At 61.3% G+C, this 57,671-nt stretch carries 56 protein-coding genes (1 of these 56 running past the window's edge); 7 read left to right on the forward strand and 49 right to left on the reverse strand.

Annotated features, from left to right (window positions below; genetic code table 11):
• From ACCD02_RS24910 to ACCD02_RS25000, 19 genes are all read right to left on the reverse strand, one after another.
• Positions 1–490 (reverse strand): FimV family protein (locus ACCD02_RS24910; protein ID WP_413307971.1); only part of this gene is annotated, 490 nt, incomplete at its 3' end.
• A gap of 100 nt (positions 491–590) precedes the next feature.
• The gene (locus ACCD02_RS24915) at positions 591–1,601 is read right to left on the reverse strand and encodes an aspartate-semialdehyde dehydrogenase (RefSeq protein WP_413307974.1); all 1,011 of its coding nucleotides are present in this window, start codon (positions 1,599–1,601) and stop codon (positions 591–593) included.
• A gap of 94 nt (positions 1,602–1,695) precedes the next feature.
• Positions 1,696–2,256: a DUF1285 domain-containing protein gene (locus tag ACCD02_RS24920; protein ID WP_413307977.1), complete on the reverse strand. Its 561-nt coding sequence runs from the start codon at positions 2,254–2,256 to the stop codon at positions 1,696–1,698.
• Positions 2,257–2,404: 148 nt separating this feature from the next.
• Positions 2,405–3,007: a DUF4823 domain-containing protein gene (locus tag ACCD02_RS24925; RefSeq protein ID WP_259099743.1), complete on the reverse strand. Its 603-nt coding sequence runs from the start codon at positions 3,005–3,007 to the stop codon at positions 2,405–2,407.
• Between the two features lie 106 nt (positions 3,008–3,113).
• Positions 3,114–4,082: a GTP 3',8-cyclase MoaA gene (locus ACCD02_RS24930; RefSeq protein WP_413307980.1), complete on the reverse strand. Its 969-nt coding sequence runs from the start codon at positions 4,080–4,082 to the stop codon at positions 3,114–3,116.
• Positions 4,083–4,172: 90 nt separating this feature from the next.
• Positions 4,173–4,835 (reverse strand): TetR/AcrR family transcriptional regulator, encoded by a 663-nt coding sequence (locus ACCD02_RS24935; protein ID WP_259099739.1) that lies wholly within the window; start codon positions 4,833–4,835, stop codon positions 4,173–4,175.
• A gap of 479 nt (positions 4,836–5,314) precedes the next feature.
• Entirely contained in the window at positions 5,315–6,106 is a 792-nt protein-coding gene (locus tag ACCD02_RS24940; protein WP_413307983.1) for a TatD family hydrolase, read from the reverse strand.
• A gap of 14 nt (positions 6,107–6,120) precedes the next feature.
• Positions 6,121–6,477 carry a PilZ domain-containing protein gene (locus ACCD02_RS24945; protein ID WP_259099735.1) on the reverse strand — a complete coding sequence of 119 codons (357 nt, stop codon included), beginning with the start codon at positions 6,475–6,477 and terminating at the stop codon, positions 6,121–6,123.
• 183 nt (positions 6,478–6,660) lie between these two features.
• Positions 6,661–7,650, reverse strand: a complete 990-nt coding sequence (locus tag ACCD02_RS24950; protein WP_413307986.1) for a DNA polymerase III subunit delta' — start codon at positions 7,648–7,650, stop codon at positions 6,661–6,663.
• Positions 7,643–8,275 carry a dTMP kinase gene (tmk, locus tag ACCD02_RS24955; RefSeq protein ID WP_413307989.1) on the reverse strand — a complete coding sequence of 211 codons (633 nt, stop codon included), beginning with the start codon at positions 8,273–8,275 and terminating at the stop codon, positions 7,643–7,645. The genes ACCD02_RS24950 and tmk overlap by 8 nt, the downstream gene beginning before the upstream one ends.
• A 19-nt stretch (positions 8,276–8,294) precedes the next feature.
• Complete coding sequence (gene mltG / locus ACCD02_RS24960) at positions 8,295–9,440, reverse strand: endolytic transglycosylase MltG (RefSeq protein WP_413307992.1); 1,146 nt, start codon at positions 9,438–9,440, stop codon at positions 8,295–8,297.
• A gap of 3 nt (positions 9,441–9,443) precedes the next feature.
• Positions 9,444–10,259 carry an aminodeoxychorismate lyase gene (gene pabC, locus ACCD02_RS24965; protein WP_413307995.1) on the reverse strand — a complete coding sequence of 272 codons (816 nt, stop codon included), beginning with the start codon at positions 10,257–10,259 and terminating at the stop codon, positions 9,444–9,446.
• Positions 10,259–11,503: a beta-ketoacyl-ACP synthase II gene (fabF, locus tag ACCD02_RS24970; protein ID WP_413307997.1), complete on the reverse strand. Its 1,245-nt coding sequence runs from the start codon at positions 11,501–11,503 to the stop codon at positions 10,259–10,261. Before fabF ends, pabC begins: the two co-directional genes overlap by 1 nt.
• Before the next feature lie 113 nt (positions 11,504–11,616).
• The gene (gene acpP / locus ACCD02_RS24975) at positions 11,617–11,853 is read right to left on the reverse strand and encodes an acyl carrier protein (protein ID WP_413308000.1); all 237 of its coding nucleotides are present in this window, start codon (positions 11,851–11,853) and stop codon (positions 11,617–11,619) included.
• Positions 11,854–12,046: 193 nt separating this feature from the next.
• A complete protein-coding gene (gene fabG, locus ACCD02_RS24980; protein ID WP_259099721.1) occupies positions 12,047–12,790 on the reverse strand; it encodes a 3-oxoacyl-ACP reductase FabG in 744 nt (247 codons plus the stop codon).
• A 15-nt stretch (positions 12,791–12,805) separates the two neighbouring features.
• On the reverse strand, positions 12,806–13,744 hold the full coding sequence (gene fabD, locus ACCD02_RS24985) for an ACP S-malonyltransferase (RefSeq protein ID WP_413308003.1): 939 nt from the start codon (positions 13,742–13,744) through the stop codon (positions 12,806–12,808).
• A gap of 141 nt (positions 13,745–13,885) precedes the next feature.
• On the reverse strand, positions 13,886–14,893 hold the full coding sequence (plsX, locus tag ACCD02_RS24990) for a phosphate acyltransferase PlsX (RefSeq protein ID WP_413308005.1): 1,008 nt from the start codon (positions 14,891–14,893) through the stop codon (positions 13,886–13,888).
• 4 nt (positions 14,894–14,897) lie between these two features.
• On the reverse strand, positions 14,898–15,080 hold the full coding sequence (rpmF, locus tag ACCD02_RS24995) for a 50S ribosomal protein L32 (protein WP_003179396.1): 183 nt from the start codon (positions 15,078–15,080) through the stop codon (positions 14,898–14,900).
• Positions 15,081–15,093: 13 nt separating this feature from the next.
• Positions 15,094–15,621, reverse strand: coding sequence for a YceD family protein (locus tag ACCD02_RS25000; RefSeq protein ID WP_413308007.1), 528 nt, complete (start codon positions 15,619–15,621; stop codon positions 15,094–15,096).
• A gap of 106 nt (positions 15,622–15,727) precedes the next feature.
• Here ACCD02_RS25000 and ACCD02_RS25005 point away from each other — a divergent pair, with 106 nt between their 5' ends.
• A complete protein-coding gene (locus ACCD02_RS25005) occupies positions 15,728–16,306 on the forward strand; it encodes a Maf family protein (protein ID WP_413308011.1) in 579 nt (192 codons plus the stop codon).
• Positions 16,307–16,498: 192 nt separating this feature from the next.
• Here ACCD02_RS25005 and ACCD02_RS25010 read toward each other — a convergent pair whose 3' ends face one another.
• The 3 genes from ACCD02_RS25010 to rluC are packed head-to-tail and all read right to left on the reverse strand — an operon-like array spanning position 16,499 to position 19,134.
• A complete protein-coding gene (locus ACCD02_RS25010; protein ID WP_413308015.1) occupies positions 16,499–17,497 on the reverse strand; it encodes a S49 family peptidase in 999 nt (332 codons plus the stop codon).
• Between the two features lie 25 nt (positions 17,498–17,522).
• Positions 17,523–18,185 carry an HAD-IA family hydrolase gene (locus ACCD02_RS25015; protein WP_413308018.1) on the reverse strand — a complete coding sequence of 221 codons (663 nt, stop codon included), beginning with the start codon at positions 18,183–18,185 and terminating at the stop codon, positions 17,523–17,525.
• Positions 18,175–19,134, reverse strand: a complete 960-nt coding sequence (rluC, locus tag ACCD02_RS25020) for a 23S rRNA pseudouridine(955/2504/2580) synthase RluC (protein WP_259099582.1) — start codon at positions 19,132–19,134, stop codon at positions 18,175–18,177. The genes ACCD02_RS25015 and rluC overlap by 11 nt, the downstream gene beginning before the upstream one ends.
• Positions 19,135–19,862: 728 nt before the next feature.
• Here rluC and rne point away from each other — a divergent pair.
• Positions 19,863–23,135 (forward strand): ribonuclease E, encoded by a 3,273-nt coding sequence (rne, locus tag ACCD02_RS25025; RefSeq protein WP_413308021.1) that lies wholly within the window; start codon positions 19,863–19,865, stop codon positions 23,133–23,135.
• 172 nt (positions 23,136–23,307) lie between these two features.
• On the opposite strand, the gene ACCD02_RS25030 is transcribed toward rne, so the two are convergent.
• The 11 genes from ACCD02_RS25030 to ACCD02_RS25080 form a co-directional block, all read right to left on the reverse strand.
• On the reverse strand, positions 23,308–23,901 hold the full coding sequence (locus ACCD02_RS25030) for a nucleotidyltransferase family protein (protein WP_413308024.1): 594 nt from the start codon (positions 23,899–23,901) through the stop codon (positions 23,308–23,310).
• A 7-nt stretch (positions 23,902–23,908) separates the two neighbouring features.
• Positions 23,909–24,928: a UDP-N-acetylmuramate dehydrogenase gene (murB, locus tag ACCD02_RS25035; RefSeq protein WP_413308027.1), complete on the reverse strand. Its 1,020-nt coding sequence runs from the start codon at positions 24,926–24,928 to the stop codon at positions 23,909–23,911.
• A complete protein-coding gene (kdsB, locus tag ACCD02_RS25040) occupies positions 24,925–25,689 on the reverse strand; it encodes a 3-deoxy-manno-octulosonate cytidylyltransferase (protein WP_413308030.1) in 765 nt (254 codons plus the stop codon). Before kdsB ends, murB begins: the two co-directional genes overlap by 4 nt.
• Positions 25,686–25,871, reverse strand: a complete 186-nt coding sequence (locus ACCD02_RS25045) for a Trm112 family protein (RefSeq protein ID WP_003174668.1) — start codon at positions 25,869–25,871, stop codon at positions 25,686–25,688. The genes kdsB and ACCD02_RS25045 overlap by 4 nt, the downstream gene beginning before the upstream one ends.
• A gap of 17 nt (positions 25,872–25,888) precedes the next feature.
• Positions 25,889–26,884 (reverse strand): tetraacyldisaccharide 4'-kinase, encoded by a 996-nt coding sequence (lpxK, locus tag ACCD02_RS25050; RefSeq protein ID WP_413308035.1) that lies wholly within the window; start codon positions 26,882–26,884, stop codon positions 25,889–25,891.
• Positions 26,884–27,315: an ExbD/TolR family protein gene (locus ACCD02_RS25055; protein WP_413308037.1), complete on the reverse strand. Its 432-nt coding sequence runs from the start codon at positions 27,313–27,315 to the stop codon at positions 26,884–26,886. Before ACCD02_RS25055 ends, lpxK begins: the two co-directional genes overlap by 1 nt.
• A complete protein-coding gene (locus ACCD02_RS25060) occupies positions 27,312–27,950 on the reverse strand; it encodes a MotA/TolQ/ExbB proton channel family protein (RefSeq protein WP_413308156.1) in 639 nt (212 codons plus the stop codon). Before ACCD02_RS25060 ends, ACCD02_RS25055 begins: the two co-directional genes overlap by 4 nt.
• Before the next feature lie 82 nt (positions 27,951–28,032).
• Positions 28,033–30,249, reverse strand: coding sequence for a DNA internalization-related competence protein ComEC/Rec2 (locus ACCD02_RS25065; RefSeq protein WP_413308039.1), 2,217 nt, complete (start codon positions 30,247–30,249; stop codon positions 28,033–28,035).
• Between the two features lie 309 nt (positions 30,250–30,558).
• Complete coding sequence (locus ACCD02_RS25070) at positions 30,559–31,338, reverse strand: ABC transporter permease (RefSeq protein WP_413308042.1); 780 nt, start codon at positions 31,336–31,338, stop codon at positions 30,559–30,561.
• Entirely contained in the window at positions 31,335–32,267 is a 933-nt protein-coding gene (locus ACCD02_RS25075) for an ABC transporter ATP-binding protein (RefSeq protein ID WP_413308045.1), read from the reverse strand. Before ACCD02_RS25075 ends, ACCD02_RS25070 begins: the two co-directional genes overlap by 4 nt.
• A gap of 143 nt (positions 32,268–32,410) precedes the next feature.
• Positions 32,411–33,034: a glutathione S-transferase gene (locus tag ACCD02_RS25080; RefSeq protein ID WP_413308047.1), complete on the reverse strand. Its 624-nt coding sequence runs from the start codon at positions 33,032–33,034 to the stop codon at positions 32,411–32,413.
• Positions 33,035–33,306: 272 nt separating this feature from the next.
• On the opposite strand from ACCD02_RS25080, the gene ACCD02_RS25085 reads away from it, so the two are divergent.
• The 4 genes from ACCD02_RS25085 to ACCD02_RS25100 all read left to right on the forward strand — a co-directional run bounded on the left by ACCD02_RS25085 (position 33,307) and on the right by ACCD02_RS25100 (position 43,884).
• Positions 33,307–35,754, forward strand: a complete 2,448-nt coding sequence (locus tag ACCD02_RS25085) for an acyl-CoA dehydrogenase (protein ID WP_413308159.1) — start codon at positions 33,307–33,309, stop codon at positions 35,752–35,754.
• Positions 35,755–35,971: 217 nt separating this feature from the next.
• On the forward strand, positions 35,972–36,385 hold the full coding sequence (locus ACCD02_RS25090) for a PA2817 family protein (protein ID WP_259099556.1): 414 nt from the start codon (positions 35,972–35,974) through the stop codon (positions 36,383–36,385).
• 778 nt (positions 36,386–37,163) lie between these two features.
• Complete coding sequence (locus ACCD02_RS25095; RefSeq protein WP_413308049.1) at positions 37,164–39,983, forward strand: ATP-binding protein; 2,820 nt, start codon at positions 37,164–37,166, stop codon at positions 39,981–39,983.
• Between the two features lie 343 nt (positions 39,984–40,326).
• Positions 40,327–43,884, forward strand: coding sequence for a hypothetical protein (locus ACCD02_RS25100; protein WP_413308051.1), 3,558 nt, complete (start codon positions 40,327–40,329; stop codon positions 43,882–43,884).
• A gap of 419 nt (positions 43,885–44,303) precedes the next feature.
• On the opposite strand, the gene ACCD02_RS25105 is transcribed toward ACCD02_RS25100, so the two are convergent.
• The 13 genes from ACCD02_RS25105 to ACCD02_RS25165 are packed head-to-tail and all read right to left on the reverse strand — an operon-like array spanning position 44,304 to position 53,200.
• Positions 44,304–45,350, reverse strand: a complete 1,047-nt coding sequence (locus tag ACCD02_RS25105; RefSeq protein WP_413308054.1) for an EscU/YscU/HrcU family type III secretion system export apparatus switch protein — start codon at positions 45,348–45,350, stop codon at positions 44,304–44,306.
• Positions 45,343–46,161 carry a type III secretion system export apparatus subunit SctT gene (gene sctT / locus ACCD02_RS25110; RefSeq protein WP_413308057.1) on the reverse strand — a complete coding sequence of 273 codons (819 nt, stop codon included), beginning with the start codon at positions 46,159–46,161 and terminating at the stop codon, positions 45,343–45,345. The genes ACCD02_RS25105 and sctT overlap by 8 nt, the downstream gene beginning before the upstream one ends.
• A gap of 6 nt (positions 46,162–46,167) precedes the next feature.
• The gene (locus tag ACCD02_RS25115; protein ID WP_413308060.1) at positions 46,168–46,440 is read right to left on the reverse strand and encodes an EscS/YscS/HrcS family type III secretion system export apparatus protein; all 273 of its coding nucleotides are present in this window, start codon (positions 46,438–46,440) and stop codon (positions 46,168–46,170) included.
• Between the two features lie 4 nt (positions 46,441–46,444).
• Positions 46,445–47,098, reverse strand: a complete 654-nt coding sequence (gene sctR, locus ACCD02_RS25120) for a type III secretion system export apparatus subunit SctR (protein ID WP_259099538.1) — start codon at positions 47,096–47,098, stop codon at positions 46,445–46,447.
• Entirely contained in the window at positions 47,095–48,108 is a 1,014-nt protein-coding gene (gene sctQ, locus ACCD02_RS25125) for a type III secretion system cytoplasmic ring protein SctQ (protein ID WP_413308063.1), read from the reverse strand. Before sctQ ends, sctR begins: the two co-directional genes overlap by 4 nt.
• Positions 48,105–48,590 carry a hypothetical protein gene (locus tag ACCD02_RS25130; protein WP_413308065.1) on the reverse strand — a complete coding sequence of 162 codons (486 nt, stop codon included), beginning with the start codon at positions 48,588–48,590 and terminating at the stop codon, positions 48,105–48,107. The genes sctQ and ACCD02_RS25130 overlap by 4 nt, the downstream gene beginning before the upstream one ends.
• Positions 48,591–48,606: 16 nt before the next feature.
• Positions 48,607–49,929 (reverse strand): FliI/YscN family ATPase, encoded by a 1,323-nt coding sequence (locus tag ACCD02_RS25135; RefSeq protein ID WP_413308068.1) that lies wholly within the window; start codon positions 49,927–49,929, stop codon positions 48,607–48,609.
• On the reverse strand, positions 49,926–50,516 hold the full coding sequence (locus ACCD02_RS25140; protein WP_413308071.1) for a FliH/SctL family protein: 591 nt from the start codon (positions 50,514–50,516) through the stop codon (positions 49,926–49,928). Before ACCD02_RS25140 ends, ACCD02_RS25135 begins: the two co-directional genes overlap by 4 nt.
• Entirely contained in the window at positions 50,509–51,147 is a 639-nt protein-coding gene (locus tag ACCD02_RS25145) for a type III secretion protein (protein ID WP_413308073.1), read from the reverse strand. Before ACCD02_RS25145 ends, ACCD02_RS25140 begins: the two co-directional genes overlap by 8 nt.
• Positions 51,144–51,917, reverse strand: coding sequence for a type III secretion system inner membrane ring lipoprotein SctJ (sctJ, locus tag ACCD02_RS25150; protein WP_413308076.1), 774 nt, complete (start codon positions 51,915–51,917; stop codon positions 51,144–51,146). Before sctJ ends, ACCD02_RS25145 begins: the two co-directional genes overlap by 4 nt.
• A 3-nt stretch (positions 51,918–51,920) precedes the next feature.
• On the reverse strand, positions 51,921–52,364 hold the full coding sequence (locus ACCD02_RS25155) for a hypothetical protein (RefSeq protein ID WP_413308079.1): 444 nt from the start codon (positions 52,362–52,364) through the stop codon (positions 51,921–51,923).
• 10 nt (positions 52,365–52,374) lie between these two features.
• Positions 52,375–52,596, reverse strand: a complete 222-nt coding sequence (locus ACCD02_RS25160) for a hypothetical protein (RefSeq protein WP_259099520.1) — start codon at positions 52,594–52,596, stop codon at positions 52,375–52,377.
• A 28-nt stretch (positions 52,597–52,624) separates the two neighbouring features.
• Positions 52,625–53,200, reverse strand: coding sequence for a type III secretion protein (locus tag ACCD02_RS25165; RefSeq protein WP_413308082.1), 576 nt, complete (start codon positions 53,198–53,200; stop codon positions 52,625–52,627).
• Between the two features lie 282 nt (positions 53,201–53,482).
• Between ACCD02_RS25165 and ACCD02_RS25170 the strand changes: the two genes are divergently transcribed.
• Positions 53,483–54,256, forward strand: coding sequence for a tetratricopeptide repeat protein (locus ACCD02_RS25170; protein ID WP_413308084.1), 774 nt, complete (start codon positions 53,483–53,485; stop codon positions 54,254–54,256).
• A 5-nt stretch (positions 54,257–54,261) separates the two neighbouring features.
• Here ACCD02_RS25170 and ACCD02_RS25175 read toward each other — a convergent pair whose 3' ends face one another.
• The 3 genes in view from ACCD02_RS25175 to sctV are tightly spaced (at most 13 nt apart) and all read right to left on the reverse strand, a layout consistent with a single transcriptional unit that may run on beyond the window.
• Complete coding sequence (locus ACCD02_RS25175) at positions 54,262–54,660, reverse strand: hypothetical protein (RefSeq protein ID WP_413308087.1); 399 nt, start codon at positions 54,658–54,660, stop codon at positions 54,262–54,264.
• 13 nt (positions 54,661–54,673) lie between these two features.
• Positions 54,674–55,996 (reverse strand): type II and III secretion system protein family protein, encoded by a 1,323-nt coding sequence (locus ACCD02_RS25180; RefSeq protein WP_413308089.1) that lies wholly within the window; start codon positions 55,994–55,996, stop codon positions 54,674–54,676.
• On the reverse strand, positions 55,993–57,671 hold the 3' portion of the coding sequence (gene sctV, locus ACCD02_RS25185; RefSeq protein ID WP_413308092.1) for a type III secretion system export apparatus subunit SctV. 457 nt of this gene lie beyond the right edge of the window; only the last 1,679 of its 2,136 coding nucleotides appear in the window; its start codon lies beyond the right edge, outside the window; it ends in the stop codon at positions 55,993–55,995. Before sctV ends, ACCD02_RS25180 begins: the two co-directional genes overlap by 4 nt.

A 57,671-nucleotide genomic window follows, 5' to 3' on the forward strand; every position in this document is an offset into this window, starting at 1 on the left:
GCGCGACCGGGGCCGGAGCGGGCGCCGGAGTCGGCGCGGTCGCAGGCAATTGCGCCGTGGCCGCTGCAGCGGCGGCGGCCTCAGGCGAGAATTTCGGCGGATCAAGTAACAGGCTGTACTCACGCAGCAGGCGACCGTTGGGCCACAGCACCTGCACGAGGAACTTCACATAGGGTTCGCGCACCGCCCGGGAGGAGGTTATGCGCAACACGCTCTTGCCATTGGCGTTGATCACCGGGGTGAACGTCAGGTCATTGAGAAATGCCTGCCGGGCAATGCCCGCCTGAGCGAAATCAGCTGTGGTCGCCAGACTCGGCACCACCTGTCCGGCGCTGAGGCCTGCGGCATCCTTGAGCTCGATTTCAGCCACCAACGGCTGATTCAGGGTCGACTTGACCGACAATTCCCCGAGCCCCAGCGCGTGCGCCATACCTGATGACAGCGCTGAAGCCGCGGCGATTGCTAATACCAGTTTACGAACCTGAACCATAGCCCATCCCTTGTTCAAAATTTCCCCGGCAGCCGAGGAGGTAAATCCTGCTAGTGGGTGTCAAGCTAGAATGATTCTACAAATTGTTGCCAAGTATCTTTTACACATAGCCTTTTATCAACAATTCGGCGAGCTGCACAGCGTTTAGAGCCGCACCTTTGCGAACATTATCAGACGCAAGCCACAAATTAAGCTGCGCAACGTCATCGATACCCGCGCGAACGCGCCCCACATACACCACGTCCTGGCCGACGGCATCACCCACCGCAGTCGGATAATCCCCCGCTTCGACCAGTTCGATGCCCGGTGCAGCCTCGAGCGCAGCGTTCACCGCAGGCAGGTCGACGGCGGCCGCCGACTGCACCGAAACAGCAAAGCTGTCACCAAAGAATACCGGCGCCTGAATGCAGGACACAGAAACCTTCAGTAAAGGCAGTGCCAGCAACTCGCGCAACTCCGCAACCAGACGTTTTTCCAGCGACACATGCCCCTGCTCGTCCGGAGTACCCACCTGAGCCAGCAGATTAAAAGCCATTTGCCGGTCAAAGAAGCGCGGCTCAAGGGGACGGACATTCAACAGCTCAGTGGTTTGCCGGGCCAGCTCCGATATCCCTTCGCGCCCCTGACTGGAGACCGCCAGGCACGCCGTGACGCTAATGAACTGAATATCCAGCAGATCACGCAACGGCGCCAAAGCCATGGCCACCGCAATCGCCGACGCGCTGGGACTGGCGACCTGTGCTGGCTTGGTCAGGGCAGACAGGCGCCCGGCGTTGACTTCCGGGACCAGGTTCGGCGCCTGGGCTACCGGCAAGGCGCCCGACAGGTCAATGACTGCGCACCCCGCCGCCGTGGCTCGTTCAACATAACTACGACTGATTGCCGGGCCTGCGGCAAAGAACGCCAGGCCGACCTTGCTGAAATCGAACTCGTTGACTTCACGCACCCGCACATTCTTGCCGCGATACGGCACGGACTGGCCAGCGGACTCGATGCTGGCCAGCAAATGCAGCTGGCCCACCGGAAAATCACGCTCTTCAAGAATCTGCACGATGTTTTCGCCGACAGTACCGGTGGCGCCGATCACGGCGATATCAAAGGACTGGCTCATGCAAAAACCTCAGGAAAAACAGGGAGCGGCACTTTACTCGCCAGATCACAGGCAGGCAATCGAGGCGTGGTCATCCCGGCCGGCCCCGGACTCATCAAGGTTCAAGCCCGATCGGGAAAAATTCGCCGTGGCTCCAGACACCCAGCCAGTGCTGCCCGTCGATTTCCCGGGAAACCGCCAGCTCGACCAGTTGGTAGAACACGTTGCGATGAATAAGCGCCTCCAGATTGGCACGCACATGAATATAGGGTGCGGGCTCCTGGGTCTGGGGATCGGTGATAACGCGCAGCGGATGCTCGGCGCCCGCCTCGGTCAGATCCTCGACATTGGTGGTAAAGCGCAACACTTGCTGCTCGCCCTGCCCTTGCACTTCAAGGCTGACCGCGACGAAAGGCGCGTCATCAACCTGGATGCGCACTTTTTCCACGGGAGTAATCAGGAAATAGTCATCGTCGTCGCGACGCATGATGGTAGAGAACAGCCGCACCATGGGTTTACGGCCAATCGGCGTACCCAGGTAGTACCAGGTGCCGTCGCGGGCAATACGCATGTCGATATCGCCGCAGAAATCCGGGTTCCACAAATGCACGGGCGGCAGCCCTTTGGACTTGGGAATTTGTGCGAACAGATCGTTGGCCTTGCCCGGACCAGTCATGCCTGACTCCTATCAATATTTCGAACAAGCAAATATCTCTGTAGGAGCTGCCGAAGGCTGCGAATGGATTTACCTGACACTCCGCTTTCGCAGCCTTCGGCAGCTCCTACAAAATTCATTCCACGTCAAAGAATACCTGTCGACTGGGTTATTTGCTCATACCCAGCAACATTCGAGCGTAATCCTCCAATGGCGGAATAAGCAAATCCTCGGGGGCGGTGTTGTGCAACGTCAGCAATCCGCCACGGGCATGGATACGGGCGCTGTCGATCAGATAGCGGGTACCGGTCTCGATCACCATCAGTTGGATCACGCCGCTGTCGATACCCAGGCGATCCAGGGCTTCCTGGTCGGACCACTCGTCAAAATTGCCGATACGGTCATCGGATTTGGCAAAGCGTGTGTACAACAGATAATGCGCACCGGCTGCCCGTGCCTGGGTCATCGCCTCCTCCAGGCCCATGGGCCCCGGGGCACGACGGACCATCGGGAAATACTCGACGAAGCCGTCGAAGGCTTCTTCGGCAATCACATTGGGACGTGGGTAGTTGACGCCTTTGGGCACGAAATTGCCCTGGGCGATGTAAATAAAGGAGTCCGGCTGCAGGCGCAGGTTGTTGATGCGATGGGTATCGCTGTGATCGAGCAAGCCCGCGTCACTGAACTGATCGCGGGTGCCTTCAGCCATATCGCTGACACTCATGCAACCGCTCAACGCCAGAAGCGCCAGCACTAAAACCAGGCTACGCATTATCCCCTCCAAGTACCGGTGACGGAAAACCGGCGAATAGCCTGCTAATGCAGCTTCCGCGCCATCTCTGCGCAGAAGCTCGAATCGCGCTTGTAACAGCAGATGATCAACCGCCGATGATCTTCATCACCGTCGCGCCGCCGGAGAACGCCACATCCTGTTTGTCCCCCAAAGCCTTGACCAACAGACGCTGCAAGGCAGGCAAGGCCTGATGTCGCGGCTTGTCGAGCAAATCGCCGACGTAGTGTCGATTGCTGGAAGACAGGCAACCGTGCAGCCAACCGGTGGATGACAGACGCAGGCGTGAGCAGGTCCGGCAAAACGGCACGCTTTCGTTGGCGATCACGCCGAAAAATCCTTGGCCTGGAATCTGGTAACGCACCGCAGTGGCATCAATGGGTGCCTGGGCTTGCAGGTATTCGTAGCGTTCGCCGATCAACGCCAGCAGTTGTTGCAGGCTGACGAACTGCTGCAGGAAGGCATTGGAGTCGCTGGCCAGATGGCCCATGCGCATCAATTCGATAAAACGCAGCTCGTAACCCCGTTCGAGGCAGTAATCGAGCAAGGGCATGACCTGGTCCAGGTTCTGCCCCCGCAACGGCACCATATTGACCTTGATCTTCAGGCCCGCCGCCCGCGCCTGCTCCATGCCATCAAGGACGGTCGCGAGATCGCCGCCACGGGCAATGCGCCGGAACGCATCGGGATCAAGGGTATCGAGGGAGACATTCAACCGACGGATGCCGGCCGCCAGCAGGATCGGCAGCTTGCGGGCCAGCAATTGGCCATTGGTCGTCAGGCTGATGTCCGCCAGGCCCAGGCTGCCGACCTGAGTCATGAAAGGTTCCAGGCGCGGGCTGACCAGGGGCTCACCGCCGGTAATCCGCAAGCGTTCGATGCCAGCCGCCTCGATCAGATAAGCCACGCCACGGGCCAGCGCGTCCGCCGAGAGTTCATTCTGGGCAGCCACCAGCCGCTTGCCGTCGGGCACACAGTAGGTACAGGCGTAGTTACAGGCTGACGTCAGGCTGATTCGCAGATTGCGAAAACGTCGGCCCTGGCGATCGACGATCATGGGCGACTCCGGAGGGCGGAAAGCCTGAGTATATTCCTCGGAGATGGCGCGCGGCATCGTTTAGCGCACGCCATCACGCAGGCGAATGCGTCAACTGTCGCTGGCAGTCGGGCCCGCGTCGGTAATCGCCTCGGGGTCACGCTTGCGCTTGTTACCCATGCGCACGCCGATATCCATCAGGAACTGGAAGAAGCCTTCCTGATCTTCCAGCACATTGCTCCAGAACGGCGAGTGATACAGCGCCACCGCACCGTGGACCAGGGCCCAGGCGGCGCAATAGTGGAAGTACGGCGGGACGTCTTCGAGCTTGCCTTCGGTGATGCGCCCCTTGATCAGCAGGGTCAGGTGTTCGAAGTTAGAGGCACGGATCTTGTGCAGCTCGCCGACCATTTCCGGCACCTGGTTGCCCTTGACCACCTTCTCTTCCAGACGATCGAAGAGGCGATAACGCTGCGGATCACGCATGCGGAATTCGAAATAGGCTCGCGACAGCGATTCGCGGTCCTTGTCGACATCGGCAGACAGCAGGAGCTCGTTCAAATCACGCTCGTAGTCGAGCATCAGGCGCAGATAGATTTCCGCCTTGGATTTGAAGTGCTTGTAGATGGTGCCTTTGCCGATACCCACGGCATCCGCAATCATCTCGACGGTGACACTGTCTTCACCCTGATCGAGAAACAGCTTGAGTGCGGTGTCGAGAATTTCCTGCTCGCGGCGACGAAACTCACGGACCTTGCGAGGTTCTTTCTGCATAAGGAGGTCTGTCGGGGTCAAAATCGAAGCCGAGTATTATGCCTAACTTGCGACAAATTGCACGGATCATCCGACCATATCGCGTCATTCTGCGGTTTTCTGTAGAAGCCGGCTTACTGGCGACAGCAAGCCTTCAGGCGACAGGCTCGTTGACTCGGCCGACATTATCGCCAGCAAGCCGGCCCCCTACAGAATCTCATTCCAATTCAGAGACGTGCGTCAGATTTACGAAGTGCCGAGTCAACTCGACCGTAGCAACAGGCACTCAATCCTGGCTTTGCTATTCCAAATCTGTTTAAAAAACGTACAAACAGACACTGGACGCCAGCCAATACTGGCCAATACTTGAATCGTTGGCGTGGCATATCCCCCAAATGACGCGCCAGTAAAGGTGCCAATGGATAGCGTACCTTTGTTTTACTCCTAATGGTCTTAACCCGGATTCACCCCCCAGAACCCGGGTTTTTTTTGCCTGCGATTTAACGCGAGGCGCCGACCCGGGCCTGCGGGAAGAGTCTGCGGAAGTTTTCCGTGGTCTGCCGGGCAAAGGCGTCATAGCTTTCGCCGCGCAACATGGCCAGGAACTCGGCGACCTCGCGCACGTACTGCGGCAGGTTCGGCTTGCCGCGATAGGGGATCGGCGCCAGGTAAGGCGAATCGGTTTCCACCAGCAGACGATCGGCAGGCACTTGGCGCGCCACATCGCGCAGCGCATCGGCATTGCGGAAGGTAACGATGCCGGACAGGGAGATATAGAAGCCCAGGTCGAGGGCCGCCCTGGCCATGTCCCAGTCTTCGGTGAAACAGTGCAGCACCCCGCCCTGGGGCAAGGCCGCTTCACGCAGCAGCTGCAGAGTATCGGCGCGGGCGCCACGGGTATGCACAATGACCGGCTTGCCGGTGATATTCGCTGCCTGCAAATGCAGACGGAAGGATTGCTGCTGGACGTCGGCGGCTTCCGGCTCGTAGTGGTAATCCAGGCCGGTCTCGCCGATGGCCACTACTCGCGGGTGATCAAGCTCGTGAAGCAGCCAGTCCAGCGCCGGAGCGCCCTGGGGCTGTACGTCCAGCGGGTGAATGCCCACCGAACAGTCCACGTCGTCATAGCGATCGGCCAAAGCGCGGACCGCAGCGGCATTGTCGGCACTGACGCCGATGCACAGAAAGTGTCCGACACCCCTGGCCCGGGCGGCCTCAAGGGCGCTGTCGAGAGAACCTGAGTGCTGGGCGAGGTCGAGGCGGTCGAGGTGACAATGGGAATCTACAAGCATGGGGGTATAGGCAACTACATCGTATGAGTGGGACGGTCGGACTTGAGGGCGCCCGCCAGATAGGTTTCGATCATGGTTCGGGCGGTATTGTCGCCGTCGTTGAACTGCACGCCGACACCGGCAGCGCGGTTGCCCTGGGCGCCACGCGGGGTTATCCAGGTAACCTTGCCTGCGACCGGAATCTTTTCCGGCTCATCCATCAGGTTGAGCAACATGAACACTTCGTCACCGAGCTTGTAGCTTTTGCTGGTGGGGATAAACAGACCGCCGTTCTTGATAAATGGCATATAGGCAGCGTAGAGCACAGACTTGTCCTTGATGGTCAGGGACAAAATGCCGTTACGAGGACCGGAATTCAGCGGCAGGCTCATGACATCTCCTTTGGGTGTTCCGAATGTCTCTACAACACAATCTGGTAATTTTTAACGCAATTGCGTAGCAACCGGCTTGCTGGCGATGGCGTCGGATCAGTCAGCGACGCTATTGCAAGTACTTCGCACTTGATCGCCAAGGTGCGGCAACCCGGTTAAATTGTCCACGCCAATGGCTGGAGTCTACCCTTGTCCCGGCAGGCCTGCCCACTGCACCAACAATGCCTCCAACAGCAGAACACGATTGAGGTTGGCCTTGGACATGACCTTCTGTCGCTGAGCGAGCACCCAGTCCTGCATCGCCAGCACCTTGTCCTGGGGCGTTTTCTGCGCAAGGTATTGCACCACCTTGCGCATATCCGACAGCCCAAGGCCCTCTTCATCCCGGGTCAATTGATAACGCAGGATCAGGTTCGACCAGTCGCAGAACCAGTCGAACAGCAATAGCAAGGGAATATCTTTCCAGGCACTTTCGGCCAATTGAGTCGGCGATTGCTGTTGCTTGATCAACTTCTTCACCCCATCCACCACCAAGGCACGCTGTTCGCGAACGCCCTGGGCATGCAGGCTGACAGCCATCAATGGCGAACCGGCGGCCAGGCTTAGCAATTCAACACGCTCTTCCAGGGCACATTCCGGCAGCGCCTGTTCCAGCCAGCGCAGGCTCATGGCTTCGCTGGGCAGCGGGCAGGCCTGCTGCACGCAGCGACTCTTGACCGTCGGCAGCAAACGGCTGGGCTGATGGCTGACCAATAGCAGAACAGTATTACCGGACGGCTCTTCGAGGCTTTTCAGCAAGGCGTTGGCGGCGTTGATATTCATCGCCTCCACCGGCTCGACCAGCACCACCTTGCGTCCGCCCATCTGAGCGGTCTGCACGATAAAGCTGACCAGATCGCGCACCTGATCGACCTTGATGCCCTTGTCCGCCTCTTCCGGCTCCAGCACGTAGTTGTCCGGGTGACTGCCCGCCGCCAATAACATGCATGACTTGCACTGGCCACAGGCATCCAGTCCGACCGGCTTCTGGCACAGCAGGCGAGCCATCAGGCGCTCGGCCAGCGCCCGCTTGCCGATCCCGGCAGGCCCGTGCAGCAGGTAGGCATGGGCATGCTGGGCACGACCGGCCATCTGCTGCCAGAGCGAATCCTGCCAGGGGTAGGCTTCAGCCACGGTAAAGCTCCAGCAGGTCAGGCAGCAGGCTATCCAGGGATTGCTGTACTTCAGGCAGTGACAATGCTGCGTCTACCAGACGATAGCGTTGCGGCTCAGCGGCGGCGCGTTGCAGATAGGTGCTGCGCACGGCATCGAAGAACGCCCGGCCTTCCTGCTCGAAACGATCCAGGCGACCACGGGCACTGGCCCGCGCCAGGCCCACTTCCACCGGCAGGTCGAAGACCAGGGTCAGGTGCGGACGCAAAGCGCCCTGAACGAAGCTTTCCAGCGTGGCAATACGCTCGAAGGACAGGCCGCGACCGCCGCCCTGATAGGCGTAGGTGGCATCGGTAAAACGATCACAGAGCACCACCGCACCCCGGGCCAGGGCCGGCTTGATCACTTCGGCCAGGTGCTGGGCGCGGGCGGCAAACACCAGCAGCAGCTCGGTATCTGCGCTCATGGCTTCCTCGCTGGGTGCCAGCAACAGTTCGCGAATGCGCTCGGCCAGCGGGGTACCGCCGGGCTCCCGGGTCAGGACCACATCGATACCCTGGGCGCGCAGTTGCGCCGCCAGGTACTCGCGATTGGTGCTTTTACCGGCCCCTTCCGGGCCTTCGAGGGTGATAAACAGGCCGGTCACAGGCAATCCTTGGTCAAATTCATTGCGGGCTGGCCTCGCTCGGTTGTGCCGGCACGGCAGGATCGACAGGCGGCACGGGGGCGTTGGCGGGCTCGGCAGCCGGCGCAGGCGCATCGGTTGTCGGTGCCGATATCGGTGCCGGACTGGAACGGTAGTCAGCGCGGCGCTTGAGCTGAAACTCACGAACCGCCGCGTTATGGGCGTCCAGATCAGCGGAGAAGACATGGCTGCCATCGCCACGGGCGACAAAATACAGGCTGTTACCCGGTGCCGGGTTAAGCGCGGCATGAATCGCCTCGCGACCGACCATGGCAATCGGTGTCGGCGGCAGGCCAGCATTCACATAGGTGTTATAGGGCGTGGCTTCCTTGAGGAATGCCTTGGTCAGCTTGCCGTTATAACGCTCACCCAGGCCGTAGATCACCGTCGGGTCGGTCTGCAGCAGCATGTTCAGTTGCAGTCTGCGCACGAAGACCCCGGCAATCTTGCCGCGCTCGTAAGGCACGCCGGTTTCCTTCTCGATCAGCGAGGCCATGGTCAAGGCCTGATAGGGATCGACATAAGGCACATCGGCGGCACGCATGTTCCATTCCTCTTCCAGCACATCATCGAGGCGATTGAACGCTCGCTTGAGCAGCTCGGCATCGCTGACGCCACGCACGTAACGGTAGGTATCAGGGAAGAACCGCCCTTCAGGGAACACACCCGGATGACCGAGTTTGGTCATCAGCTCGCTGTCACTCAAGCCAACCAGGGTCTGACCGAGCTTGGGCTGCTTGGCCAAGGCCGCGCGAACCTGACGGAAATTCCAGCCTTCGACCAGGGTCAGGCTGTACTGCACCACTTCCCCGCGCTTCCACAAGCCAAGCAAGGCCTCGATATCCATGCCCGGCGTCATGCGGTATTCACCGGTATGGAAAGACTGCCCGGCCAGGTTGAAGCGCCAGTACAGGCGCAGCCAGAAGGCATCCTTGATGACGCCATCGGTTTCCATGCGATTGAGCACGCCGCCCGGCGTCGAACCGGCGGGCACGTCGAGCAATTGCTCTTCAGTCACTTTCAAGGGTTGATGCAGTGCCTGATTGACCTGCCAGACAGACAGGCCCACGCCCAGGCCGACGACGACCAAGGCAATTTCCAGCAACACCAAGAGTTTTCGGATCACAAATCAGATATCCAGAAGTGCACGAGCAATGCCCTGTAGTTTACGAGTGAGCGGACCGACCGGCCAGCTCAGTCGCTCATGACCAATCACCGGCCAGATGCCATAGACGCTGTTGCACAGAAACACTTCGTCGGCCGCTGCAAGGTCGGACAACGCCAGATCGCGGATGTCCGTGACCACCCCCAGCTTGTCGGCCTGATCGAGCAGCTCGGCGCGCATCACGCCAGCGACGCCGCAGTGACTCAGGTCAGCGGTCAGCAGACGGCCATCACGGACGAGAAACAGATTGCTGTAGACCCCTTCGATCACCCGGTCGTCGGTGTCGCACATCAGCCCTTCGGCATGCTCGCTGTCCTGCCATTCGCCACGGGCCAGGACCTGCTCCAGGCGATTCAGATGCTTGAGCCCCGCCAGCAGCGGTTGCCGGGCCAGACGAGTACGACAGGCGAAAAGGCGAACGCCGTCCTGAGCGTGGGCAAGCGGGTAAGACGGAGTCGGGCCACCCTGCAGGATACGACGCGATTGCGCGTCAGCTGGCGGTGCGTATCCGCGCTGGCCGTCACCGCGGGTCAGAATCAGCTTCATTACACCCTCGCCCATCTGCCCGGCGAAGCGCGATGACTCGTCAACGATCCGTTCACGATCGAAGACCATGCCCAGACGCTGACAGCCCAGCTCAAGGCGCTGCAGATGGCGCTCGAACAATGACGGTCGACCTGACCTGACGCCGATGGTCTCGAACAGACCATCGCCGTAAGCCAGCCCTCGATCCTTGACCGACAAGGCGTCGGCAGGACGGCCGTCGATCCAGCTCGACATCACCCGGCGAACCGGCGGAACACCAGAGAACCGTTGGTCCCGCCAAAACCGAAGGAGTTGGAGATGACCACATCAATCGGCATCTTGCGCGCCTCGTGGGGCACGAAATCCAGATCGCAGCCTTCGTCCGGCTCATCGAGGTTGATGGTCGGCGGCGCCACCTGATCATTGATCGCCAGGATACTGATGATGGCCTCTACCGCACCGGCAGCTCCCAGCAGGTGACCGGTCATGGACTTGGTCGAACTCACCGCCAGCTGGTAGGCGTGCTCGCCGAACACGGCCTTGATCGCCGAGGCTTCCGCCAGGTCACCGGCCGGAGTCGAAGTACCGTGGGCGTTGATGTACTGAACCTGATCAAGATTGAGCCTGGCATCGCGCATGGCGTTGGTGATGCAACGGGCAGCACCGGCGCCATCTTCCGGCGGCGAAGTCATGTGGTAGGCGTCGCCGCTCATGCCGAAACCGATCAGTTCAGCGTAAATGGTCGCGCCGCGGGCCTTGGCGTGTTCCAGCTCTTCGAGAACCAGGGCACCGGCACCGTCGGACAGGACAAAGCCGTCACGGCCCTTGTCCCAAGGGCGACTGGCGCGGGCCGGATCGTCATTGCGGGTCGACAGGGCACGGGAAGCACCGAAGCCGCCCATGCCCAGGCCGCAGGCGGCCATTTCAGCCCCCCCGGCAATCATCACGTCGGCTTCGCCGTAGGCGATATTGCGTGCAGCCATGCCAATGCAATGCGTGCCCGTCGTACAGGCCGTTGCGATGGCATAGTTAGGTCCCTGTACCCCCAGATGGATCGACAGGAAACCGGAAATCATGTTGATGATCGAGCCCGGCACGAAGAACGGCGAAATACGTCCCGGCCCCTGCTCGTGCAGCGTACGGCTGCTGTTTTCGATATTGGTCAGGCCACCGATCCCCGAACCCATGGCAACGCCAATGCGGTCACGGTTCTCATCGGTGACTTCCAGACCGGCGTTGCGCACCGCCTGAAAGCTAGCGGCCAGGCCGTACTGGATGAAGAGGTCGAGCCGGCGGGCCTCTTTGGGCGCCAGGTACTCTTCAACGTTGAACCCTTTGATCGAACCGCCGAAACGGGTGCTGTAAGCCGAAAGGTCTGTGTGCTCGATCAGGCCAATGCCACTGCGGCCAGCCAGAATGCCTTGCCAGGTGCTTGGCACATCTGTACCCAACGGCGTCAGCATACCCATACCGGTGACCACGACACGTCTACGCGACACAGGACTCTCCTTTTCTCTTATTGACGACACGAAGCATCGTTTTTAAAGAAAAAACCGCACGCCGGTGAAGGCAGTGCGGTTTTTCCACGACAGCAAGCAACGATTACAAACTATTACGCCTGGTGGGCAGTAACGTAATCGATAGCAGCTTGAACGGTGGTGATCTTCTCGGCTTCCTCGTCAGGGATTTCAGTCTCGAATTCCTCTTCCAGAGCCATTACCAGCTCAACGGTATCGAGGGAGTCAGCGCCCAGGTCTTCAACAAACGAAGCAGTGTTGACGACTTCTTCAGATTTGACGCCAAGTTGCTCGGAAACGATTTTCTTGACGCGCTCTTCGATGGTGCTCATACCGTATTTAAACTCCTAGTGGACAAATTCAGGCGGCTGGCCGGTGGGTAAGTGTATAGAAGACGTTTTACGCTTTTCAAGCAAAACGCTTCGGCCTTCGACTCCACCGGCCTGCCGCCTATTAAAAGATTGCAGCTTTATAACGGATTTTCAGACAGCTCGTATGACATTTTTTCGCAGCGAACAGTCACATTCAGCTCATGTACATCCCGCCGTTGACTGGGATTGTAGCCCCGGTCACGTAGCCTGCACCCTCGGAAGCGAGAAAAGCGACCACGTTGGCGATCTCTTGCGCCTGACCCAGACGACCCAGTGGTATCTGGGTCAACAGGGCCTCGCGCTGGGCTTCGGGCAACTCACGAGTCATATCGGTATCGATGAAACCTGGTGTTACAGAGTTCACGGTAACGGCACGCGAACCCACTTCACGGGCCAGGGCACGACTGAAACCTTCCAGACCGGCCTTGGCGGCTGCGTAGTTTACTTGGCCTGCGTTGCCCATGGCACCTACCACGGAGCCGATACTGATGATTCGGCCCCAGCGAGCCTTGGTCATACCGCGCAAAACGCCCTTGGACAGGCGGAACAGACTGTTCAGGTTGGTATTGACGACGTCATGCCATTCGTCGTCCTTCATGCGCATCATCAGGTTATCGCGAGTGATACCGGCGTTATTGACCAGAATCAGCGGTACGCCGACACGCTCTTGAATGGTCGACAGAGTGGCGTCGACGGAGGCTGCGTCGCACACGTCCAGCATCAGGCCGAAGCCTTCGATGCCGTTTTCCTTGAAGGTGGCGCTGATACGTTCCGCACCGGCTTCAGAGGTGGCCGTACCAACGACCACGGCACCATTGCGACCCAGCTCCAGGGCGATGGCTTGACCGATACCACGGCTGGCGCCGGTAACCAGTGCAACTTTACCTTGCAGGCTCATGCAGGCTTCTCCTAATCAGGCCAGTGCCGCACGGGTGGCGGCAACGGCGTCTGGGGTATTGAGGTTGAAAGTCGCCACACCATCGGCGCAGCGCTTGTTAAGACCGGCCAGCACCTTGCCGGGACCGCATTCGACCAGTTGAGTCGCACCATTGGCCGCCAGACACTGCACGGACTCGACCCAGCGCACTGGCTTGTACAGCTGTTGCAGCAGATCGCTCTTGAGGGTGTCCAGATCGCCAGCGATCGCGGCGCTGACGTTCTGCACCAGGGGAATCTGCGGCGCCTGCCAGTCAATCGCATTGACGGCTTCGGCGAATCGCTCGGCGGCAGGACGCATCAGCTCGCAATGGGACGGCACGCTGACCGGCAACGGCAGCGCGCGCTTGGCGCCCTTGGCCTTGCACAGCTCCATGGCGCGCTCGACAGCGGCGGCTTGCCCTGCAATCACCACCTGACCTGGGGAGTTGAAGTTGACCGCGCTGACGACATCGCCCTGGGCCGCTTCGGCGCAGGCTTCAATGACCACGGCATCGTCCAGACCGAGAATCGCGGCCATGCCGCCCTGCCCGGCCGGTACGGCTTCCTGCATCAACTGACCACGACGCTCGACCAGTTTGACGGCATCAGCCAGGCTCAAGCTGCCCGCTGCAACCAGAGCGCTATATTCGCCCAGGCTGTGCCCGGCGACATAGGCCGGACGCGCGCCACCCTCGGCCAGCCACAGGCGCCAGAGCGCAATGGAGGCGGTAAGGATAGCCGGCTGGGTCTTGTCGGTCTGGTTGAGCTGCTCTTCCGGACCTTGCTGGGTCAGCGCCCAGAGATCGTAGCCGAGGGCGGCGGACGCCTCTTTGAAGGTGTCGATGATCAACGGGTATTGGGCGCCCAGCTCGGCAAGCATGCCGAGGGACTGCGATCCTTGACCCGGAAAGACGAATGCGAGGGATGCAGACATGTAACAAGCCCCTGAATTATTGGTCGTCGAAATGAACGCCCGGCAAGGCCGGACGCAAGAATTCTAAGTTGCGTGACTGCCCAGTTGGATGACTGGCCGGTCAGCAGCGTCACATTTTAGCCTCAAGCCCGCCAATACGGGCTACAGCACCCCATCAAGACGACCATGCAACCGCCGTGGCAGATCTTCCTGGATTTCGATCAGCGCGCGCTGGATCGCGCTCTGCAAGCCCTGCGCGCCAGCTGAACCATGACTCTTGACCACGATACCCTGCAGGCCCAGCAGGCTCGCGCCGTTATGCCGGGCCGGCGCCAGGTCGGCACGCAGGCGGCGGAACAACGGCAGCGCGAGCACACCAACAGCGCGGGATAACAGGTTCTGTCGGAACATTGCGTCAATTCGCCCGGCGATCATGGTCGCCAGACCTTCGCTGGACTTGAGCAGGATATTGCCGACAAAACCATCGCACACCACCACATCCGCCTCGCCCCGGTAGAGCCCGTCACCTTCGATAAAGCCGATGTAGTTCAACCCGGGAGCGGCCTGCAACAGGGTGGCGGCCTGCTTGACCTGCTGATTGCCCTTGATGTCCTCGGTGCCGACATTGAGCAGCGCCACCCGCGGCCGGAGCACACCCAGCGCCTCGGCGGCGACCGAACCCATCACCGCGAACTGATAGAGGTTCTCGGCACTGCAATCGACATTCGCCCCCAGGTCCAGCAACTGACAATAGCCGCGCTGGGTGGGAATGGCCGCAACCATCGCCGGACGGTCAATACCCGGCAGGGTCTTGAGCAGGAAACGCGAGAGCACCATCAGCGCGCCGGTATTGCCGGCACTGACACAGGCCTGGGCCTGGCCATCGGCTACCAATCGCAAGGCCACCCGCATCGACGAGTCAGGCTTGCCGCGCAGGACCTGGGCCGGGCGATCGTCCATGGTCACCACTTCGCTGGCATTGACAACACGCAGGCGCGAGCGATCCACACCGGGATGGCGGGCAATCAGGTCTTCAAGGGTAGAGGAGTGACCGACAAGGGTCAGGTGAAGCGAGGGGCTTGCAGACAGGCACGCAATAGAGGCCTGAACAATGTTGCGGGGACCGAAGTCCCCGCCCATTGCGTCGATCGCGATGATCGGAGCGGACAAGAAATTACTCGTCAGCGCCCTTGTCGATCACTTTACGACCACGATATACGCCTTCTGGCGATACGTGGTGACGCAGGTGAACTTCACCAGTGGTCTTTTCTACCGACAGAGTGCTTGCCTCGAGAGCATCGTGGGAACGACGCATGTCACGGGCAGAGCGGGATTTTTTGTTCTGCTGAACAGCCATAATTGATTAACTCCTAAACGTTTGGGTCACGCTTTAACTGCGCCAATACACTGAACGGGTTGGACCGCGTTACCTCGTCCACGCTCGGTTCGGGCTCATCGAGACCCGCCGGCTGCTGGCATTCTTCCGGATGATGAGCAGGCACAATGGGCAAGGCGAGCAAAAGCTCCTCCTCGATCAATGCCAGCAGATCCAATGGATCTTCGCCCAGTTCCAGCACGTCATAACCTTGCGGTAACGACTGGGTATTCGCACCCTCCTTCACCACGGCATAACTGCACTCGCTGTGGATCGGCAGGGTGACCAGCTCAAGACAACGCTGGCAAACCATCTTGACCGAGACATCGATTTCACTGTGGATAACCACAGCGCGTCGTTCGTCACGCTCAAAAACGAATTTAGCCTGCACCGTACCGAGGTTATCGGAAAGCGGGTCGCAGAGTCTCTCCAAATCAGCCAGTAACACTTCGCCTTGAAGGCTGGTGCCACGGTCAGCTAATTTGCGCGGGTCAACGTGAGGTGGAATCGGGTCATTCAACATAGGCGCAGCATTCTAGGGATGCCCCCCTGCTCTGTCAAAGGAAATTCCGGCCAGCAACGCATGGCGTTCGCGATTAGAATCGGCCATCACTTCGATGGAGATCCGCATGCTGCCTCTGCTCCTTGCTTCCAGCTCGCCCTACCGCCGTGAATTGCTCGAACGCCTGAGCCTGCCATTCGTCTGCCAGTCGCCCGATATAGATGAAGGCAGGCATCCCGGCGAGAGCGCCATCGAGCTGGTCAAGCGCCTGTCCCGGGAGAAAACCCAGGCCCTGGCCGCCGCATACCCTGGCCATTTGATCATAGGCTCCGACCAGGTCGCCGTACTCGGCGAGCAGATCCTCGGCAAGCCTCACACCTTCGAGCGTGCCCGAGAACAACTGGCAGCGGCCAGCGGTGCCAGCGTGTCCTTCCTCACCGGCCTGACCCTGCTCAACAGCAGCACGGGCCAGAGCCAGACCGATTGCGTGCCCTTTACCGTGCACATGCGCGAGCTGAGCCGCGCCGGTATCGAACGTTACCTGCACGCCGAACAGCCCTACGACTGCGCGGGCAGCTTCAAGGCCGAAGGCCTGGGTGTGAGCCTGTTCCGCAGTACAGAAGGCAGCGACGCCACCAGCCTGATCGGCCTGCCGTTGATTCGCCTGATCGATATGCTAATAAATGAAGGCTACGCAATTCCCTGACCACTCCACAGGATCGAACCCCATAAGGGAGCGAATTCATTCGCGAAGAGCCATTTGCATCCACCCCATCCTCATCGTCTGGAATATCGCTTTCGCGAATAAATTCGCTCCCACAATCAACCTCCCCACGCTGCCAACCCAAGAACAAAAAACCCGACCAATGGTCGGGTTTTCGTTCAGCCATAACCTGAATCAGCGCAAGGACGGCCCATTGAAGCCTGCCCACATGGCAATCTGCTCGGCCACGCTGGCGCCCAGCTTCTTCGAGAAGCGGTCGAACGGCGACTCCTGCACGGTGTAGTCGACGATCTTCTTCTCGCCGATCACATCACGCGCCACCGAACTGGCGTTGCCCAGGCCATCGATCAGACCCAGAGGCAGCGCCTGCTCGCCGGTCCAGACCAGCCCGGAGAACAGCTCGGGGTGGTCCTTGTCCTTGAGACGGTCACCGCGGCCCTGCTTGACGCTGGCGATGAACTGCTTGTGGGTGGTGTCCAGCACGCTCTGCCAGAACTGGGTTTCCTCAGCCTTGGGTGGCTGGAACGGATCCAGGAAGGCCTTGTGCTCACCCGAGGTGTAGACCCGGCGATCGACGCCCAGCTTCTCCATGGTGCCGACAAAGCCGAAGGTCGCCGCAGTCACACCGATGGAGCCCACCAGGCTGGCCTTGTCGGCATAAATCTGGTCCGCCGCACTGGCAATGTAATAAGCCCCGGAAGCGCCCAGGTCAGCGATCACCGCGTAGACCTTGATATTCGGCTTCTCCGCGCGCAGGCGACGAATTTCGTCATAGACATAGCCCGACTGCACCGGGCTGCCGCCGCCACTGTTGATGCGCAGGATGATGCCCTTGGTCTTCTCGTCCTTGAACGCCTCGCGCAGGCTGCCAACGATATTGTCGGCGCTGGCCATTTCGCTGTCGGCGATCATGCCCTTGATCTCGATCAGCGCGGTATGGCTGTCCTTGCGCGAGGCGCCCTTTTCGACATCCATCAGCGGCGAGAACATGAACAGCGCGCCAATCAGATAGATAAAGGTCAGGCTCTTGAAGAAGATCCCCCAGCGCCGGGAACGACGCTGCTCCTGAATACCGGCCAGCAGGGTCTTTTCCAGAAGCTTCCAGCTCTTGGCGTCGGCCTTGCTGTCGGCGCTCTCATCGACACCTTGCGGTGCTTTCCACTCATCAGACATATTCAATCACCCCAACAACAAAGACTCAGGCGCTGCGCGCCGATAACCAGGTGCGCAGCTCATTAAAATGATCGATGGCCAGTCGCGGACCGAATTCGCGCAACGAGTCCAGGGATTGCGCCCCATACCCCACGGCCACGGAGTCCATGCCGGCATTGCGTGCCATCTGCAGATCGAAGGAAGAATCCCCGACCATCAAGGCCCGCTCAGGCGCCACGCGGCAATGTGCAAGGATTTCGTGCAGCATCAGCGGGTGCGGCTTGCTGGCGGTCTCGTCGGCGGCGCGGGTGGCGTCGAAATAATTCAGCCAACCGTTGGACCTGAGCACCCGATCCAGACCGCGACGCGCCTTGCCCGTGGCCACGGCCAGGTGATAACCCTCGGCACGGAATGCCTCGATGGACTCGGCTACCCCCTCGAACAACGGCGAAGGCACCTCATCCATGGTCATGTAGCTATTGGCATAACGCTCGCGAAACGCCACCAGGTCTCGCTGGGTGATACCGGGATACAGGGTTTCGATCGCCTCGGGCAGGCCCAGGCCGATGATGCCCTTGATCGAGACATCATCACGAATCGGCATATCTCCGGTTTGCGCCGCACTGCGCATGGCCAGAACGATACGACCGATGGAGTCGGCCAAGGTGCCGTCCCAATCGAAAATCAGCAAATCATAGTCACGGCGCACTCAGCAGTCGCTCCACAGTCTTGGCCCACATCTCATCGACCGGCGCCTCCAGCTTCAGCTCGCCACCATCGGGCAGCGGCACGGTCAGCATGTAGGCGTGCAGGAACAGGCGTTTACCGCCCAGGTCGCGAATCTCCTTGGAAAAGCCCTCTTCGCCGTACTTGGTGTCACCGGCGATACAGTGCCCGGCGTGCAGGGTGTGCACGCGAATCTGGTGGGTACGTCCGGTGACCGGCTTAGCCTCGACCATGGTGGCGAAGTCGCCGAATCGGCGCAGAACCTTGAACAGGGTCAAGGCCTCCTTGCCCTCTTCGTTAACCTCGACCATCCGCTCGCCGGAACGCAGGTTGCTCTTGAGCAGCGGCGCGCGCACCTGTTTCTGGGCGGTCGGCCAATTGCCACGGACCAGGGCCATATAGCGTTTGTCCACGCCGTCGCCGCGCAGGGCGGCGTGCAGATGACGCAACATGCTGCGTTTCTTGGCAATCATCAGCAGGCCCGAGGTATCACGGTCCAGGCGATGCACCAGCTCCAGCTCCTTGGCATCGGGGCGCAACTGCCGGAAGGCTTCGATGACCCCGAAACTCAGGCCGCTGCCGCCGTGCACGGCAATCCCGGCGGGCTTGTTGAGCACGATCAGGGCCTTGTCTTCATAGACAATCGCTGCTTCCAGGCGCTGCAACAGCCCCTGGGCGACCGGCACCGGTTCGTCGCGCTCAGGCACGCGTACCGGCGGGACACGGATGATGTCCCCGGCCTGCAACTTGTACTCGGGCTTGATCCGGCCCTTGTTCACCCGCACTTCGCCTTTGCGCAAAATGCGATAAATCAAGGTCTTGGGCACGCCTTTGAGAAAAGTGACAAGAAAGTTGTCGATTCGTTGACCGGCATATTCCGGCGCAACCTCTACCAGCTGGACGCCGGGGGTTGGAGGGGTGATATTCGTCATGGCGCAAATCATAACAATTTTTTATGGATTTGAAGCACTTAATGATTGCTGCTATAGTCGCGAACGCCGCCAAAAGCGGCCTGGACAGCGGACAAGCGGTGTGACACCGGCCCTGACCACGCAATTCACGAGGACGCGAGGCCGTCCTACGGGGCTTTCGCTGCACACTGGAAGGTCTGAAAACGTAACAAGCGCAGGTGACATGAGGCCTGAAACAGGCCCGAACGCAGAGTAGCTACTCGCCTTCGGAGCTCAATATTCAAGGCCAGTTCACAAAGTGCAGTCGCTTTCAGACGCTCCGAGCGAATGTTTCGGAAACAACGCCTTAAGCCATAGATGCGCGACCTTCCAGTGGAAGGTCGCGGTAAATGCCAACCCGCTGCGGATTCTGCGCGCGGCAGCACCCGAATTATCAGGGATACGTGTAGGGTAGAGACGCACAACCATCGGACTGTGTATAGCACCAGGCTTGTTATAGACGCCTCATCTCGTCCGCTACCGATGGCTGATTCCTCCTCCTGACAAAGCTTTTGCTGACAGGGTGTCCTAATCGTCACCACAGCAAGCAGGAAACGTCGTCGCGACCCCCAGGCCCCGTTGGCCGGGATCATCGCTAGACACTTGAGTGTCCAACCACTCTTGACGTGCCCTGACACCGACCGTGAGAAGTCGTGTGTGCCGAACGCCGTTTCCGGCAGCCCGGAAACCGACGGTACTACATGAAAAGAATGCTGATTAACGCAACTCAACCCGAAGAGTTGCGTGTTGCACTGGTAGACGGCCAGCGCCTCTACGACCTGGACATCGAGTCCGGTGCACGCGAGCAGAAGAAGGCCAACATCTATAAAGGCCGGATTACTCGCATCGAACCCAGTCTTGAGGCTGCCTTTGTCGATTTCGGCTCTGAGCGCCACGGCTTCCTGCCCCTCAAGGAAATCTCCCGCGAGTACTTCAAGAAAGCCCCCGAAGGCCGCGTCAACATCAAGGACGTCCTGAGCGAAGGCCAGGAAGTTATCGTCCAGGTCGAGAAAGAAGAACGTGGCAACAAGGGCGCAGCCCTGACCACCTTCATCAGCCTGGCCGGTCGTTACCTGGTCCTGATGCCGAACAACCCGCGTGCCGGCGGCATCTCGCGCCGCATCGAAGGCGAAGAGCGCAACGAACTGCGTGAAGCGCTGAACGGCCTGATCGCCCCTGCCGACATGGGCCTGATCGTGCGCACTGCCGGCCTTGGCCGCAGCAGCGAAGAAATGCAGTGGGACCTCGACTACCTGCTGCAACTCTGGACCGCCATCAAGGAAGCGTCCCTGGATCGTTCGGCGCCTTTCCTGATCTACCAGGAAAGCAACGTCATCATCCGCGCCATCCGCGACTACCTGCGCCAGGACATCGGCGAAGTGCTGATCGACAGCGTCGAAGCCCAGGAAGAAGCCCTGACCTTCATCCGCCAGGTGATGCCGCAGTACGCCAGCAAGATCAAGCTCTACGAAGACAGCGTTCCGCTGTTCAACCGTTTCCAGATCGAAAGCCAGATCGAGACCGCCTTCCAGCGCGTCGTCGAACTGCCTTCCGGCGGCTCCATCGTTATCGATCCGACCGAAGCCCTGGTGTCCATCGACATCAACTCGGCCCGCGCCACCAAAGGCAGCGACATCGAAGAAACCGCCCTGCAGACCAACCTTGAAGCCGCCGAAGAAATCGCCCGTCAGTTGCGCCTGCGCGACATCGGCGGCCTGATCGTCATCGACTTCATCGACATGACCCCGGCCAAGAACCAGCGCGCCGTGGAAGAAAAAGTCCGCGAAAGCCTGGAAGCCGATCGTGCCCGCGTCCAGGTCGGTCGCATCTCGCGCTTCGGCCTGCTGGAAATGTCCCGTCAGCGCCTGCGTCCGTCCCTGGGCGAGAGCAGCGGCATCGTCTGCCCGCGTTGCAACGGCACCGGCATCATCCGTGACGTTGAATCGCTGTCCCTGGCGATCCTGCGCCTGATCGAAGAAGAAGCCCTGAAAGACCGCACTGCCGAAGTCCGCGCCCAGGTGCCGATCCCGGTTGCAGCTTTCCTGCTCAACGAAAAACGCAACTCGATCACCAAGATCGAACTGCGCACCCGTGCCCGTATCGTCATCCTGCCGAACGATCATCTGGAAACGCCGCATTTCGAAGTCCAGCGTCTGCGTGATGACAGCCCGGAAGCCCACAATAACCAGTCCAGCTACGAAATCGCCGCTGCCGCTGCCGAAGTGGAAGAAGTCCAGCCAGCTGCCGCGACCCGCACCCTGGTTCGCCAGGAAGCTGCGGTCAAGACAGCTCCAGCCCGCGCCAACGCGCCAGTACCGGTAGAAGCTCCCGCACCGGTCGCACCGGCCCCTGTTGCCCATGAGCCAAGCCTGTTCAAGGGCCTGGTGAAATCCCTGGTCAGCCTGTTCGCGACCAAGGAAGAGCCAGCCGCTGCGCCGGTTGTCGTCGAGAAGCCGGCTGCCGAGCGCCCTGCGCGCAGCGAAGAACGCCGCAACGGTCGTCAACAGAGCCGTGGCCGTACCAACCGTCGTGACGAAGAGCGCAAGCCGCGCGAAGAGCGTGCGCCACGTGAGGAACGTGCCGAGCGCGCCCCTCGCGAAGAGCGTGCTCCGCGTGAAGAACGCGCGCCACGTGAAGAACGTGCACCGCGCGAGCCGCGTGAAGTACGTGACGATGCCGCCCCGCGTGAAGAACGCCCGGCCCGTGCCCCACGGGAAGAGCGCGCACCGCGCGAGCGCAAGCCACGTGAAGGTCGCGAAGGTCGTGAAGAACGTCCGGTTCGCGAACTTCGCGAGCCGCTGGATGCCGCCCCGGCAGTCAGCCTGCAACGTGAAGAGCGCCCTGAGCGCGCACCACGCGAAGAGCGTCAGCCACGTGCGCCGCGTGAAGAGCGTCAACCACGTGCCGAGCAGCCAGTAGTTGCGGCCAGCGAAGAAGAACTGCTGCCGAACGAAGAAGCCCTGCAGGACGAGCAGCAGGACGGCGCCGAAGGCGACCGTCCACGCCGCCGCTCCCGTGGCCAGCGTCGTCGCAGCAACCGTCGTGAGCGTCAACGCGACGCCAACGGCAATGTGATCGAAGGCTCCGAAGAAAGTGAAGGCGAAAACGAAGGCACTGCGGCTGTCGCTGCCGTCGTGGCAACTGGCGCAATCGCGGCTTCCGTCGAAGGCGTGATCAGTGCCCAGGCCGAAGCCGAAGCTCATCGCCAGGCCGAACGCGCTACTGCCGCCGTGCCTGCCTCGGCACCGGCTGCTGTAGAAGCGAATACCGTCGAAACGCCAGTGGTCGAAGCCCCTGCCGAATCGACACCTGACGCTGAAACTGTTGTTGAAGCGCCATCGTTCGAAGCAGCTACCGTCGAAGTGCCAGCTGTTGAAGCACCGGCCGCCGACGAACACTTCAAGCTGGAAAGCGCTCCGGACGTAGAAGTACAACCGGTCGTCGAAGAGGCACCTGCACCGGTTGAAGTGCCAGCCGCCCAGACCGAACTGTTCAGCGCACCTGAGCCGTTCACGCCAACCCCTGCGCCAGTAGCAGAAGTAGCGGTCCAGGCACCGGTTGCCGACAGCGTCGTGGTCACCGAGTCGGCCGAGCTGCCAACGCCTGAACCTGTGGCTGAGGCGGTAGTGGCTGCCGAGCCAGCGCCTGCACCCGTTGTCGAAGCCGTTACCGAGCCGGTTGTCGCGCCAACGCCTGAGCCAGCCCCGGCCCTGCCGGTTAGCAGCAATGGCCGTGCGCCGAACGATCCTCGTGAAGTGCGTCGTCGCAAGCGTGAAGCCGAGCGTCTGCAGAAGGAAGCCGAAGAGGCCGCAGCTGCCGCCGCCAGCGCACCGGTTGCCGAACCGGCTCCGGTTGTCGAGGCTGCACCGGTCATCGAAGCGGTAGAAGCTGCACCAACCGTCGAAGAAACCGTGCAACCTGCTGAAGAAGTCGTTCAGCAACCAGCCCATGAAGAGCACCACGAGCACAAGCCCCTGGTCTGATTCATTAGCTGAATAAAAAGCCCCGCCTGTGCAGACAGGCGGGGCTTTTTTATTCCTGCGGACTTCTGAAATGTGTGACCGGCTTTAGCCGGGAAGGCGATATGGCAGACGATATAAATGTATCAGTCATGCAGCCCATTCCCGGCTAAAGCCGGTCCCACCGTTTTGGGTTTTACTCGGAAAAAATCAACGCCTGCGGCACATCCACATCCCACACCACGCCGGGATCGGTCACCTCGACCAACTGCACGGTCGCCGTATCAAATAACCGCCGTGCCCCGCGATCTCCACTCAGGCTCATCAACCCCGCCCCCAGCTCCCGACCAAACCCCACCGGATGCCCGCGCTCACCCTGATATACAGGCACACTGATAGCATCGGCGCGCACGCTGGCGGCAATGGCTTGCAAGGTCTCAGGCAGAATAAACGGCATATCCCCCAGCACCACCAGCCAACCGGCACAATCCGGTTCGGCAGCCACAGCTGCGGCGATGCTGTCGCCCATGCCGGGGGAGTCCAGTTGCAGCAGGGTGCAGTGATATTGATGGGCGAGTCGGGCGACGTCAGCTTGATCCGGGCGGGTGATCACCAGATACTTATCCACAACCCCTCGCAGGTTGAGCAGGACCTGCTCAAGCACAGGCCTTTCGATTCCGTCACGGCCCACACAGGGCGCCAGCAGTTTACTGGCACCCTCCCCGGCCACGGCCTGATAGCGGCTACCCAATCCGGCAGCCAGGACAACGGCACAAAGCGGTGCGGCCATAAGGACCTCAGTAGAGATTGGGCTCCATCTCAAGCATGACGCCGAAACGCTCGGCAATGTCGCCCTGAATGCGCCTTGCCAGGGACAGCAGCTGTGTGCCCGTCGCGTGACCATGGTTGACCAGCACCAGAGCCTGCAACACATGCACCCCGGCATCGCCGTCGCGGAAACCTTTCCAGCCAGCCTGTTCGATCAGCCAGCCCGCCGCAAGCTTCACCTGACCGTCGCCCTGTGGATAAGCCACCAGCCCGGGATAGCGGTTCTTCAGCTCCGCAGCCTGAGCCGCCGCAATCACCGGGTTTTTGAAGAAGCTCCCGGCGTTACCCAGCACCGCCGGGTCAGGCAGTTTCTCGCTGCGAATGGCGCAGATCGCCCGGCTCACATGCATGGGCGTAGCCTTCTCGATACCCATCTGCTGCAAGCGCTCGCGCACCGGCCCGTATTCCAGATGCAGTTCCGCCACCCGTGGCAGCAGGAAACGCACCCGCAGGATCAGCCAACGCCCGGCCTCGCGCTTGAACAGGCTGTCGCGGTAGGCAAATTCGCACTCGTCGCGAACAAACTCGCGCAGCTCGCCGGTCTGGCGGTCGATGGCGGTCAGGCTGTGGAATACATCCTTGATCTCGACTCCGTAGGCGCCGACGTTCTGGATCGGCGCAGCACCCACCGTGCCGGGGATCAGGCTGAGATTTTCCAGCCCGGCCATGCCCATCTCCAGGCACCAGAGCACGAATGGATGCCATGGCTCTCCGGCCTCGGCTTCAACCAGACCGTGGGAGCAATCCTCGCGCAGCACGCGAATACCACGGCTGGCCATACGCAGCACCAAAGCCTGCACATCAGCGGTCAACAGCAGATTGCTGCCACCGCCGATGACCAGCACCGGCAACGCCTGGTTGGCCGCATAGGCCAGTGCCTCACGCACTTCGTCGTCGTTATGAGCTTCGGCGTACTGCTGCGCACGCACATCGACACCAAAAGTGTTGAACGCTTTGAGCGAGACATTGTTCTTGATCTGCAACGTCACGCCTCCAGCAAGCGTCTTACGCGCTCAAGGTCTTCAGCGGTATCGACGCCGGCTGGCGGTGCTTCCAGGGCATCGGCCACATGGATACGCACACCGTGCCAGAGTGCCCGCAGCTGTTCGAGGCTTTCGGTATCTTCCAGCCAGCAAGGGCCCCAGCTGACGAAATCAGCGAGAAAGCCAGCGCGATAGGCGTAGATACCGATATGCCGACGATACGGCACATCGGCTGGCAACCGGTCGCGGTCACGAGCCAGGGCATCGCGGGCCCAGGGCAGCGGCGCACGACTGAAGGTCAGGGCCAGGCCATTGATATCGCTGGTGACCTTGACCACATTCGGATTGAACAGCGCCGCCACGTCGTCGATGGGCTCGGCCAAAGTCGACATTCGCGCCTCGGGATGAGCCGCCAGGTTGTCCGCCACCTGATCGATCACCGCCGGAGGAATCATCGGCTCGTCGCCCTGCACGTTGACCACGATGGCATCAGGCGCCAGGCCCAATTGCGCGGCAACTTCAGCCAAGCGATCAGTGCCGGAATTGTGATCATCGCGGGTCATCAGCACTTCGGCCCCGAACAGCTGGCAGGCGTCGAAGATGCGCTGATCGTCAGTCGCTACGACAACGCGCTCGGCACTGCTTTTACGCGCCTGCTCCCAGACCAACTGAACCATGGGCTTGCCGGCGATGACCTTCAGCGGCTTGCCGGGAAACCGGCTGGAGCCGTAACGCGCCGGAATGACCACCGTGAACGCCGCGGTCATTTATCCAGACGCTCATCGGTAGTCAGGGTGCGGGCTTCGCTTTCCAGCATCACCGGGATGCCGTCGCGGATCGGGTAGGCCAGGCCGGCGCCTTTGCTGATCAGCTCGGTTTTATCGGCGCTGAGCTTGAGTGGCCCCTTGCAGATCGGGCAGGCGAGGATGTCGAGCAACTTGGTATCCATAGGAGTTCCTGGGCAATTCATGGCAAAAGTCGTAATAACTGCTGGTCGAACCACGCTATAAAGGCCGCTGAAGGCGCCGCGTCCACCGCCAGGTAGAACCAGTCATCGGCAGCGAAGGCGCGGCATTTGACGGCGTCCTTCTCGGTCATGACCAACGGCAGCGACGGGCTGAACGTCAGCGCCTGGGCGCTGTATTCGGCGTGGTCGGCAAAGGCATGGGCGACAGGCCGCCAGTGTAGACCTTCGAGGGTCTTGAAGAAACGCTGCGGATTGCCGATCCCGGCCACCGCATGCAGCGCCTGACCGGCGGGAAAATGCTCCAGCGCCACACGTTCGCCGCTGCGCAGATGCACCAGCGCAGAGGGCTTGAGGGTAAAGGCGAAACCATCTTCGCGATCGGCAGCGGCGCCGTTATAAAGCAGCGCATCGACACTGTTCAGGCGCTCCACCGGCTCGCGCAGGGGACCGGCAGGCAGGCAACGACGATTGCCCAGGCCGCGGGCGGCGTCGATCAGCACCAGTTCCAGGTCGCGAGCGAGGCGATAGTGTTGCAGGCCGTCGTCACAGAGAATCAGGTCCAGAGGCTCGGCGGCGAGCAAGGCGCGGACGGCACTGCTGCGATCCGGGTCGATCATCAACGGCACGCCGCTGCGCTGAACAATCAGAAGGGGTTCATCACCGGCCTCAACAGCGCGCTGCTCGGGCAGCACTCGCCATGGCAGGCTCGGCGGCCTGGCACCATAACCGCGGCTGACCACGCCGACCCGCAGGCCGCGCTGACGGCAGTGCTCGATCATCCACAGGATCAACGGTGTCTTGCCAGTGCCGCCAACGGTGATATTGCCCACCACCAGCACTGGCACCGGGGCGCGGTAGATATCGCCCTCCCCGGCCACAAAGCGCGCCCGCTTGCCCCGCACCACGCGCCGGTACAAGGCCTCCAGCGGACGCAGCAACGTCAGTGCCGGATGGCCGTTGTACCAGGCGTCGAGCAGGCGGTCGGTGAATGCCATCAGTTAGTCGATGCGGCTTCGATGGTGGTCATGCGCAGATGGCTGAAACCCAGCTTGCCCGCCGCGTCCATGGCCGTGATCACCGCTTGATGAGGGGTCTTGCCGTCGGCACTGATGGACAACGGCAGGCTGGTGTCGCCACCGGACTCACGTTGCAGCGCATCGATCAGGGTGGTCAGGTCATTCTTCGGCAGCAGCTGGTTATTCAGCGCATAAATGCCGTCGGCATTGATGGTGATATCCAGGTGCTTGCGGGCGGCGTCGGTTTCAGGGCTGCCGGTAACCGCCTGGGGCAGGTCTACACGCAGCTGGGTTTCCCGGGTGAAAGTGGTGGTCACCACGAAAAACAGCAGCAGGATAAAGACCACGTCGATCAGCGACACCAGGTTGATGTCGATGTTTTCCCGAGGCTTGCGGCGGCGGAACTTCACTTCTTCTTGCCCTCGGCCAGATCGACGTCACGGTCGCCCTGCACCACTTCCACCAGCTTGATCGCTTCCTGCTCCATGCCCACCACCAGTTCATCGACCCGGCTTTGCAGGAAACGATGGAAGAAGATCGCCGGAATACCGACCATCAGGCCGGACGCGGTACAGATCAGCGCCTTGGAAATACCGCCGGCCAGTACGCCAGCGTTGGCGGTCATGCCCGAATTGGTGAACGAGCCGAAGATATCGATCATGCCCAGTACGGTGCCGAGCAGGCCGAGCAACGGCGCCATGGCAGCGATGGAGCCGAGGGTGCTGAGGTAGCGCTCCAGATCATGGATGACTCGCGCGGCGGCCTCTTCGATGCACTCTTTCATGATCTCGCGACCATGCTTGGAATTGGCAAGGCCGGCGGCCAGAATCTCGCCAAGAGGCGAATCGGCACGCAGTTCCTTGAGCTTTTCCTTGTCCAGTTTCTTGTCTTTGATCCAGCGCCAGACCTGGCCCAGCAGGTGCGGCGGGGTGATGCGGGCTGCACGCAGTGTCCACAGGCGTTCGATAATGATACCGACCGCGGCAATGGAACTCAGAATGATCGGCAGCATCATCCAGCCACCAGATTTGACCAGTTCCCACACAGTGACCACCCCCAGAAAAAAGTGGCGCCACTCTATCATAGGGTCGTCGGCTGGCCGTAGTGCGGGATCAATATCCGTGCTGTCAGTCACGCCAGAAACGTCGCCGCGCACGCTCTGCCACAGGGCTGTCGAAGGCGCCCAGACGCAGGCTGAGCGCGCCGCTCTCGGCACTGTCCCAGGTAGCGATACCCAGGTAGCGATAGCGCGACATCACTAATGGATGCGGGTGGCCGAAGCTGTTATTACGCCCCCGGGAAATCAGCACGCCCCTGGGCGCCACGGCATTGAGCAAGGGTCGCGACGATGAAGTGCGACTGCCGTGATGGGGCGCCTGCAGCCATTCGGCACGCACATCGAAGCCGCTGTCCACCAGGACCCGCTCGGCCTGGGCATCGATATCACCGGTCAACAGCAACCGCTCACCGCCGGCCTCGACCTTCAATACGCAGGACGCCGGATTGCTCTCCCGGGCCTGCTCCCAGCGCCAGGTGCTAAAGGTAACACCGTCCCACTCCCAGCTTTCGCCGTTGCGGCACAACTGCACCGGCAACGCCTCAGGAATGCCGATCTGTTGGCCACCCAATACCCGCTTGATCGGCAAGGCTCGCTGCACCGCCAGGGCGCCGCCGGTATGGTCCAGATGAGCGTGGCTGAGCAGCAGCACATCCAGCGCCCGCACACCGCTCTTGCGAATGGCGGGGACCACCACGCGCTGACCGATATCGACATCGCCGACGCGCGGCCCGGCGTCATACAGCAGAGTGTGCTGACGGGTGCGCAGCAGGATGGCCAGGCCCTGGCCGACATCCAGTTGCAGTACCTCGACCTGGCCATGGGGCACGCTCTTCTGGGGGGCAAATACACAGAGCAGCAATAGCGGCCAGCCAAGGGGACGCAGTGGCACGCCTGCAGGCAGCAGCAAGAACAGCGCGCCCAACAGACTTAACAGCCACGCCCACCCCGCAATGGCGCTGGGAATCCAGGCCGGTAACCAGCCTGCGAACAGCGTCAGCGCACGGAACAGCCAGTCCAGCGCGCCCCCGGCCAACCAAAGCAAAGCCTCGCCGACAACGGGCACCGGCAATAACAACGTACCCAACAGCGCAGGCGGCAGCACGACGAAACTCACCCAGGGCACCGCCAACAGATTGACCAGCGGCCCGCTGAGGCTGATCGGCAGGTTCAAGGCCAACAGAATCGGCAGCAGGCCAAGAGCGATCAGCCATTGCGCGCGGTTCCAGCTGTGCAGCCAGCCCCAGGCCCCCAAGCGACCACTGAAGATCAGGATCAACACGGCCACCGCAGCGAACGACAGCCAGAATCCCGGTTGCAGGCTGACCAGTGGCTCGCTGAGCAGCACCAGATTCAGTGACACCACCAGCGGCCAGAGCACGCCCAGATGACGAAAGCGCCAGCGCCACAACAGCACCATGCCGACCATCACACAGGCCCGCCGCACCGGCACATCAAAACCCGCCAACAAGCCATAACCGAGGGCGGCAGCAAAGGCCAGCAAGCAGGCACAGGGCAGCCACGGCAGACATCGCGGCCATAGCCCGTAACGCGCCAGCCCGGCAATCAGGCCATAGACCACACCCGCCAACAGGCCGATATGCTGCCCGGAGATCACCAACAGATGCACGGTGCCGGTGTCCTGCAACACCTGCCAGTCCGCCGTCGACAGCCCGGAACCATCACCAATGACCAAGGCCGCCAATCCGCCCTCCCGGCCCTGGGCATCCACCGCCAGCAAGCGCTGACGAATAGCGTCACGCCAGCCACCACGGGCCTCGCTCAAGCGCTCACCGTCGACCACCGTACCCGTGGCACCAATGCGCTGGGCCAACAGCCAGGCGGTGTAATCGAAGGAATGGGGATTAATCAGCCCGGCCGGACGCTTGAGCTTGACCGCCAGACGCCAGTGTTCGCCGCTGCGCACCTCGGGGCCACTGTACCAGGACACCCGAATGCGTTCGGGAAGGGGTGTTCGGCGCGATTGCGCGCCCTGCACTTCGAAACGCACCACGCCCTCGTTGCTATCGGGCAGGCCGACAACTTTGCCCTGCAGCCACAGGGTCTGACCGTCGAGACGGGGCGGGAGTCGGTCGTTCAAGGCAGATTGGGCGGATACACAGGCCCATGACAGGCCCAGCAGAAACAAGGCCATGGGGTAGGTGCGAAATGGCAGCAGCATCAAGGCGACCGCCGCCATCAACAAAAGCCAGCCAACCGATGGCAAAGCTGGCAGGAAACGCAGGGCCAGCATGCCCAGCGCCAGCGCGATCATCCCTGTGCGCATGAAGTCCCTCGATCACCGAAAAAGGTATCGAAAGGGCTTAGACCATGTGCTCAGGGAGAGTCGGGATCAAGTGTCACAAGGTCTGTAGCGACCCTGCGTTCCTGGGACATTTTTTATTTTGAGGATGGCCAAGATTGTGGGAACGAAATGTGGAGGCGGATTTTGTGGGAGCGAATTCATTCGCGAACGCGGCCCGTCAGGCCGTAGAGATATATTGAATCTCCCGGCCTCTTCGCGAATGAATTCGCTCCCACAATTCACTCCCGCAAAATCCGCTCCTACAAAATCTGCTCCTACCTGGCGCAGCTGTTACTGACGCATCCCGCGCCCACTCACCAGCAACCGTGCACAGCCGATATACAGCACGATGGTCGCCACAACCATAAAGGTCATCGCCACGTCGATCTTGATATCGGACACGCCCAGGATACCGAAGCGGAAGGCGTTGACCATGTGCAGCACCGGGTTGGCCAGGGATACGGTCTGCCAGAACGGCGGCAGCAGGGTGATGGAGTAGAACACCCCGCCCAGGTAGGTCAGCGGCGTCAGGACGAAGGTCGGAATGATCGAGATATCGTCGAAGTTGCGCGCATAAACGGCGTTGATAAAGCCCAGCAGCGAGAAGATCGTTGCCGTCAGCAGCACCACTGCCAGGGTCACGCCCAGGTGATGCACCTGCAGATGGGTGAAGAACAGCGACAGCAGGGTCACGATCACACCGACGATCAGGCCGCGCAGCACACCGCCGAACACGTAACCGACCAGAATGGTGTGGGGCGAGACCGGCGAGACCATCAGCTCTTCCACCGAACGCTGGAACTTGGCACCAAAGAAGCTGGAGACCACGTTACCGTAGGAGTTGGTGATCACCGACATCATGATCAGGCCCGGCACGATGTACTCCATATAGCTGAAGCCACCCATGCCACCGATCTGCTTGCCGATCAGGTTGCCGAAGATCACGAAGTACAGAACCATGGTGATGGCTGGCGGGAGCAGGGTCTGGGGCCAGATCCGCATGAAACGCCGCACTTCACGGTAAATGATGGTGTTGAGGGCAATCAGGTTGGGACGCAGTTCACTGTTCATTGCGCCACCTTCGCCAGGTTTTTTTCCACCAGTGACACAAACAACTCCTCAAGGCGGTTGGTTTTATTGCGCAGGCTCAGAACTTCAACATTCTGTGCCGCCAGTTGGCTGAACAGCGCGGTAATGCCGATGGTCTTGTCCACCTGCACTTCCAGGGTGTGGCTGTCGACCAGTCGCGACGGGTAGCCGATCAGCGAAGGAGCCGTCTGGTAGGCGTCCTTCAGGTCGAGCAGGAAGGTCTCGACATGCAGCGTGTTGAGCAGGCTCTTCATGCTGGTGTTCTGCACAATCACGCCGTGGTCAATGATGCCGATATTACGGCACAGCTGCTCGGCCTCTTCCAGATAGTGGGTGGTCAGGATGATGGTGATGCCTTTCTCGTTCAGCTCGGTGAGAAAGGTCCACATCGACCGGCGCAACTCGATGTCCACGCCCGCAGTCGGTTCGTCGAGGATCAGCAGGCGCGGCTCATGCACCAGAGCGCGAGCGATCATCAGGCGACGCTTCATGCCACCGGACAGCGAACGCGACGGCACATCGCGCTTGTCCCACAGGCCCAGCTGGGTCAGGTACTGCTCGGCACGTTCCTTGGCGATCTTCGGCGGGATGCCGTAGTAACCGGCCTGGGTCACGACAATGTCGAAGGTCTTTTCGAACTGATTGAAGTTGAACTCCTGGGGCACTACGCCAATGGAGCGCTTCAGCGCTGCCGGGTCGCGGTCCAGGTCATGGCCAAAGATATTCACCGTGCCGCTGGTCTTGTTGACCAGGGTCGAGATGATCCCGATGGTGGTGGATTTACCGGCGCCGTTAGGGCCGAGCAAGGCGAAGAAGTCACCTTCGGCCACGTCCAGATCGATACCACTCAGGGCCTGGAAACCGTTGCCGTAGGTTTTGGTTAGCTGCCGGATGGACAGAGCGGAACTCATATCGGAAAAAACACCAATAAAGGAAGAATAGGGAAATAGATGAGGCCGTACGCTTTGATTCAACGTTCTTGTCGGAGCGCAAGCAATGCCAATGGTGCTTGCCCGCGCCCCTCAAGTACAGCGACATATATTGATAGTAGGTATTAACTCAACGCGGTCATGACTGCCCGTTGGTAGGCCGGGCGGGCTTTCAGGCGTTCGTACCAGGCTTCGAGGTTGGGCAGCGGCGGGCGTTCAATCGGCATTTCAAACCAGGCATAAATAAAGCTTCCCAGGGGAATATCGCCCATGCCCAACTGTGCGCCGGACAGGTACGGCTGCCTGGCCAGGGTCTTGTCCGCCACCAGCAAAAGGCCATGCAGCACCTTGATCCCCTCATTGATCTGCGCCCAGTCCTGCTGCTCAGGCGCGGTGCGCAATACCCCCCAGAACACCGGCTTGAACGGATCGGCCAGGGTCGAGGTGGTCCAGTCCATCCACTTGTCTGCGGCGGCACGTTCCTGGACATCGGCGGGATAGAACGGCGAATCCGGCGCATAGCGAGCGGCCAGGTAGCGCACGATGGTATTGGACTCCCACAGCACGAAGTCACCGTCCTCGATCATCGGGATGCGACCATTGGGATTCTTCGCCCGGTATTCCGCCCCTTCCACCAGACCGAATGCACCGCCGGCATCCAGGCTCTGGTAAGGAATGTTCAGTTCTTCGGCGATCCACAACGCCTTGCGCACGTTGGACGAGTTCTTGCGGCCCCAGATTTTCAGCATGTCATGCCTCTGCATACACTCCAAAGATGCGCCGTAGTCTACTCTGCGCAGGCAGCGTTCAGGCCAGAGGTTCTTGCGCATCGGCCATTTGCCGAACTAGAGCGCTGGCAGAGGGTCACTATCCACACACCCAATACGTAGGAGCTGCCGCAGGCTGTGATAGTGGTGGGTCAGGCAAAACCTATCGCAGCCTGCGGCAGCTCCTACAGAAAGCTCACTCGACTCAGGTGCTCAGGAGTTGGCTGACTGCTCATCACGGAGGAATATGTATGTTGCTGTTGCTGTGGATTGTGCTGCTGCTCATCGGGATCGCCTGGCTGGCCCATCGACGTATCGCGCCCATGCCCGCTCTGGGTGCGGTGGCTGTTTATCTGCTGGCCATGGGCATCTTCAGCCGCGCGCCGGGGGGCCTGTTGCTGGTGTTCTGGGTGCTGTGGGCCATTGTCGCCCTGCCCCTGGCCCTGCCGGACCTGCGCCGCCAATACTTCACGGCACCCATGTTCCGCTGGTTCAAGAAGGTTCTGCCGCCCATGTCGGCCACCGAGCGCGATGCCATCGACGCCGGCACCGTGTGGTGGGACGGAGAACTGTTCAGCGGCCGTCCGAACTGGGACACCCTGCTGGCCTACCCCAAGGTGCAACTCACTGAAGAAGAACAGGCCTTTATCGACGGCCCCACGGAAGAACTCTGCGCCATGGTCAGCGACTGGCAGATCGGCCAGGACATGGACCTGCCGCCCGAAGCCTGGGCGCATATAAAGGAACACGGCTTCTTCGCCCTGATCATTCCCAAGGAATACGGCGGCAAAGGCTTCTCTGCTTATGCCCACTCGCAAGTGGCGATGAAACTGGCGACCCGCAGCGGCGACCTGGCTTCCACCGTGATGGTGCCCAACTCCCTCGGCCCGGCCGAGCTGCTGCTGCACTACGGCACCGACGAACAACGTAACCACTATCTGCCGCGCCTGGCCCGTGGCGAAGACATTCCCTGCTTCGCATTGACCGGCCCTCTCGCTGGTTCCGACGCTGGCGCCATGCCCGACACCGGCATCATCTGCAAGGGCCAGTGGCAGGGCGAAGAAGTCATCGGCCTGCGCTTGAACTGGGAAAAGCGCTACATCACCCTCGGCCCCGTCGCCACCCTGCTCGGCCTGGCCTTCAAGGCCTACGACCCCGAGTATCTGCTGGGTGAAGAAGAGGACCTGGGCATCAGTCTGGCGCTGATTCCCACCGGGACCGAAGGCGTCGAAATCGGCCGCCGTCACCTGCCACTGGGTGCCGCTTTCATGAACGGCCCCAACTCCGGCAAGGACGTGTTCATTCCCCTGGACTTCCTCATCGGCGGTCAGGCCATGCTCGGCAAAGGCTGGATGATGCTGATGAACTGCCTGTCCGTAGGCCGTTCCATCTCCCTGCCTGCGGTCGGCACCGGCGCCGCCAAGTACACCAGCCTGGTCACCGGCCAGTACGCCAACGTGCGCGAGCAATTCAACGTGACTTTGGCCGCGTTTGAAGGCATTCAGGAAGCCCTGGCCCGTATCGGTGGCAACGCCTGGCTGATGGACAGCGCGCGGATGCTGACCGCCAATGCCGTGGATCTTGGAGAAAAACCCTCGGTTTTATCGGCGATCCTCAAATACCACCTCACCGAGCGCGGCCGCGAATGCATCGGCCACGCCATGGACGTGCATGGCGGCAAGGGCATCATCATGGGCCCGAATAATTACCTGGGCCGTAACTGGCAGGGTGCGCCGATTTTCATCACCGTCGAAGGGGCGAATATTCTCTCGCGCAACCTGATGATCTTTGGTCAAGGCGCGATTCGCTGCCATCCGTTCGTGCTCAAGGAAATGGCCCTGGCCGGCCGCGCCGACCATGACCAGGCCCTGCTGGAATTCGACCAACTGTTGCTGCAACACATCGGCTTTGCCGTGAGCAACGCTGCCAGCACCTTTATCCTCAACCTCGGCCTCGGTCGCTTCGAGGCGGCCCCCGGCGATACCCTGAGCCAGGGTTACTTCCGCGCCCTTAACCGGCAGTCGGCAGCCTTCGCCCTGCTGGCCGACCTGAGCATGATGCTGCTGGGCGGCGAACTGAAACGTCGCGAACGTCTGTCCGCCCGCCTTGGCGACGTGCTCAGCCATCTGTACCTGGCCTCGGCAGCGCTCAAGCGTTACCACGACCTCGACTCCCCGGATTACCTGCACCCACTGTTCCACTGGGCCATGGCCGAAGCCTTGGGCGAATCGGAACGCGCCCTGGACGAACTGCTGAGCAATTTCCCCAATCGTTTCCTCGGCGCCTTGCTGCGCGTCGTGGTTTTCCCCTTCGGCCGCCGTCACAAAGGCCCGAGCGACGCCCAGGATGCCGCTGTTGCCCAAGTGCTGGGCCGCAGCAAAGGCGATCCGACCCTGGAAGCCGTACTCGCCGGTTGCTATCGCCCGCAGTCGCCCCAGGATCCTGTCGGCGCTCTGCAACACGCCAGCGACCTGCTCGCCGCCGCCCAGCCGTTGCACAAGAAGCTGCATGTCGGCCTGAAAAACGGCCAGATCAATCCCGCCCCCGGCGAGGCCCTGATCGATGCCGCAGTGGAGGCTGGCGTGTTGCAAGCGGGCGAAGCCATCAGCCTGCGCGAAGCAGAAGCGGCGCGGCGCCGGGTAATTGATGTGGATGATTTCGACAAGGATGAATTGACGTTGAGCGCAGGTAAGGTGCGCTAAGCTTTCTCACGCCAAGCGCACACTTTGTGGGAGCGGATTCATCCGCGAAGGCATTATCTCAAGCGATGAAGATTTGGCGGATGCACTGACCTCTTCGCGAATGAATTCGCTCCCACAGAATTCGCCTCCACAGCTCGCTCCCACAAGGTGAGTAACACAGGCGGCATGATGGGCCTTATACTTCCCCGCCTGTTTTTTGCCCTTTTGAGGAATCCCCATGGCCGATGCCACTCTCGACCACCATCTCACTCTGCTGACGCACCTGCGTGGCATTCTGGTCGCTCTGGGCGAAGCCGAGCAGGTGCCGGAAGAAAGCCATGAGCTGTTCATGGAGCGCTACGACGAGTTGATCACCCTGCTGCCCCAGGACCCGATCGAAAGCCAGTACCTTGGCCAGGACCTGCTGTGCCAGGTGATCCAGCGTTATCCACAGATTGCCCATCTGGTTCCCCGTGACCTGCTGTGGTTCTTTGCCGGTGACTGCCTGCACTTCATGCCCGACGAAGAAATCGAGTTATACCAGGCCCTGGACGAACGTCGTTACGAAGCCGAAGCCAATGACGAACCCTTCGATTGGGGTCGGGAGAAACAACTTCTGGCGTTATCGGCGCAAGGTAACAGCAAGCACTGAGTGAACAGTAGCTGTTGGCCGGGAAGATACTTGTCGCAAATGAATGAAATGTGTCGTTTTTAATTCAACTGCAACCCGTCTCTTCCTGACAGGCCCACAGCCATTAAGATGGCGGATTACCGCCATTGCAAAAAAACCTCGTCAAATTAACTATTTATATAAATTTTCGGCTTTTAACGAATCCAGCCTCGCTGCCGAATAGAAGTACCCTGCCTTCCTCAAGTACACCTTCCAGAACTTAAGCACCCGCCAACGCCTTTGAAAACAAGTCTGTCTGGACAGTAGCGTTGAATAGTCAGTCTTTTCCTACCTTGACGCACAACATGCAAATACTGACTGACCCACGCTGTAAATATTCGGCATTCCGAACAAAACACCCGGCGAAATTCGGCATTCCGAACAATGTCACGGCGTAATCCAACTTAATATTTACTTTCCAATAAAATTCAGTCAGTTAACCGCTGAAACAAATTGCAATATTTGGCACAGTATCTGCTTATTCAGTGTATCCACTGTGCCGTGCAGGCCGTTAACGTTGATCGCTTCTCGTAAAGTTGCCCATCTACGGTGCACCAGGAAGTGCTCACGGGTGACAGCGCAGGGCAAACAATAGTGCTTGATGACGGTCAAAGTCTGGCACTTAGCCATACCTGCAAGTAATTAAAGAAACCCGAAACAGTAACTATTGCCGTGGATAATACCGTTTGTCTGAACATGGAAACCAAAAAGGCGCGTTCCCCTGATCGCCGATAAAAACCTCATTCATAAAGGTTTAATCATGACCCTCAACAGAACCAGTCTCGCAAAGATGGCCCCACTCAGCGCGCTGGATACGCCTGACCCGGAAAACGCCATCTGCTTCGGCCCTTTCGCGCTTTACGTCCAACAACACCTGCTGTTCAAGCATGGCGAACCGGTGCAACTGGGCAGCCGGGCCCTGTTGCTGCTCATCGCCCTGGCAACCCGCGCCGGTGAGCTGTTGGAAAAGAACGAATTGCTAGCACTGGTCTGGCCCAAGGTCATCGTCGAAGAATGCAACCTGCGCGCCCAGGTCGTGACTCTGCGCCGGGCTCTGGGCGACGAGGGTGACTTTGCCTATATCGTGACAGTGCCGGGCCGCGGTTACCGATTTGTTGCCCCGGTCACCATTCAGGAAATGCCCCAGCAGGTCATCACGCCACCGGTGGTCCAGGCCAGCGCCGACCTGCCCCCCCTCAACAGCCAGGTCATCGGTCGCGATGGGCTATTGCAGAGTCTGGGCGAACACCTGCAACAACGCCGCTTCGTCACCATCACCGGCCCAGGCGGGATGGGCAAGACTACCGTCGCCCTGGCCCTGGCCAACAGCCTTACCGAGCACTTCCCCCAAGGCATGGCCTTTCTCGATCTGGCACCGATCAGCGGTACGTTGCTGGTCAATGGCATGCTGGCCTCGGCCCTGGGGATCAATTCGACCAGCACTGACCCCTTGCAGGAAATCGGCAGCAGCCTTGACCAGCATCGCCAGTTGCTGATCCTCGACAACTGCGAACACGTTCTCGAAGAAGCCGCCAATGCCGTGGAAACCCTGCTGCGTCAGGCACCCCAGTGTTGCGTGCTGATTACCAGCCGCGAGCCTCTGCACGCTGACGGCGAGTTCGTCCACGATCTGGCGCCCCTGCAAGTGCCCCCGGACGATGCCGGGCTGTCCGCTTATGAGGCCCTGGCCTATTCCGGCATCCAGCTGTTCGTCGAACGGGTGGCCGCTCATGATCCGGATTTTGTTTTCAGCGATGCCGACGTCGCCGCCACAGCTGCCATCTGCCGCAAGCTCGACGGCAATGCATTGGCTATCGAGATCGCCGCTGCCCGGGTGCGCACCTTCGGTATCGCCTATCTGGTGGAATTGCTCGACGGCACTTTCCGCCTGCAAATGACCGGTCGCCGCACCGCCCAACCGCGCCATCGCACCCTCAGTGCCGCGCTGGACTGGACTTACGCCATGCTCTCGGCCGACGAACAGGCGATGCTGCGCCAGCTCTCGGTCTTTACCGGTGCCTTCACTCTCGGCGCGGTAATGGCGGTGATTGATCTGAGTCAGGGCGAGGCCCACGACCCGGCCGCCTTGCTGGAAAGCCTGATGGACAAGTCACTGCTGATCGCCGGCTCTGCCATCCCGGTCAAGCGTTACCGGCTGCTGGAAACCACGCGCCTGTACGCGGCGGAAAAACTCGCCCAGCATATGGAAGCGCCAGATACCGCGCGCCGCCACGCCATCTACACCCTGAGCGAACAACGCCGCGCCGTACAAAACCTTGAGCGGATGGACAACGACGCCTGGCTGGCCCTGTACGCGGCAGAAATCGACTGCGTGCGTTCAGCCCTCAGCTGGGCCTACTCGCTGGACGGTGACCAGGCCTTGGGAGTCGAATTGACCCTGATGAGCGTGCCACTGTGGCTGCGTTTGTCGCGGGTCGGCGAATGCCATGACTGGGTCAATCGCGGCCTGCAGATCGCTGCACATTTTGCCTCGGTCATGCCGCGCCAGCGCATGCTGCTGCTGACCGTCTCGGCCAGTGTCATGGTGCTGACCTACGGCGCCGGGCAAAAGATTCGCGAGGCCTGGAAACGGGTTATCGAAGACGCCCGCATCCTGGGTGACACCGAACACGAACTGCGCGGCCTGTGGGGCTTATGGAACGACCGCTGCTGCAGCAATCAGCATGAGGAAGCCCTGGAACTGGCCAACCGCTACGTCCAGCTCAGCGAAAGCAGCGGCAGCGCCGACCGCCTGTTGCTCGGCCGACGCATGCGTGCCGCACCGCTGTTTCACATGGCTGACCTGGACGGTGCACGCCAGGCCATCAGCGAAGCCCTGAGTTCGCCACTGTCGCCTCGCAGCCATATCATCGACAGCCATTTCGACCAACGCATCGGCGCACGCTCACTCAAGGCGCAGATCCAGTTATTACAGGGCCACGTCGGCCAGGCACTGCTGACCATCGACGGCAACGTCGAAGAAGCGATGCGTGCCCTGCACCCGGCCAGCCTCTGGTACACCCTTTGCCTGAGCGCCATTCCCGCCACGCTGCTGGTTGGCCATGTGCAGAAAACCCGACATTTCCTCAAGCTGTTGCAAGACAGCGTGGCCCGCAATGACCTGCATATCTGGCGCCTGTTTACCCGCTGCTTCGAACACATCCTGTTGATCCGCGACGGCGCCCCCGAAGAAGGCGTACCGCGCCTGGGCGAAGTGCTCAATCAACTGCATGAACTGGGCGACAGCCCGATATACAGCCTGGTGCGCAGCGAATACGCCCAGGGGCTGGCCATGCTTGGCCTGAGTCAACTGGGCCTGGAGGTGCTGGACGAAACCCTGTTCATCACCGCCGCCCGCAAGGAATACTGGTTCCGGCCCGAGCTGCTGCGGGTCAAGGCCCAGCTGCTGCTTGGCCAGGGCAACCCGGAGCTGCTGCCTCAGGTGCACCAGATCCTCAATAAAGCCATGAACGAAGCCGATACCCAGGGCGCGAGTTTCTGGACGGCGCGGATTTCGGCGGATATGGCGCGGCTGGCCGGACCTGCGGCCCATGAAGTGACGTTTATGGCACGGACATAACCGACCTGTGAAAGCCCCGTAACCAGCTGAATCAAACCCGATCCTGTGCAGGCTCTGTGGGAGCACGTGCATATCGTCGGTTGTGTTGGAGCGAATTCATTCGCGAAGGCGGTGTTGCAGGCGATGAAGATGCGTCGGATGTACTGGCCTCTTCGCGAATGAATTCGCTCCCACAATCGTCTCTCACAATTCACCTCCATAAACCCCATCCCGTTCTAACGTGAATATGACAACCCCAATTTCACACCCGTGAAAGCTTGTGCAACCTTGTCAAGGTTGTCTGTTGTCAGAGGTGCATTGACCTACCATCGGACCGTTATGAATCCCAGCGGACGGCCCCTCAATGATCACCAGACCCGAATCCACCTCCTCGAACACCCCGGCACCGGCCAAAGCCGTCGGCAAGGCTTTTGAAACCCTGTTGGACAAGGCGCGCCTGCTGGCCACCACGCCCGAGGAGCCGTCGTCCGACAAGACCTTCAAGCCCAAGGTCCTGACCAAGAGCAATCAGCCCGAAGTCGGCACCAGCAAACCCACCGACGCCGACAGCTACAAGGCCATCACCGCCCTGCCGGAAAAACTCGACATCGACAAACTCAAGGTCGTGGCCGAAGACAAGGACGGCGGGGTGATCTACTTCGAACACGAAGGCAGCAAGTACCAGATCAGCCGCAGCGCCGCCGAAGAGGTGCAGCCCGGTTACGAGACCATAGAGAACCTGCGTTTCGGCCACGCAGTGCCCACTCGCGAAGACCCGGGCCCGGACCACGGCACCCAACTGTTCGACCTGCTGCACACCCTGGCCGAGACCCAGGGCACGCCTGCGGGCAAGATTATCCGCGACAGCCTGTCTAACCCGGACAAGGAGTTGTTGCGCAAGGATGACGACCAGTTCCTGCTGGACAATATCGACAAGGTCGAGAAGCCCGCCGACGGCGTGCTCAAGGTCACGTTCAAAAGCGGCAAGGAACTGACCATTGCCAAGGGCGTTACCCCGGAAGCCTTCAAGGCCTATTCCGGTGCCGGGCAGACCCTGGAAAAACTTGGCGAGGGCGAGGCCAAGGGCTTCGAGAAAATCACCGCCCTGCCCACCGGCTTCAAGCCCGACGGATTGAAGATCGTTTCCGAAGACACTGACAGCGGCGTGATCCTGTTCGAACACGACGGCCACAAATACATGATCAGCCAGGACGACGCCGCCGCCAACGATCGCAGCTACGATGCCCTCGATACCAATGTCGGCGGCCAACCGGCTCCGGCCGATCGCGGCAGCCAGCTGTACGATTTCCTCCATGCCTTGAGCGCGACCCAGGGCACCCCGGCGTTCGACTACATCAAGAATGCTCGCACCCTGCCCGACCAGCACCTGGTCAACAACGGTGAAACCGCACTGCCACTGAGCGGCATCAGCAAGGTCGATGCACCCACTGACGGCATCCTCGTCGTCACCCAGAGCGACGGCAAGTTACTGGTGGTCTCGCGCAACCTCAGCCCTCAGGCCTTCCTCGATTACTCGAACAAGGGCCAGACCCTCACCGGCCTGGAAAAGGCCAAGGCCGACGGCTACGTCAAGGCCGGGCCAGGGGATTATCTACCGTCCACCGAGGACATCATGAGCGTCGGCGGCGTCGGCGACTATGGTCCCGGCCTGATCGCCTTTACCTACCACAAGCCCGGCGGCGCCGAGGAGAAGATCATCGTCTCCCAGGACGATAACCCGCAGATGTTCGATCAGATTTCCTCGTACCGCACCGACATTGCCGAACAGACCACCGACGTCGACAAGCTGCGCGCCGACAACGGTTTGCCGCCACTCAAGGACGTGTCGGTGGATGATCTGGCAACCACCGAGAAAGACGATAACGGTCAGCCCCTGTCGGTGCGCGACCTGGCGATCAGGACCCTGATCGACGAGTACCGCGCCGGCGTCAAGGACGGCAGCATCGGCCACGACGACCCACGGGCCAAGTTCGTCCGCGCCCTGGAAGCCAAGAGCATGTCGGAAAACGGCATGTCGATCATTCCCGAGCACGGCTTCACCAACCAGGGCAGCGCCACGGACCCGGAGAACGTCACCTCCCGGGACGTGCGCGAACATATATTCGACAGCAAGGCCATCGATGCCCAGATCGGTACCCTGATGGGCGACGAGACCATCATGAAAGACCTCAAGACCCACCACGACAACGCCGTAGGCAAGGTCGAGGGCGGTTCGGCCAAGGTCGATGAAACCCGGCAGAAGCTGATCGACAGCACCTCGTCGGAAAACTTCGTCAAATACATCGACTCGCTGCAGGCCGATGGCAAGACCGAGCTGGCCACCCAGGAGATCCAGACCGCTTACGCCGGGCTTGCCGATATTGATCCGGCCAAGGCCGACGAATTCCTGCAGAACGTGCAGATCGACGGCTACACCATGGAGCTGGACAAGCTGGTCGCCGACCCGAGCAAGATTTCCGATGAAAACACCGCCCTGGCCGGTACCGACAACGCCCTGCTGATTCTGCAGGCGCTCAAGGCCAGCGGTGACGGCATACCGCGGCGCTCCCTGGCGACCTACGAGAAGTTCGTCGAGCTGTTGATGAACGACAAGAACGCCGCGACCGACTTCGGCAAGGTCATGTCCAACCTGGGCGACACCTGGCAGGCCAACGGCAAGATCACCCTGGACGATATCAACAAGGCGGTCAGCGCCGACCTGATGCCCGGAATGAGCGCCGAGAACCGTGGCGCCTTTACCAAGAACCTGGCCTTCCTCAGCGATAACGGCGTGCTCGGCTCCATGGGTGGCGCGATTTCCATGGGCCGGGCGATTTACCAGCTGGTCGGCAAGGGCGGCAGCCTGGCCGATACGCCCCGCGAGCGGGTCGGCATCGCCAACGACTTCGTCGGTTTCCTCAGCACCGGCTCGCACTTCGCGACGCTTGGCACCAAGACCTTCGACAAGATCATGGGCACCAACGCCTACAAGATGATGGGCCTGGACCGCTCGGTACCCGCCATCTGGAGCAAGCCGGGCGGCGTCACCGGCCCTGATGTACCGCGCTCGGTCGAGGAGATTCAGAACAAGTACTACAACATCATCGACGACGCCATGGCCGACGGCAAAGATGTCGGCAAGGCCCTCAACGGCCAGCCATTCGACGAAGCATCGATGACCAAGCTGCACGAAGGCATCGAAAAAGGCATCGAGAAACGCGGTGGCGTGGCGGGTGCAGGCAAAGTGGCACGCATTGCCGGCAGCGCGATCAAGGTCATTGGCGCCGCCGCCGACGTGGTAGGCGGGGTGATAGGCGTGGTTACCGGCGGCCTGACCATCCGTGACGGCGTACGGGAAAAAGACCCGATAAAGATTGCCTCCGGCTCACTGTCGGTGGCCGGCGGCGTCAGCAGCCTGGTCGGTGCGGCCGGCAGCGTGGCCGGGGCCATTGGCGTGACCGGGCGCCTGATTCCGCTGCTCGGCCCGGTGGGCTTCCTGTTCTCCGGGGTGTTCTCTTTCGTCGGCGCGATCCTCGGCGATATCAAGTCGGCGAAACTGCACAAGGTCTCGCTGCAGAACTGGGACCAGATCAAGGACTTCAAAGCCGACGGCCTGCTGCAACCCAACGGCGACGAAGCCTACGTGTGGCTACAGACCTACCTCTCCGACTGGGGCCAGCGCGACGCACCGGGAGACCAGAGCATCTTCGACTTCCGCAAGGAAGAATGGGATGCCCGCTCAACTGCCAAGGGCGACAACCGGGTCGATCACCCGGACTATATCGGTGACGGCAATAACCGCCGCTCCGAGGATTACAAGTTCTCCACCCGCCCCTCGGAGTGGACCAACGATAACCACGACATTATCTGGCGGACCACCGATGGGTATGGGGGTGAATATCACGATGTGGATAACAGCTGAGGCTGCCTAGGCACGCACCCGTAGATACTTATGGGCCGAATATTAATAGCGGCTTCTGTGGGAGCGAATTCATTCGCGAAAGCTTTGTTCCGGACGCCGCCAATGTGTTGGATGTACTGGCCCCTTCGCGGATGAATCCGCTCCCACAGATATCGATGATATTCACGCGCTATTGTGGGAGCGATTCATTCGCGAAAGCTTTATTTTCGGACGCCGCCAATGTGTCGGATGTTCTGGCCCCTTCGCGGATGAATCCGCAAGTCCGACGATATGCATGCGCCATTGTGGGAGCGAATTCATTCGCGAATACGGTATTTCAAGCGATAAAGATGGGTCAAATGTACAGGCCATTTCGCGAATGAATTCGCTCCCGCAACTCTCTTCCGGAAAATTAGCCATCACCGCCGGCACGCTGATTCCTAGATCAACCGCGCCGCCACCAACAAATCCGCCACAGCCTGAAAGGTCTGGTCCGGCACCGGGTCCCCCGGCACTGCCCGCCTGGCAATCTCGCCAGCCAGGTTCGGGTCCATGGCGTGGGCGATACCCAGTCGGGTCGCTTCGGCGAGGATCGCCGGGGAATCCGCAGGCTCCGTGCGGCTGACCACAATGGGCACCGGAGTTTCCCCGCGCACATAACGCAGCCCCACCACCCAGCCACCGGAGACGCCGATCACCAGCGAGGCCCGGGCCAGTCCCAGCTTGGTCGCCAAAGCCTGCATTTCACGACGCTGACGCTGGCGCTCGCTCTTGATCAACGGGTCGCCGTCGATGTCCTTGCGTTCACGCTTCTGCTCGCTGCGGGTCATTTTCATGTCGCGACCGAACAGCCAGCGCTGCATCAGCACGTCTACCCCGCCGACCAGCAAAAACGCCGCCAGCACGGTAAACACCAATGGCTTGAGCACCAGAAAGAACGTCGATTCGATGCAGCCCGCGCCACAGCGTGAAGACTCCATCAGCGCCTGCAAGGCATGCCGCCCGACCACGTAGAATGCCAGCCCGAGCAGATGCACCTTGACCAGGCCCTTGAGAAACTCCACCACGTTGCGCAAGGCGAAGATGCGCTTGAAGCCCTCAGCCGGGTTGATCCGCTTGAAGTCCGGCTTGATCGGTTCCACCGAGAACACCACGCCGCGCATGGTGATCAGGTTGGTCAGGATCACCACACCCATGGTCACCGCCATCACCGGCAGGGTAATGCTGATCAGCAGGCGCTCGGCGGTATCCAGCACTCGCGGCCACACCGTAGCGAAGGGTTCGATATAGATCTGCGCGGTCAGGTCGATCAGTTTGCGCACCTGGGCCTCGGCCCGTGGCGCCATGATCGAGATGCACAGGGTACAGAACAGAATGACCATGCCCGAGACCAGGTCCTGACTCTTGGCGACCTGGCCTTTCTTGCGCGCGTCCTTGAGTTTCTTATCCGTGGCGGGCTGGGATTTCTCTTCGCTGGTATCAGCCATGGCCGTCGCCTACCAGGCTCTTGAGCAGCTCCACGGTGCCACGAAATTCCGCCAGTTGATCGAGCATCAGCGGGATCAGGAAGCCGATATAGATCACCATCAGGATGGTGAAAAACAGGTTCTTCACCGGCAACGACAAGTCGAAGATATGCAGGCTCGGCGCCATGCGCGACAGATAGGCCAGCATCAGGTCGGTGACCAGTAGCGAGATGATCAGCGGCGAAACCATCAGCACACCGATGCGCATCACCTGATCGAGGATCGACAGCACTGCCAGCAACGCCGACGAGGCAAACAGCGGCGTAAAGGCAGTGACCGGCCATAACTGGTAGCTATGAAAATAGCCGTCGACCATCAGGATAAAGCCGCCGGACATGAAGAACAGGGTGATCAGCATCACCGTCAAAAGCGTCGCCATGACACTGGACTCTCCGGACGACAACGGGTCCACCAGTTGCGCCATGGTTGAGCCACGTTGCAGATCGATCAGCTCCCCCGCCACTTCCGCCGCCCAGAACGGAATGCCGAACAACAGGCCGACGAGCAGGCCGATCAGGAACTCCTTGATCAGCAAACCGGCGAGCCAGAAGCTGCCGTGCTCGGGCATGGAGGTGAACGCCGTAAAGGTCGGCAGGAACATGGGCACCGAAATCGCCACCGCCACGCAGCCACGGATCATCCCGGTGAGGCCCAGGCGATTGAACGCCGGGGTAATCACCACCAGACCCATGGCCCGGGAAGCCGACAGCGCCGCCGAGCTGATCACCGGGTAAGCGACCTCGAGGAAGGTGTTGACCAGAGCGGCATCCATGCCCGGTCAGCGCGTCCACAACGGGAAGTTGTCCAGCACCGTACTGCCCAGTTCCGCCACCTGCCCGGCCAGCAACGGCCCGACAAAGACGATCACCAGCAGCACAGCTACCAGCTTGACCACCTGAGGCAGGGTCTGGTCCTGAATCTGGGTCAGGGCCTGCAACAGGCCGACACTGAGACCGACGATAATCGCCACGCCCAAGGCCGGTGCGGACAACAGCAGCACCGTCATCAGTGCCTGTTTCATCAACGAAAAAAGAAAAACGTCCTGCCCCATGGGTTCACCCGTAGCTAAGAATCAGACCGTGCATCAAGCGCGACCAGCCGCTCAACGAGACAAAAAGGAATAGCTTGAGCGGTATCGATATCAGCGTCGGCGAGACCATGGACATACCCATGGCCATCAGCACGTTGGACACCAGCAGGTCCACCACCAGAAACGGGATGTACAACAGGAAGCCGATCTCGAAGGCCCGGGTCAGCTCCGAACTGACAAAAGCCGGAACCAGTACCACCAGGTCGTCATCGCGCAGATCGGCACGGGCCTCGGGGGACCAGATGGTCTCCGTGGCCTGGACGAAAAAGCCGCGCTCACTCTGGTTGGCAAAGCGCGACAGGTGCGCCTGCAACGGCGGGCGCAAGGCCTCGCCGAACTCCTTGACCTGTTCGACGTTCTCCATGTTCAGGTCGCGCCCCTGGACCTGGCGGTACATGTCGCCAATCAGCGGCGTGGTCACGTATACCGAGAGGATCAGGGCGATGCCGTACAGCACCAGGTTCGGCGGCGTCTGCTGCACGCCCAGGGCGTTGCGGATAAGGAACAGCACCACGGAAATCTTCATGAAACCGGTCAGGGTCACCACCGCCAGCGGGATAAGACCGATGGTGGCGACGACCAGAATGATCTCGATCAGGTTCGGCTGATAGCCGCTCATGGCGTGGCAAAGCTCAGCAGGCGTACGCCCAGGCCATCACCAATCTGCACCAGTTGACCCTGGCCGACACGGCGGCCATTGATCATCAGGTCGACGCCGTCCTGCATGCTCGGTGTCAGTTGCAGCAGGCTGCCCGCGCCCAGTTCGCGCAGTTGCGCGAGGGTCATCTCGACGCTGCCGACCTGACACACCAGTTTGAGTTGCAGCTCGTTCAGACTCGCTTCCAGACTCGTTTCCGGGCCGCGCGCAGCCCCCACTTCGGACATGTGATGCTCCTTCATAGAATTCACGGCAAAAGGTTGCTCAAGCAGTTGCAGGCGCTGCCCGTCGATCTGGGCGCGAGCCTGCAGACCCGTCATGGCGCGCAGGCGCACCTGGCTGGCTGGCCACGGGTCAAGCATCACTACGTCCCCCGGCAGCAAGCTGCGCAGCTCGGCCAGGGTCAACCAGGCTTCGCCGCTCTCCACGCTCATGGGCAGCGGCAGATGGCCCAGGTCATGGGGCACGGCCGGAGCGTAAAGATCCAGGGCGGCGATCAAAAATTCCGCGCCATCTTCGTCCATGTGCACTTGCACAGGCCACTTGGCGGTCTCGCCCAATTGCACGGTCAGGTGCATCGCCAGAGGGCCGCGCACCCGGGGGGCCGGGTTGTCGAGCACCCGTAGCGGCAGGCCGAACAAATGTTCGAGGGGCAGGATCAACGGCAGCAATGCCTGTTCCAGCAGCAGGCTGCCCGCCAGGCTGTGGGGCGTTACGCTTGCAGGCAGATCCAGCACTCGCAGTGTCTCGTCCGGCAGGTTCAAGGCGTACAACGTCTGGCCCAGGCTCAGCCACAATTCGACGCCTGCACCGGTCTCAGCGCCACTCCAGCGCACAGTGAGCGGCTGCCCGGCAAATTGTCCATGCCAGTCACTGCGTGGTTGGTGCAGGCGGTTATGCGGCGCCGTCCACTGCGGGTCATGCCAGGGCAGACTGATCTGCGGCCAGACGATGGCCTCGTGGGAGGTCAAGGCGCGCTCCCGGATAGCAGCGCCGACAAGGGCGCAAACAGGTCATCGGCCTCTTCACGCTGCTCGTTTTCCCGACGCTCGCCCTGCTCCCGGCCATCGACCAGGACCTGCCAGGCATCGGCCTGACGCTGGCGCGCAGCGCGGGCGATGCGGAACACTTCGCGTTCCTGCTCCTGCCCATCAAGCAACTGGGTGACCTCTGCCACACCGCTTTGCAACTGTTGGTTGTCGTCCTCCAGCTCGGCCAGCCGCTCCTGTGCTTCGTGCCAGGCATTGATCGACAGGCCTTCGCTGAAACGGCCATATAGTTTCTCGGCTTCCCGGGCGATGGATTCGCGATGCAGGCGCAGTTTTTCCTTGGCATCGTCCAGGGCGACGTTGGTCTCGCGGCAACGTTGCTGCTGCGCGGCCAACTGACTTGAAGCGCGTTGTTCGCGCAATTGCCGCAGTGCGTGCAAGTTGCGCAGATCATGGCTGTTCATAGGGTCTCCGTGGTGTTCATGCCAACACCTTGCGCATATGTCTGAGGGTTTCGTCGGGGCTGCTCGGTTCGCCGGCAGCCTGACGCAAGAAGGCTTCGATGGCGTCGTGACGGGCGATGGCTTCGTCGGCCAGAGCGTCACTGCCAGGGGCGTATTCGCCGATGCGGATGAGCATTTCGATTTCCGTGCGCCGCGCCATCAATTCGCGGATACGTCGGGCCAGGCGGCGCTGTTCATCGCTGCTGACCTGATCCATCAGACGGCTGCGGCTGCGCAGCACATCGATGGCCGGGAAATAGTTTCTCTGGGCCAGCTCGGCGCTGAGCACGATATGGCCGTCGAGAATCGAGCGGGCTTCTTCGGCCACCGGATCGGTAGCGGCATCGCCTTCGGTCAGCACGGTGTAAAGCGCAGTGATACTGCCCGTAGCGCCGGGCCCGGCCCGCTCCAACAGACGCGGCAAGGCGGAAAAGAACGAGGGCGGATAACCACGGCGGGTCGGCGGCTCGCCCACCGCCAGACCGATCTCGCGCTGGGCGCGGGCGAAGCGGGTCAGGCTATCCATCAACAGCAACACGTTACGCCCCTGATCACGGTGATATTCGGCCAGTGCCGTAGCAACGTAAGCTGCCCGTACCCGCTCGGCGGCAGGCCGGTCCGAAGTGGCGACCACAGCCACGGTACGTTCACGGGCCTGGGCATCGAGCTGCACGTCCAGCAGTTCGCGCACTTCGCGTCCCCGTTCGCCGATCAGGCCGATGACGATCACATCGGCATTGGTATTGCGCACGATGCTCGCCAGCAGCGATGACTTGCCCACTCCCGGCTCGCCGAACACCCCCATGCGTTGGCCCTGGGCCAGGGTCAGCAGACCGTCGATGGAACGCACGCCAAGGGACATCGGGTTGACAATCAACTGCCGGGCAAAAGGCGCTGGCGGTTCGGCATGCAGCGGGTAGCGTTGCAGGTTGCCGAGGGGCAGCACGCCGTCGCCATCCAGGTAATCGCCCATGGGGCTGATCACCCGCCCCAGTTGAGCATCGCCAACGCTGACCCCAAGAGTCTCGCCGGTCGCAGTGATTTCGGTGCGGGTAGACAAGCCTTCCATGGAGCCGATGGGCGAGAGGATCGCTTCGTCCTCGTCAAAGCCAATCACTTCTGCCGCCAGGCTGCGACCAGTGCTGGGATCGCGCAACTGGCACAGTTCGCCGATGCGTACACCGGCGACGCTGGCCCGTAGCAACACCCCGCGAATACTGCGGATAGTGCCTTTCATCGGCCGCGGCCGGGCATCGGCCAGGCGCTCGTGCAGGCGCGGGATCAGTTGCTCCAGGCTCACGGCGCGACCTCGGCAAAGGGCAGCAGGCTGCGGCGCAAGGCTTGCAGTTGCGCATCCAGGCCCAGTTCCACCGACCCCACCGGGCTGCTCAGGCGCGCCTGACCGAAGGCCAGTTGATCATCGGATTCGACGGTAATGGCAGGCAGGCTATCGAGTTCGCTTTTTAAACGACGGCGTACCGCCTCCACTTGCAGGCGCGGCACGAACAGAGTCAGGGCCTGATCCTGACGGAAAGCCGCCAACGCCTTGCGCGTACAGCTCACCACGCGCTCGGCATCGTCCATGCCTTCCAGCACCTCACGGGCAATGCCCAGGGCCAGATCGGCGAGTGAGCTTTCCAGTCCGGCCAGGTACGCCTCGACTTTGGCCGAGGTTTGCGCCAGCAGTGCACTGACCTGCTCGGCCCCTTGTAGACGAGCACTTTCAAAACCTTCGGCGCGGGCCTGTTCCAGCCAATGGCCGCTGTCCTGGCGGATCAGCTCGGCTTCATCGCGGGCGGCCTGCAGGAAGGCGTAGCCGTCGGTCCACAGCTGTGCCTCGGCGGCGCGCAGGATGCGCGCGGCCGGGCGGCCCGGCAAATTACTCATGCGTCACCTCGGCAGGGTTCAGCCCGGTTTCGCGGCGGGCAAAGGTCGCCGCAAGGCTGCGCACAATGCGGATATCCACCGGTGTGCGCGGGTCGTACACGCCCGGATCGGGCAGACGCAGGCGCAGCCAGTCCCGCAGCAATGGCGGCTGTGCTTGCAGCCAGGCCGAGACGCACAGCGCGCCATCGTGATCAATGGCCGCCACTAGTTCGTCGGGCTGGCGCAGCAGGTCCGCCGCCCCGGCGAGCGAGCGATGGGCCAGGGCCAACGCGAACACTTCGTTGCCCAGAGTGGCTCGCAACTGGTTGACCACTTCGCTGCGGATCTCCCGGCTCAGGGTCGCGGCATGCCAGATGGCGCCGCACAACCGTGGCAGGCGGCGGAATGCGTCGGGCGTCATCAGCAGCACCGGCAAGTCATCATCCGCAGGCATGGGCGCCGCGGCCAGGGGTTGCAGCTGGAAATGTGCGCGCAACAGCTCCAGCAGACGAGGCTCAAAGCGTTGCTCCTTGCGCAGGCCATGAATACGCTCGGCAGCCACCTCAGCGGGAAAGCACGCGGCCAGGTGCTGGCGATCAACGAACGCCAAGGGTTGCTCTAACAATTGCTGCCATTGCTGCGCCAGATTCATGAGGCCTCCGGCAAGGCGTACAGGCTCTGGCCGCGCCGGCGATGCCATGACTGCCAGGCCAGCACCCCGGCGAGGATCAGCACCAGCAACAGACTGCCGCCGAACAGCAGGCGGGCCTGGGGCAGATTGTCTTCCAGCATCCAGATGCCCATGAAGCTGCTCATGCGCGGCTGGCCACTGGCGTTATGGGTCGGCACGGCAGCCTTGATTGCCGTCACCGACACACCGTCGTAACTGAGGCCCGAGATGCCGTTGGCCACCAGGGTCTTGATCTGCGGGATCAACGGGTTGATATCGGTATTGGCGTCGTAGCGCACCAGCACCGAGGCCGACGACGGCGAGATCACTCGCTTGAGCAGGTCATTGTCCGGCAGCACCACATGCACCCGCGCCGAAACGATGCCGTCGATCTGCGACACGCTATGAGACAGCTCTTCACTCAGGGCGAAGACCATCTGCGCGCGCTCCTGCACGGGCGACGAGACCAGGCCGTTGCCCTTGAACACCTCGCCCATATTGGCGAAGTTCTGCCCCGGCAGGCCCGCCTCGTCGAGCAGGGCCATGGCCTCGGCAAACCGGCGCTCGTCCACCACCAGCTTGAGCTGGCCGTTGTCCTGGACCTTGCGCGACGCCGGGATGCCGTCGCGCAGCAGCACCGCGAGCATGGCATTGGCCTCGCGCTCGCTGAGGTTGCTGTACAGGTCCATGTCGCAGGCCTGCAACAGCCCGGCAAGGGCGACGATGATGATCAAACGCGCGGCACGGAGCATGGCTTATTGACCTTTGAGCAGGGTGTTGGCGGAGCCGGAAATCTGCGTCGCGCCCCGCACCACCATCTGCGTTTCAATGGAGTAGTCGAACATCTTGCCCAGGGAATGGACGATCTGATCGACCTGTTTGTCGCCGACCTTCTTGGCCCCTTCAGCGTTGGCGGTGGCCGGGGTAGCGGCGGTTTTTTCCGAGGCCGACGGCGGCAGCGAAGCGCCCGAAGGCGCACCGTTGCCAAGTACTTCGGCGCGTTCGGAAAAGCTGCGGGAACGATCGATGAAACTATTGAGCCGCTCCATCAGGCCTTCGCCGAGCTGGTGGGGGCTGGCCCCCTCGGGCATGCCCTTGGAGGTGGTCGCCATGTGTTCAAAGAGGTTCTGGGAGGCCTGAAGCCCTCCCTGTCCTCCTGACGGCGGCAATGCCGCCGTGGCTGCGAGACTTGCGGTCATGGCCTGGCCTCTATTCTTCGTCGTCTTCCGAGGACTGGGCTTCGTTCAGCATTTCCTGGGCCTTGGGCATGATGATGAACTGCCCGCCGATGGTGACGGCCTGGGTGATCAGGGCTTCAGTGAAATCCTCGTCGCTCATTTCGTCCTTGGACTTGTCCACCGCGGCATTGAACTTGGCTTCGGCGCTGGCCGGCGGGGTGCTGATGCTGCTGTCGATCGGTGCTACGGACATGGGGCTTCTCCTGGTCTGGCTTTAGGGTTCAGTTGTCGCTCACGACACTGCCGCGAAACACCCGCATGCCGCGCTCGCGGGCCACAGGCGCGACGACAGGCCGCGGTTGCTGGTCGATATGCTGCTGGATCATGTTCAGGTACGGCGGCGGCCCGGAGACGAACAGTTCGTCGCCATCGGGGCTGGGGCGCATGGACAATTGCTTGCCGTAGACATCCAGGTCCGCCAGGTAGCCGCGCAATTGATCGAGGTTCAGATGGCCCTGGGCCTTGAACAGGCGCGTAGCGATTTCATCGTCGGCATTGAGGTACAGCACGTTGCCGTCGAAGTACCAGCCCAGGCCGTTGATGTCGCACAGCTGGGTGAGGAAATCCCCGGCAGTGGTGCCGCGTACGACACTGCGCGACTTGCCCCGGACCTTGTCCGAGAGCACTACGATCAGGCCCAGGTTATGGCCGAACTCAGTGAGCGCGGCACGCACGTCCTGCTCGACCAGGACGTAGGCATAGGGTTGGCTGAACCAGGCGGGATCATCTGTCGATTCCGCGAAAGCAGGCAGCGGCGCCAAAAGCAGCAGGCACAATACAAGCCTCACTTTATTCATACACCACATGCCCAACTGAGATAAAAACCCCTCTTGCGGGAGCGAATTTATTCGCGAAGATGCCTGCGCATTCGACGCATTGTCGTTGCCTGAGATACCGTCTTCGCGAATGAATTCGCTCCCATCCTGCCCAGGGACTGCTGCACGACAGCGCGATGTCGAAGACGCGGCGGGATCTTCTGTGGACCGTGCTGCCAATATGAAATCCTCGTGTACATAACGGTCGCTATTGGCCGTCAAATCGCTAAGATGACCATCCCGCTTACCGGCCGAGACCTGTTTATGTTCAACCGCTTGCCGTTGCTGATCGCCACCGCCCTGCTCGCTTCCTGCGCCAGCCAGCCACCGACCGATGACAGCTATGCACGCTTCATGAGCCTGGCCGGCGATCTGCAGAAACGCGGTGATGCAACCACGGCCGCCTCGCTGTACGAGAAGGCCACGCAGCAGCCCGGCAGCCATGTCGAGGCCTGGTTGAAGCTGGGTGAAACCCGTCTGGCCAGCGGCGACGCCCGTAGTGCGGAGCGGGCTTATCAGCAAGCCCTGGAACTCAAACCCGGCGACGTAGACGCCCTGCTCGGCCTGGGTACAACCCAAGTGCGCCTGGGCAAACTGGATCGCGCCGTCACCGCCCTGACCCAGGCTGCCAACACTGGCAATCGCGCCGACGCGTGGAACCGTCTGGGCATCGCCGAGATACTCCGTGGTCAGGCTGCGGCCGCACAAAGCGCCTTCGGCAAGAGCGTCGCCCTGGCGCCCAACGACCTCGACACCCGCTGCAACCTGGCCCTGGCCTATGCGCTCGGCGGGCAGGCGCAGCAGGCCCTGGACACCATTCACAGTGTCGCCCTGTCGCCCCGGGCACAGCCCCGGCATCAGCGCAACGAGCTGCTGATCACCGTGTTGGCCGGACGCGAACAGGATGTCGCCGGCATGACCCTGGAAGACATTCCCGCCGCCGAACGCCAGACCCTGCTGATCGAAGCCCGACGCATCAAGGCCATCGACGACCCGGCCGTGCAGGCCCGGGAACTGGGGCTGGTGGACGCTCGCTAAGGCCTTCATTGCTTTTCCTGCTTGTCGGCGCGGGACTCTTGTTCGTCCTTGCGCCGACGCAATTCTTCACGGTCATATCCGTCGATATACACTTGGGCGGCCCGCCCCACAGGCGCCGCCATGGTCGGCCCAGTGGCACGCCCCTGGAACAGGTCCTCGCGCCGCTCGACCATTTGCAGGAGCGTGAGATTGTTGGCGCAACCCGGCGCCAGAAGCGGTACATAGTCCTCATCGGTATCGAAGACGTCTTCGGCAGGCGGCTTCAGGCATTCCACCGGCAGCAGCTCTACCCGGCCATCAGCGCCGACCAGTCGCTGGTAGTCCGGCGAATAGGACGCAGGCTCCAGGTGGTTCTTGCAACCAGCCAGCAGCAGGATCAGGAGTGGCAGGACAAAGGGCTTCATGGTCGCTCCGTGATCAATTCATGTAGAAGCCGAACCGGCCGCCCTGGCGCGGTCCGGCCGAGGCCGTGGTGGTCGCGGTACCGGGCAGCGGATCAAGGGGTGTGGCCAGGGTCCGGCCACGTACCGGCTGCACCAGGTACGGCGTGATCAGGATCACCAGTTCGGTTTCATTACGCTGGAAGCGCTTGGAGCGGAACAGATTGCCGAGGATCGGCATGTCGCCGAGCATCGGTACCTTTTCCACGTCCTGACTGCTTTCGCGCTGGAACAACCCGGCAATGGCGAAGGTCTGGCCGCTGCCCACTTCCACTCGGGTATCGGCGCGGCGCACGCGGAACGACGGCACCAGATAACCGTTGACGTTGACCGTATTGCTCCCCATCAGGCTGCTGACTTCCGGGCGCACTTGCAGAGCGATGCGGCCGTTGGGCAGCAGGGTCGGGCTGAACAGCAGCGAAACCCCATAGGACTTGTATTCGATACCCACCAGGTCGCGATTGACCGGCACCGGCACGGCGACTTCGCCACCGGCGAGGAAGCTGGCGGTCTGGCCAGTCATGGCGGTGATATTGGGCTCGGCGAGAATTTCCAGAATGCCGTTGCTTTGCAGGGCTTCGAGCATCGCGTCGATATTCAGGTTGCCCGAGGCCAGCCCGGCACTGATCACGTTGGACGCGCCGCTGGCGGCATCGGCAGCCAATGCACCACCGGTCAACAAACCGAAAGAGAAAGTGCCGTTATTGAACAGGGCGTTCCAGTTCACTCCGTAGCGCAAAAGCTCCGAGCGCGAGACTTCGGCAAAACGCACGCGGATATTGACCTGAGCCGAGCCGCTGTATTCGGTGCTGTTCAAGGCTGGCTGCATACCCTGGCCCTGCACGCTGAGCAAGGCGTTGAGGTCAGTGGCTTCGCCAACATCCTGCACCGTGCCCTTGGCTACCAGACGATTGCCTGTGGCGCTGACATGGGCACTGCTCTGAGGGTGCAGGTCCTTGAGCGGACGACTGACCCCCTGGGTGCTGCTGTTCACCGCCAGGCTCAGCGCGGCGACCTGCTGGCCGTCGCCGCCCAAGGCAATCAGGCTGGTCTGGCCCGGCGCCTTGCCGAAGATATAGATCACACCGGGAGACACCACTTGCAGGTCGGCAATCCCCGGCTCAGCCACCAGTACCGACTCCACCGGTGCCTGGAAATGCAGGATGCGTCCTTCGCCGGAAGCCAGATCAAGCGTGGCATTACTGCCTTTGGCGATGTCCTGGGCAGCAGCCAGCAGCGGTAAAAAAGTCGCCAGCAGGCCCAAATAGCGGATGACGCGCACGGGGGAAAAACAGGTCATGAAGCATTCGCCAGAGAAGAAGGAGTCGGAGTGCCGGAACGCGGTGAACTGTCACCGAGGCTGACGGTGCCCACGGCCTGCAGGTTGTATTCCCCCGCCAGCTCGCGGAACGACAGCACCGCCAGCTCGATCTCGCCGCGAACGATCAGGCGACGCAGGGCGCGGCGCAGTTCCGGATGAGCCAGCAGCACGGTGCGACGGTCATCGGGCAAGCGGTCGCAGATATGCCGCAGTTGCACGAGCACGGCGCGGCTGGTCTGTTCCGGGATCGAGTCGCGGCTGCCGTCCTGACGGCGCAGGCTGGAACGCAGTTGTTCTTCCAGGGCCGGTGCCAGGACAAAAGCGCTGATTACCCGATTGCGATCGGCATACTGATGGCTGATCTGCCGCGCCAGGGCCGCACGCAAATGCTCGGCCAAACGCGAGGCATCGGCCTCGCGACCGCCCCACTCGACCATGGCTTCGAGTAACGCGCGCTGATTGCGGATCGATACGCCTTCGGCCACCAGGCAACGCAAGGCCTCGGCCACTCGCTGCAAGGGCACGCTGCGCAGCACTTCCTTGACCAGTTCGCCGTAGTTGCCTTCCATGCGCTCGAGCAGCGCGCGGGTCTCCTGGATACCGAGGAAATCGGCGGCATAGCGGCGCAGGGTGCGCTCAAGCACAGCCCGGAGAATTTCGTCAGGGAACAGAAAGCCGACTCCGGCTTCTTCCAGGCGTGCCTGATGGTGACGTTCAATCCACTGGCCCGGCCGCTGGCTAAGGGGGGAATCGGCTTCCAGCGCCGGGATATCGAGCAACTGCGCATGCACCGGATCGTCCTTGAGCAACAGGCAATCCACCGGCAGTTCGCCTTCACAGACAGGCACGCCTTCCAGTTCGATGACAAAGCGCTGGGCCGCAGCCTTGCGTTCGGTATAGATCTCGGCCTCGGGCACCTCGATACCCAGGTCGCCACGGATCTCGTGACACAGGGCTTCGATGCGCTGGCGAAGGGGCTGTTCCGGAGCCGCTGCGGCCAGGCCCGGTCCGAGGATCAGCAGCAGACGGCAGTCCAGTGGCTTGATCAGCAACGGCGCCGATTCAACCGCTTCGTATTCCAGAACTTCACCCGGCGCGTCTTCCGTTACTGCCTGAACCGGCTGCACCCTCTGCCGCCGCCACATGAAAAACGCCGAGGCACCGAGGATCGCCGCCAGACCGATAAATACCATCGCCGGAAAGCCTGGTAGCAGGGCGACACCCAGCAGGATCAGGGCGGTCAGGCTCAGGGCGCGATGGCTGGCGCCCAGTTGGGCAAGGATTTCGGTGCCGAGGTTGCCTTCGGTGTTGTCGCTGTTGACCCGGGTCACCACGGTGCCCGCCGCCACGGAAATCAGCAGCGCCGGAATCTGCGCAATCAGGCCGTCACCAACCGTCAGCAGCGAGTAGGTATGCACCGCCACGCCGAAGGGCATATCCCGCTCGATCATACCGATGAGCATGCCGCCGAGCAGGTTGACCGCGAGGATTACCAGACCGGCAATGGCATCGCCCTTGACGAACTTCATGGCGCCATCCATCGCGCCGAACATCTGGCTTTCCCGCTCCAGTCGTGAACGCCGAAGCCGCGCTTGCGGCTGATCGATATCACCGTTGCGCAGATCGTTATCGATGCTCATCTGCTTGCCGGGCA

This window comes from Pseudomonas sp. Pseusp88 (genome assembly GCF_047303955.1).
Taxonomy (GTDB): domain Bacteria; phylum Pseudomonadota; class Gammaproteobacteria; order Pseudomonadales; family Pseudomonadaceae; genus Aquipseudomonas.

Coding starts and splice junctions, on each gene's coding strand:
- ACCD02_RS25165 (WP_413308082.1), bottom strand. CDS start 53,200: ATGAATAAAGTGAGGCTTGTATTGTGCCTGCTGCTTTTGGCGCCGCTG.
- rpmF (WP_003179396.1), bottom strand. CDS start 15,080: ATGGCTGTTCAGCAGAACAAAAAATCCCGCTCTGCCCGTGACATGCGT.
- pabC (WP_413307995.1), bottom strand. CDS start 10,259: ATGTCGAGCTGGATCGACGGCCGTCCTGCCGACGCCTTGTCGGTCAAG.
- ACCD02_RS25065 (WP_413308039.1), bottom strand. CDS start 30,249: ATGCGCACAGGGATGATCGCGCTGGCGCTGGGCATGCTGGCCCTGCGT.
- rluC (WP_259099582.1), bottom strand. CDS start 19,134: ATGACGAATATCACCCCTCCAACCCCCGGCGTCCAGCTGGTAGAGGTT.
- ACCD02_RS25180 (WP_413308089.1), bottom strand. CDS start 55,996: ATGACCTGTTTTTCCCCCGTGCGCGTCATCCGCTATTTGGGCCTGCTG.
- ACCD02_RS25005 (WP_413308011.1), top strand. CDS start 15,728: ATGCTGCCTCTGCTCCTTGCTTCCAGCTCGCCCTACCGCCGTGAATTG.
- ACCD02_RS25030 (WP_413308024.1), bottom strand. CDS start 23,901: ATGGCCGCACCGCTTTGTGCCGTTGTCCTGGCTGCCGGATTGGGTAGC.
- fabD (WP_413308003.1), bottom strand. CDS start 13,744: ATGTCTGCATCCCTCGCATTCGTCTTTCCGGGTCAAGGATCGCAGTCC.
- sctR (WP_259099538.1), bottom strand. CDS start 47,098: ATGAGCGGCTATCAGCCGAACCTGATCGAGATCATTCTGGTCGTCGCC.
- ACCD02_RS25000 (WP_413308007.1), bottom strand. CDS start 15,621: ATGTTGAATGACCCGATTCCACCTCACGTTGACCCGCGCAAATTAGCT.
- ACCD02_RS25140 (WP_413308071.1), bottom strand. CDS start 50,516: ATGAGTAATTTGCCGGGCCGCCCGGCCGCGCGCATCCTGCGCGCCGCC.
- ACCD02_RS24915 (WP_413307974.1), bottom strand. CDS start 1,601: ATGAGCCAGTCCTTTGATATCGCCGTGATCGGCGCCACCGGTACTGTC.
- lpxK (WP_413308035.1), bottom strand. CDS start 26,884: ATGGCATTCACCGACCGCCTGCTCGACGCCTGGTACAACGGCCATCCG.
- sctT (WP_413308057.1), bottom strand. CDS start 46,161: ATGGATGCCGCTCTGGTCAACACCTTCCTCGAGGTCGCTTACCCGGTG.
- ACCD02_RS25145 (WP_413308073.1), bottom strand. CDS start 51,147: ATGAATCTGGCGCAGCAATGGCAGCAATTGTTAGAGCAACCCTTGGCG.
- acpP (WP_413308000.1), bottom strand. CDS start 11,853: ATGAGCACCATCGAAGAGCGCGTCAAGAAAATCGTTTCCGAGCAACTT.
- ACCD02_RS24940 (WP_413307983.1), bottom strand. CDS start 6,106: ATGCTTGTAGATTCCCATTGTCACCTCGACCGCCTCGACCTCGCCCAG.
- ACCD02_RS24945 (WP_259099735.1), bottom strand. CDS start 6,477: ATGAGCCTGCCGCTGAATTCCGGTCCTCGTAACGGCATTTTGTCCCTG.
- ACCD02_RS25090 (WP_259099556.1), top strand. CDS start 35,972: ATGGCCGATGCCACTCTCGACCACCATCTCACTCTGCTGACGCACCTG.
- ACCD02_RS25045 (WP_003174668.1), bottom strand. CDS start 25,871: ATGGATACCAAGTTGCTCGACATCCTCGCCTGCCCGATCTGCAAGGGG.
- ACCD02_RS25130 (WP_413308065.1), bottom strand. CDS start 48,590: ATGAACAGCCATGATCTGCGCAACTTGCACGCACTGCGGCAATTGCGC.
- ACCD02_RS25175 (WP_413308087.1), bottom strand. CDS start 54,660: ATGAAGCCCTTTGTCCTGCCACTCCTGATCCTGCTGCTGGCTGGTTGC.
- ACCD02_RS25105 (WP_413308054.1), bottom strand. CDS start 45,350: ATGGCTGATACCAGCGAAGAGAAATCCCAGCCCGCCACGGATAAGAAA.
- ACCD02_RS25115 (WP_413308060.1), bottom strand. CDS start 46,440: ATGGGGCAGGACGTTTTTCTTTTTTCGTTGATGAAACAGGCACTGATG.
- ACCD02_RS25080 (WP_413308047.1), bottom strand. CDS start 33,034: ATGCTGAAAATCTGGGGCCGCAAGAACTCGTCCAACGTGCGCAAGGCG.
- ACCD02_RS25010 (WP_413308015.1), bottom strand. CDS start 17,497: ATGTCTGATGAGTGGAAAGCACCGCAAGGTGTCGATGAGAGCGCCGAC.
- sctJ (WP_413308076.1), bottom strand. CDS start 51,917: ATGCTCCGTGCCGCGCGTTTGATCATCATCGTCGCCCTTGCCGGGCTG.
- rne (WP_413308021.1), top strand. CDS start 19,863: ATGCTGATTAACGCAACTCAACCCGAAGAGTTGCGTGTTGCACTGGTA.
- ACCD02_RS25155 (WP_413308079.1), bottom strand. CDS start 52,364: ATGACCGCAAGTCTCGCAGCCACGGCGGCATTGCCGCCGTCAGGAGGA.
- fabG (WP_259099721.1), bottom strand. CDS start 12,790: ATGAGCCTGCAAGGTAAAGTTGCACTGGTTACCGGCGCCAGCCGTGGT.
- ACCD02_RS25070 (WP_413308042.1), bottom strand. CDS start 31,338: ATGAACAGTGAACTGCGTCCCAACCTGATTGCCCTCAACACCATCATT.
- ACCD02_RS24930 (WP_413307980.1), bottom strand. CDS start 4,082: ATGATCGTCGATCGCCAGGGCCGACGTTTTCGCAATCTGCGAATCAGC.
- ACCD02_RS24935 (WP_259099739.1), bottom strand. CDS start 4,835: ATGCAGAAAGAACCTCGCAAGGTCCGTGAGTTTCGTCGCCGCGAGCAG.
- ACCD02_RS25075 (WP_413308045.1), bottom strand. CDS start 32,267: ATGAGTTCCGCTCTGTCCATCCGGCAGCTAACCAAAACCTACGGCAAC.
- ACCD02_RS24920 (WP_413307977.1), bottom strand. CDS start 2,256: ATGACTGGTCCGGGCAAGGCCAACGATCTGTTCGCACAAATTCCCAAG.
- ACCD02_RS24925 (WP_259099743.1), bottom strand. CDS start 3,007: ATGCGTAGCCTGGTTTTAGTGCTGGCGCTTCTGGCGTTGAGCGGTTGC.
- kdsB (WP_413308030.1), bottom strand. CDS start 25,689: ATGACCGCGGCGTTCACGGTGGTCATTCCGGCGCGTTACGGCTCCAGC.
- ACCD02_RS25095 (WP_413308049.1), top strand. CDS start 37,164: ATGACCCTCAACAGAACCAGTCTCGCAAAGATGGCCCCACTCAGCGCG.
- ACCD02_RS25100 (WP_413308051.1), top strand. CDS start 40,327: ATGATCACCAGACCCGAATCCACCTCCTCGAACACCCCGGCACCGGCC.
- ACCD02_RS25170 (WP_413308084.1), top strand. CDS start 53,483: ATGTTCAACCGCTTGCCGTTGCTGATCGCCACCGCCCTGCTCGCTTCC.
- ACCD02_RS25160 (WP_259099520.1), bottom strand. CDS start 52,596: ATGTCCGTAGCACCGATCGACAGCAGCATCAGCACCCCGCCGGCCAGC.